Here is a 57,671-nt window from a genome sequence, read left to right as displayed (position 1 = left end):
CCTGTAGTGGCTAAACTTTGCGAGTCTAATATCTCATAATTTACACTTGTTGGTGTTGAATATGTACTAGTTATATCAAAACTAACAGTTCCATCTGCACTTCCTTTACAAGTAATATTATTTTCAACTAAATTATTTACCGTTAAACTTGAGTTTGTAGGTATTGCTGTGTCTGCAGTTTCGTAATAATAACAACCTGTTAATTCATCAAAAACAATAAAAGTATACGTCGCTCCGGGAATTAAATCAATGAATGTTGTTGATTCTGGACTACCAGCACCCAAGTGCCAAGTTGTAGATCCTCCAACTATTCCATCCCAAGTCATACCTGAACCAGTGTATATAGCAAAATAAAATGGTCCGGAACCTACTAAAGGAGAGCCTATTTTAACTTCTGCAGATCCGCCAGTAGAACAATCTGCTGGAGGTGATATTACACTTATTTCTAAGTCATTAGGTGGTGACGCTACTAAGACATCCTGAATTAATACAGAACAACCATTTGAGTCAACAACATTTATTTGATACAAACCAAAATCTACAACATCAAAAGTAGTTGAAGTTGTTCCTGCATTATTCAATTCTTGCGCTGCATAACCGTTTGTTCCAGTAACAAAATAATTGTAAGGTCCTATTCCACCATTTACACTATCAACAATAACAGAACCCTTTGTCACCCCTGCTCCTGGTCCTCCAGTCGTGTCACACGTGATAGGCAATGCATGATGATTAACAATAATTGGATTAGGCTCACCAATTGTAATAGTTTTTGTATCGGTACATCCTTTTGCATCAGTAATTGTAACAACATAATCACCTGCTCCTAAACCTGAAGTTTGCGTCCCATAATCTGTTCCGGTTGTTGTGTTTGTAACATTAATAACAAAGGGTGCAAAACCTACTGTATTATCATAATCAATCTCAATTGCAGCTGTTTCATCACTTGCACATAAAATAGATTGTGTTTCCCTAACGTCGTCAATTACAGGAGGTATTGGGTCTGTAACTGTGATTACTTCAGTTTTTACGACACAGCCTGAATTCGCATCAGTAATTTGAAATTGATAGGTTCCTGCTGAGCTCGTTGAAAAAGTAGGAGAAGGAACAGGTATTAAGTTTGAAAATACTCCTCCGTTTATAGAAATTTCATAGGTATAGCTGTTACTTCCTCCAGTAATTGAAAGATCGATTGTTGCATCCTCATTACCTAATTCGCAAGTAATATCTTTAGTTAAAATAGCGCTTGCTGTTAACTGATCATAAATAACAGTCGCTGCACTGTCAACAGTACATCCATTACCGTCTTTTAGAGTTATCGTGTAAGTTCCTGAAGTATTTATTGTAAATACGTTACTTGTTTGGTATGAAGCTCCTCCATTAATACTATATTCTAAAGTTCCAGAACCAGTTCCTGTTGCTGTTAATGTATAAGGTGGGCCTGCACATAAATCGGAGGTGGTTACACTTACCGTTGGAGTAGCATCAGCAGTAAGCGATACTGTAGTCATTGCGATACAATCGTTTGCATCTTGTACATACACATCCCAAACTAAATCGGCTCCCAAATTGGTGTCTACAGTAACCACATTACTAGCCCCGAACATTGTTGGTGCTGGTGCTGGTGCTCCAGAAATTACTGCAGCATATTTATAATTTGGTGTACCATCTGCTGCAACTATTGTAATTTGAGACTCATCATTTGAACAGTAAGTATTTGTACCGCTAGCAGTTAAACTTAATGCTGCAGGTTCTGTAATAGTCACCGACGCATTACTTGTACAACCAGTAGTTTCATCTTCTACATAAATATTATAAGTACCTGCTTCCAAATTGTCTAGAGACACAGTAGAACTAGATTCCCCGGTTACAACAACAACACTATTACCTGTATACGAATACCTATATGTATTTGAAAAACCAGAAACCTCTAATTGAATAGCTCCAGTGTCCTCACCTTGACATAAAACGTCACTTTGTTTTCTTGTAATAAGGGCAATAGGAGTTACAGCTCCAATTGTATAAGATTCTATATATGAGCAACCATTAACATCAGTTACCTTAAATACATAGGTTCCTGCAGTTAACCCTGTGAAGATTCCATCGTTATTTGAAGTAACTGCTGAAGCTGGATCGGTAATTTCATAAGTTAATGTCCCTACGCCACCTGTTGAAGTTACGGTAACTCCAGTCGCTGGTGCGTTACATGTTACGGCACTTGAAGCAAAATCTAAATCGGTTGGCGAATTTAATGGATCGATAGTTAATGACCCATTTGCAGTACAACCATTAGCATCTTGAACAAAATAATTTACCGTTTGTACCGAACCGTTATCATTAACATTTAATGTGCGCGTGCTACTAAAATTCGTACCATCAAAACTATATTGATATGGTGATGTACCCGTAGTTGGTTCATCTATTGTAACAACTGCAGCTTGTTCAACATTAGAAGTATCACAAGTTAAATTGGTTGCCGAAGCAGAAGCTATTAAAGTTGAAGGTGATGATAGCGTCACTGTTCCAGAAACTTCACATTCTAAAGCATCTTTAACGGTATAGTTATATGTGCCATCTGCTAAATTTGAATAAGTTGTAACATCTGTGGCAAAGGCACTACCATCAAAACTGTATTCAAATGGTGCTTGGCCTCCTGATACCACAATTTCAACAGAACCATCGGTTTCTCCATTACAACTAGGGTTTACATCGATAGTTGATGCCGTTGGACTGGTTGGGGCATTGATATTAATGATGTTAGACAAAGCTTCACAACCTTCTGAATCTGTAACTCTAAATAAATAAGTTCCTTGTTGGTTGGTTGTATGTACAAAAGTACTTCCTGTTGATACAGGAGGTGAGTACGTTGTCCCGTTATCTTCTGAAACTTCATATTCATAAGGAGGATAACCCTCTGTTATATTTACAGTAATACTTGCTTCTGGAGATGGTGAACAATCAATAACCTTATCTAAGGTAATATTAACATCTACTGTTTCAGCAATTGTTTGAGTAGGTAAAACAACCTCACATCCGTTAGAATCACGAACTGTTATCGTGTAATCACCAGCTGTTAAATCAGTAAATTCTTCATTTCCTTGATACGGCTCTGAATTAATTTTATACTGGAATGGGCTTTGTCCTCCGGTTGTAGTTACCAATATAGTTGCACCGCTGGTATCCAAACACGGCTTTGTAATTTCAATATCTGCCGTTGGCGCATCCGTTGACGTGATGCTAACTAAAGCAGAATCTGTTGTACAATTATTGGCATCCATAAGGCGCACAATATAGTCGCCTGCAGCAACATCATTTAGCAAGCCGCTTGTAGGGAAAGTATCTATTAAAGTACTTCCGGTACTGTCATATAATTCATAGCTATATGGCGCTGTTCCTCCTGTGGCTGAAGCCGAAATGGTTGAATTACTTAAACATGTAATATCAGTAGCATCTATGGTTAATACAATTTCTGAAGGCGCTCCAATAACCTCTGGAATACTTACTTCACAACCTGTAGATGTAGCATCGTAGCGAATTTGAACATCATAATTTCCTCCACTTAGACCAGTAATCGTGTATGGTGAAGTTGTTTGAGTTACCCAAGTACTTCCACCATCAATCGAATATTGATAGCCATTTGTGGCATCGAAGTTAGATGCTGCTATTTGAATTTCTCCATCATCAGCACCAAAACAATTCACATTGGATGTACTAACAACTTCTGCTGTAAAAGCTCTTTCTGCCTCAATTTCAATAGGGAAATCTACTTGATCAATACAGCTCTCTGGTAATTGATATACTCTAATGTCATCTATCGCTACATCGTTACCATTAGTTTGCCTTACTGTAGAACGTACTAAAAATTCTAAGGTTGTGTTATTCCCAGGATTTAAGGTTATAGGAGTCTTTGGATAATTTTCCCATTGTTCGGTTTTAGGAACATTACCAGTAGCAAAGGATGAAATTTCATTACCTGAACCATCAACTAAAGCTATGGTTAAATTAGGATCAAACTTGGTAGTATGACTTTGCATTAAATTATATACAAAGAGCTCAAAATTTATAGGTTGATTTGGAATAATATCATTAATGGTTTTTTTATATAATACATCGTTCTCTGGCAATTGATCTCCAATATTAACTACCAAAGCACGTCCTTTTGGATCTGTATTATTTGAAGTATGATCCCCTGGTTGACTCCAATCCCCGTAAGGTGATTCGATATGAGCCGTTACCGTGTAATCTCCATCTTGAATATTTTGTTGCCCTTTACAATATGGATATACTTGATCTTCCCAACAATAATATGCTGTATTAATTCCCGGTGACTCAGTGTCTTCACCAGATCCAAAGGTTTCTAAAAGTAAATTACTATACGTTGGGACATCAACTAATTTGTAGGTTACACTAATCGTATGTGAACCCTGCGGCACATTAAGGAAGGTTGTTGGATCGGCGGTGTTTGTATTTTCAACACCATTTAATAAGTAGGTGTATTCAAAATTAGCCCCTCCGGTATTTGTTACATTAACCGTTGCATTTGCTGTACCATCACAATTATAAACTGGATCTATATTGTCATCAATGGTTGGCGGCGTTGGTTCTGGATCTAAAATGATACCCGGCATGGCAAAAACACAACCTTGACTATCCCTTATATATAATGTATAGGTACCAGGGAGTACTTCTGCTTCATTAGAAGTTACCCAAGTCGACTGATTATCAAAACTATACTCATAAGGAGGCACACCACCTTGAGGGTTTGTAATACGAACTGTTCCTTCTCCATTTGCTCCACAACCTGCTAATTTTGATACTCCTGCAGAAGCAGTTAAGGCATCATCTGGGCCGTCAATGACTACATTTTCAGGCGTACTAAAACATTCTACACCATTTAATGTGTACCTAATCATGGTAGCATAGGTACCTGTATTTAAATTAGAGAAGGTTGGATTAGTGTTATATGTTGTACCATTATCTATACTATATTGAATAGTATAACCATTTGCATTAGTAACATTAAAATCTATTTGAGCAGAAACAGCACCGTAGCAGCTCACATCTGCTCCAGATACAGTGAATTCTGGAGGTGCTATTTGATCTACATATACAGTTACATCCGTAGAACAGCTATTGGCATCTACAACAGTATAGTCGTAGTTTCCAGCCGTATCAATTGCAAATACAATTGTATTTGTAGCGTCAACTTGTTTGAAATCTGTAGCACCATTAACGTAAACGTAATAAGGAGCTGTCCCTCCAGTTACCCCTAAAGTCACTTCGCCATCTGCACATGTTAGTGGTTTCATTGAAGTGACTACTTGTATTTCTTCTGGTTCTATTATTTCAACCTGCCCTGTTAAAGAACAACCATCCTCAGTTGTTACAAGTACATCATAAATTCCAGGGTTTAAGTTATCAAACTTATAAAAAGCATTATCTATATCTGGAGAACTACTAACTAAAGTTCCTCCTTGTGAAATGCTGAATTTATATTGTCCTCTTCCATCATTTACAACAATATTAATAGCTCCTTTATCGCCATTACACTGTGGGTGCTCAATATTATCCAAACCTAAAACAGGTGTGTAATCAATAATTTGCACGTCGTATGTAAAAATACACGGATTCGTATCTACTCCATCTTGTTTAATATAAACCGTGTATAAACCACCAGTTGCAATATCAAATGAATTTGTTGTTTGGTAATCAACTCCGTTTAAACTGTATAAATAACCAGTTGGTAAATTATTAATAGTTATTTTTCCTAAGGTATTGCAAATAATATCCTCTTTATCTATATGGGGATTTAATAAATTACTATAAACATTGAAATAAAACCTATTAAAACAACCTCCTGCATAATTAATAGTAATACGGTACTCTCCAGCCTGTGATAAATCGAAATTGCTACCTGTTTGAATTTCTACCCAGGTACATCCCGGATCTTCATTAGCACAATTATCAACAGTAATAGCATTACAACTAGTTTCGTCTAACTTTTCCCAAACAATTTCTGTCGCTCCTGCCGAACCTGGTACCTGTAAAGCCCTTACATCATTAACCCCACATAAGAAAAATAATGGCAACTCCTTACCATCATTTCCACAAGTTACCACTTCATCTGCAGAAGAAAGTACTGGGTTTACTGTAGTACCACCAAAACTAGTCACATTAAACTCTTTAATGGTAGATTGACATGGTGCAATGGCGTTGTTTTTAACATAGTAAGTACCAATAGCTCTAACTTCAATAGTTTGAGTTGTACCTAAATTATTTGAAGGGTCAAAATTATTAGGATCGGTAGACCAAATGTATGAATCATAACCACCTGGGGCGGTAATATCAACAGTATCACCACAAAGTGTTACGTCTTCTTCATAAGTACAGTGAGTAACATCAGCTAAAAAGTTAATCGCCTGAGGAGCAAGTAAACAAACATTAGAACCATCGTTTGCATAACTTGGTTCATCTGAAATAGTATAACTCGAGTTTGACACTCCATTATAGGTTGCAAATGCCTGATTTTGAATAATATTAGAACAAGCATCACTTAATTCATTACAAGAGCTTACAACATTTACACCAAAACGTATGGTTGAAACCACGCCTTCTCCATGTTTAACTCTTTCTTTATCAACAGCAAAAATTAACTCTCTAGTACTCGCATCATAACTTTGTACTGTAACCCCAGGAGATAATGTAAAATTACTTGGATCATTACTAAAATCAACATTTATAGGAAGAATATCTCTAATAATTAAGTTTTCAGCATCATCATTCCCTATATTCTCAATACTAATCACATAATTTAATCGGTCACCAAGATCAACTAACGCCCCACCTATAGGATTACCTGAGGTGTCTTGAACACCTTTAGTTAAAACAATTTTAGGTTCTATAATATCTACAGCAAAGGTTGTTAAAAAAGGACCAATACCATCACCTGAAGTCGTTAATCTTAATGTTCCTCCAGTTTCATCATTTGGAAGTACTGAATTATTAGGATTGGGCAATATGATATTTTTAATATCAAACCCTAGTGAGTTTTCACTACTAGGATTTCTATTAGTCATATAATTACCATCATATGTTATTCGAGAATTGAAAAAATTATCATCATCATTAAGTGCGTCTTGAAGCCTAGTGAAATTTGAAACAGAATTTGCCCTAAACTGATAGGTATCACCACCTAATCCTAAGTCTCCTTCTAAAGCAGCTACCCCCATCCTTGCATTTACCTTTAGAGGGCTAGGAAGCGTTTGAAAGCCAGAAACAGGAATATCTACCGAAGCCTGTGAACTCTGTACTACAGCATAACCATCAAAAGTTGAAATAAACTTACTTGGTAAATCTGGACTTTCATAAATAACAACCAAAGACCATCCACCAGCACATCCTCCATCTCTTCTACCTTGAGTAGCTCTTAAATCTGCAACGGTATATGTACCATCAGCCTCATTTAATCCTTGCAATAAACTTGTAACATCTTTATAACAAACAATGGGGCCATCCTTTACGGGACCTGAAGAACCATTTTGATAGTTTGCGTTTAAACCATCAAGAATAATTTCACTACCAGTTGCTGTTAAAGGAATGTAACCTCCAGTGGGTAATTTAAATTTAATTTGATTCCAATCATCTTCACGTGGTGTCCCCCCAAAAGCACTTCCTCCATTACTACTAGTACCATCACCAACTCCGTTAGGGTAAGCAGAAGCCCAATACAAACCAGCGTAAACAATTTTTTTACAGTCAATATTAATATTCAAATTAGCTGAGCTTGAACTAAAGGTAGAAGAATCTCCATCGATATCAATATATTCTGCAAATAAATTGTTGTTGTTCTGGCTACCATTGTATGGCAAATCATACTGACTACCTACACCTTTAATAATACTATTTCCAATCAAAACAACATCTCCTTTTACACGAATACTTGTTTCACCCGGAGCTAATTCCCTAGGAGTAAAAGGCACTGCTATTTGTGAATATGCACTATTACCAAATAATGTTAAGAAAAATAGTAAAAGAAAAGTAATTTTTTTTCCCTTTATGCTACGGGTTATAAAACTAGCCTTAGTAAAAATTTCACATAGGAAAGACCTAAATGTCAAGCAAGTAATTTTTTTCATGTTGGTTATAGTTTGGGGTTGTTTATATTTTGATTTCATAAGAAAACAGAACATAAACTGAGCTTAACTACAGTTTATTAGTAATTACAATACTTCAAAACATGCAGTTAAACTATTTTTTTGGTTTTTTAACGTTATAAATATCGGAAAATAATTTGAAAACAAACATAGTGTTCATTAAAATTATGCATTTTATCGATGAAACAACACCTTTTATATGATTTGAAAGACTCACAAGTAGTAAAAGGATTACAATCTAGGTGTTGACTGAAATTTCATCAATTATTATAATAAATTTTGACTGGTAGAATACTACTTATAAACAAAAACATCAGCCTAATTAATAGACCGATGTTTTTCCTTATTACAAAATATTAAATTTTACTTTTCAATTTTAACAAGCGACATTTTGCCGTTGAATGGCTTATCACCCTTTTTCTCAAGAGCTCTTTGAGCACTAGAAAGTCCGTCATAATTTTCGTAGTAAATATAATATTTACTTGTATTTACATCGAAGAAGAAATTAATATCCTTTTGTCCTGCTGCAACAGCTTTTCTAAGGAATTCATCTCGTTTACTAACATCTGAAAGTACTGCTACAACAAGGTAATAGCCCTCTTCTACATTATTAATACCTTTTAAGATTTGGATATTACTTAACTCTTCACCATAATCAAAATCTTCAGCGGTTAAAGGCGTAGAACTCACTGGTGTATTTTGCCTGATAACATTAAGAGCAGCCCTATCTTTTTCATAACGTTCTTGATCATTATCGTAAAGGGCACGTTTAATACGACGTTTACGCTCTTCTTTTATTTCTTCTTTTAATTCTTCTATTTTAAAGATAGACCCTTCTCTAATTTGGAAAACTTCAACTTGTTCAGCCTTTAACTCTTCAATTCGCCTTTTATAGTATTTATTAGTTGCATCATTAACATCTGGAACATTTTCAAGACGCTCTTTATAAATTCTATCTAGTCTTCTAATTTTATTATTTTGAGCGGCAACAACATTATCTATTTCCACTTTCAAGGCTTCTAACTCTCTGTTTTCAGCAGAAATACTTCTAAATGCTTTAGGAGCCATTACAATACCTTGTTCACTTAAGTTATTTTCTTCAATTAAATCGTCAAGATCTTTTTGTTTAAGCGCTACTTTTTCTTGTAATTTTTCAATAAGTTCTTTTTGTTCCTTACTAGACTCCATAGCCGACCTTGCTACGTCGTTCATTAATTTAGTAGCCTCATCGGTAGGCACAATAGCTTTCAGTTCTTCCTCTTTCTCAGCTTTCAATCTCGCAGCTTCTGCTATAGCGGCAGCCTCTTGCTCTGCTTTAAGTCTGGCTTCTTCTGCTAGTCGAGCTTCTTCTGCTTGTCTTAATTGTTCTGCTTCAGTTAAGGCTAAAGCTTCTTGCTCTTTCCTCAAACGTTCTGCCTCGGCTAAAGCTGCAGCCTCTTGTTCCGCTTTAAGTCTCGCTTCCTCAGCTAATCGAGCTTCCTCTGCTTGTCTTAATCGCTCTACCTCTGCTAAAGCGGCAGCTTCTTGCTCTGCTTTAATTCTTGCTTCCTCCGCTAAACGGGCTTCTTCCGCTTTTCTTAATCGCTCTGCTTCGGCTAAGGCTAAAGCAGCTTGTTCTTCTTGTAATCGCTTTTCTTCCGCAATTCTCGCCGCTTCCTCTTTTCTTAAACGTTCTGCCTCAGCTAAAGCGTTGGCTTCTTGCTCTTCTTTAAGTCTCGCTTCCTCAGCTAAACGGGCTTCTTCTGCTTGTCTTAATCGCTCTGTTTCTGCTAAGGCTAGGGCTGCTTGTTCTTCTTGAAGTCGTTTTTCTTCCGCAATTCTCGCCGCTTCCTCTTTTCTTAAACGTTCTGCCTCAGCTAAAGCAGCGGACTCCTGCTCTGCTTTAGATCTAGCTGCTTCAGCTAAGCGCGCTTCTTCTTCTTTTCTTAATCGTTCCTCCTCAGCTAATAAGGCCTCTGCTTTTAAGCGTTTTTCTTCCGCTATACGATCGGCTTCTTCTTTTTCTGCCAAACGATCTGCTTCTACTTTTCCGTTCAATGCCGCTGCTGCCGCTGCTCTTTTTTCTTCAGCAATTGCTGCTGCTGCCGCTGCTTCAGCCGCACGCTGCTTTTCTAAGGCATCAGATTTTCTTGGTAAATTCTTAGGCGTCTGACTCTGAGTTACCTTTTTGCTACTTCTATTTTTACTTTCAGAAATAAATAATCCGTCTTCTTCTTCATCACCAAAATAGTCATAACGATCTTTTGATTTAAATCTATAAGCTACAGTAATATCATGGGAATTTCCTAAAGCAGAAATATCACCCATAGATTTTTCATAATTATATTCTATAGCTATTTGTGATGTAATGTTTAAACCAACACCTGCTGAAAATCCATAAAAAGAATTGTAACCCGCTTGTCCCCAAAAACCTTTAGGAACCATAAGCATGACGATTCCTGAAAACACCGTTTGATCCGTTTTAAATTCTGAACGAACCAAGGCTGAAAATCTACTATCCTCAAAAAATCCACGCGTATTCATATAGCCTGTATACATACCATGAACTTGAATACCTTGCTCTGGATTTTCCTCTATCATAGATGACGATGTTAAATTGTAAGCCACTATATTGTTTAGAGAAACTCCAAAATCAAAAAACTCTGTTCCATAATTTATTCCAGGGTTTATGGTTACAATGGAATTTGAAGGAATATTATCAAGTGAAGGGTCTGGCGTATTTGTAATAATTGCTCCATCATTAATACTACTTCTATAAAACCCGAGATTCATTCCAAAAGTTAAATTCCCAGACCGATTTACAACAACATTATAGGCAAAATTGGCCATTCCTCCAAAAGTGGTTAATGCACCATAATTTTGTTGGAATAAACTTAATCCAGCTCCTATACTTTCTCTAAATCTTCCGGAATATCCAAAAACATATGTTTCTGGTGCATTATCGAATTGAGCCCACTCTCTTTTATTACTTATAGAAATATAACGATGACTTTCTCTTACAAAACTAAAAGTAGGATTAACAAAGGTTCTATTAAATTTTAAAGAATTTCTAACCGGAATATTTAAGCCTACAACGCCATCATCTTGTGCAGAAAATTGCTGAATGAAACAGAAAAATAACAGAATATGGAGCAGATACTTTTTCATGTTATTTTATTACTGTTAAAGTTCCTTTTCTTGTGCTTCCATTTGAAGTCGTAATGATATAATAATACACAGGATTAACACTTTTAAAATCGATATTATTTTCTGGCCAATTATTTAAATAGTCATTGGTTTGAAGTACTGTTTTGCCTTGTGGGCTTATAATAATTACCTCTGTATTAGTACCTGAAACATATGCTTGAGGAATTATCCAAGTATCGTTAATACCATCACCGTTAGGACTCACAATATTTGGTATTTCTTCAACATTAGGAAAATAATTATCACCCCCGGATACCGTAAACAGGTACTCCGTAGAGGCTACACAACTACCTGTAGAAGAAGGTTGTGAGACCGTTACTTTATAACTTCCGAACTGATCAATATCAAAACTATTACTTGTTGCTCCAGAAATTTGAGCATCATTACGATACCAAGTATAAGTAGGATTTAAAGCATCTGTTGTTATCGTAACTGTTATAGTTTCTCCCTCTTCTAAAACATTATCTTCATCAGGAATAACACCATCAATACTACTAGAAAAACCAGAATTATCTAAAAGAATGGAAGCGGAAGCGGTACAGCTTCCTAAATCTACATTTACAGAATAATCACCTGATTCATTGGTAATATAATTTTGCTCGGTAGCACCGTCTATAGGCATACCGTCCTTACTCCATTGATAACTATCTCCAGCTGTAGCGGTTAACGTTGTTGGTCCGTCGCTCATACAGAAAGGGTTACCCAAACTGGAGTTGATAGCAACTGTAACACCTGTGGATATTTCATTAACTGTAACACGGTTTGAATAGGAATTTGAGGTACAAGTGCCATAATTTGTTTCAACAAAGTATTTACCTGAAGTGGTAACCGATAAACTACTACCATTTCCAACAAATTCTTTAGTAGTGGCACTGGTTTCTCTATACCAATTATAAGTTAATGACGGATATTGTAGTGGGGAATCATTGTTTTCATCACCAGGATTGTCAATCGTTAAAAGATAGCTTCCACCAGAACAAAAATTAGCCGTTGGTACTAAATTATTAATTGTAAACGGACTATCTTGAAGTTTATAATACGCAGGAAACGCATTAGAGCCCGAGCTTATTGCTGCTGGCTGGGTACTTTTAACTCGAACCTTATAAGATTCACCCGATACCGTTTTAGGTATAGCAAAGGTTATTGTTGCTGGTGATGAAACAATAGCTCCAGCAGTCGATGTATAAACCACTTCACTATTTGCAAAACTACCATCGGCATCAGAAAGTTCTAATATAAATTGATTAGATGACCCAAGCGCTGTTTCTGGTGAAAAAGAAAAAGAAACATTATATTCATTAAACCCATCACTAGCACAAGCTTGATTAAAACCAAGCAAATTAGGCTTAGTTATAACTACTTGTCCTTGCACTAAATTCGAAAAAATAAAAAGGAAAAAAGCAACAATATGTACTAGCGTGAAATTTTTCATTTGAGGTTTTCACACAAAAAAGACATAAAACTCACGAGTCATTTTTACGAAAAAACGTAATTAAGACTTATACATCATATAGTTTGTAAACACAAACTATATGATGTAAGCTATAAGTTTTAGATAAAATGTGTAGAACGATTTGGGTTAGTTAGTTTGTTTTAATCTACTCTTATTATCTAAGGTAATTCTATTTAATCTAGAAATAATTAGATGTTTTTAGTTTGAATCAGAATCGTTAGAAGCAATAATTTTATTGATACGTAATCTATAATCCGGTCTTCTTAGATTGTTTATTTCAATAAAAGTTTCAGCGTCATGCCCTTTAGAATAAACGTTAAAAAACGCATGATTACCATACCAATTTTCTAAATCTTCATTATTTGCATTATTTTCAACAAAAATGTTTCCATTACAATTATTGAAATACATATTTGTGAATTTTATTTTATCTAAACTTTCTTGGTTAATTTGAATTTTATTTTCAAAAATAACTGCTGGGTTAAAACCTGAAATCACACTTTTATTCATATCAAGTGATGCGTGTTCTCCAACATAAACACCTTCTTGCACTAAGCCCATTCTAATATCCTCTCTTAAATCTTTAGACGTATTTAAAACAGTGATATTTTGAACACTAACAGATGTTGATGGTTTTGAAAAATCTACTTCTTGTCTTTCGCTATAAGCCACAACTTCCAAACTTCTTGCTCCACTACTACTTGAAACATATGGAGATCTTACAGCTAATGAATTAATTAACTCACCTTGAACACCATAATTGAATTTATAATCTGTTTGACTAGCCTTATATGACACAAATTTATTTAAGGCAACATTTCCTCCCCATACTTCTACTGAGTTACCTCCAGAATTACTAACCATAACGTTTTCTAATACAGTTTCCCTTCCTACTCCTGCTAATAATAAACCATTATAATTCAACCCTGTTTTAACACGACTCCCAGCATATTCAATTCTCACATATTTTAACAACCCAGAGTTAGAATTTGGATTTTCACCACCAAAATTTGTAAAGGCATAGTTTGCAGGGTTAAGTCTTGTATAGTACGATGAAACCGAACCATTTCCAAATTTATTAGATGCTGCATCACCAAGAATAATTAAACCTCCCCAATCTCCTGACTTTTTAACACGACGGTTTGAAGTAAAGATAATTGGATCTGTTTCTAATCCGTTTGCAACAATGCTTGCTCCCTTTGCAATTGTTAAAGAAGCTTTACTTGCATAGTCACCAATAATTACAGTTCCTGGTTCAATCGTTAAGACAGCATTATTAGTTACGAAGATACTTCCAACCAACAAGTAAACATGTCTTTTAACCAAACGTTTATCTTCTGTAATATTTCCTGTTAAAATCTGAGTAGGCTCTACATGGTTATCTTGACCATTAGACTGAAAGTCTGTCCAATTGTTAAGCCAGTTGTCTTTTCCTATAATTCCTTTTTCTTGTTGAGCTACAACATTTGCAGCCACAAATAGGAACATGAAAACGGTAAGGGTAATTTTTCTCATAATTAAACGATTTGGGGTTAGAACCAAAATATGATTTTTAGATCAATAATTAATCAAATTTAAAAAAAAATCCACGAAATACCAATTATTTCGATTAAATACATAAAATAAGTTCATTTGCAAGGAATTTCTATCGACGAAATACACTCTTATGTCGTTAAAATCATCCTTATTTTTCTATCAAAGGCAATTTTATAAAAAATATTAGAAAATAACTAATGCCAACTTTCTATTTTATCACTAATAATTAACAAGACAAAACCCATACCTCCATAAAATAAAAAAATGCTATTGTAGTACTTTAAACTTTAGTTTAATACTTCAATAGCATAATTATAAAAATGATGTTGATAAAATTTAACGAAACTCTATTTAACGGTATTCATTAAAGGTATGTAATGATTTCATAATTTCCTCATAAAACAAGATACCTGAAATTAGATTTCTAGTGTCTGCATATGGTAAATATTCATTCAAGAAAAACGTTGTACTATTAACGTAATCATCTGCCGCTTCTAATTGATTATCTAAAGCCTTTACATTATCACTATTTGTAGGAATCCCTAAAGTAACCATAGTAACCCCTGGTTTTGTAGCAAATGCAATATAAGGTAATATTCTAGTTAGAACTGTATTTCTCTCTCTATAAAGCGCTAACACTTCACCCTTAGCCATTCGTTCTAACTCTTCAATATTATGGTATTTTTTTATCTTAACTTTATCACTAATGATACTTTTTGGACCATCAGACTTTTGAGCAAAAGAAATGCTCGATACTAGGAAAAGGCAAAAACCTAGTAAGATTAATTTAATTCTCATGTTAAAGATTTTAGGGTTAGTGGAACAAATTTATGTAATTAACCGAAATTACCAAGCGTTTTATCGGCTTTTTTTCAATTTTTTCACGTATAATACCCGAAAAAATCAAAAAATTCGATTAAATCACAATAATAAGGGTTGAACAGCGTTAAAATCCTTTGGATTTGTTTTTTTGAAATTTTTGTTTCCTTATGAATGCTACAAAAGCGACTAGTAAAACTAAGAATATTAAAACATAAATAAATTTTGGGATAGGTAATGGATCACCTGCTGCATAACTATGTAATCCAGACAAATAATAATTAACCCCGAATGATGTCATAATAATAGATCCGAAAGCAAAAACACTAGCCGTATTAAGCACATACATGCTTTTTATACCAGGAATTAACCTTAAGTGCAACACTATGGCATATACAATTATACTAATTAATGCCCAGGTTTCTTTGGGATCCCATGCCCAGTAACGTCCCCAAGATTCATTAGCCCAAATACCACCGAGAAAAGTTCCAACAGACAGTACAAACAACCCTATGGTCATAGAAATTTCATTTATATAGGTCAATTCTTTTATTCGTATATCAATTTCCTTTTGTGTTTTTTCTGTTTTAAAGACCATTAATAAAAGGGCCATAAAACCTAAAACAGCTGAAAGTGCTAGAGGTGCATAACTGCTTACTATCGTTGCTACATGAATTTTTAACCAATACGATTTTAATACCGGCATTAGATTAGTGATCTCAGGACTTAACCAATCTAAATAACTAACAAACAACAAGGCTCCTGAAAAAAGTGTTGCCAAAGGCAATGCAAAATCGGACTTTCTAAACGTAAGCAAACCACATAATAACAATACCCAAGACACAAACACCAGCATTTCATAGCCATTACTCCATGGTGCATGTTGTGCTACATACCATCTTAATATGATATTTCCTGTAAAAGCAATAAAACTAACAAGGGTTAATACTATAATTAGATTCCAAGCATAATCAATTACTTTACCTTTGGTAAAAACCCTTAGGATAGCTAGAAATAATAGAAGCGCTCCTAACGTAAAGAAAACTTGAAACAGCCAAAAATTTAGGTTAAGCTCATTATACCACAGCTCCGCCTCTATTCTTTTTCGTGAAGGAATAATATCTTTACCTAAAACATCTTGAAACGTTTTGATGTATTCCAACTTTTCACTAGCAGCAATCCAATCCTTTTTATTAACATCATTAAAATAACTTGGAATAATTTTTTGAGCAAATTGCGCGTCTTCTTCTGGGAAATCTAAAAAGTCATGAGTTTGACTATGCCATTTGTTGTTTTCGTCCTTACTATTTGGAAAGACCTTTAAATAATTTCCAGCAAATACATTATATAGTATATTAAATCGCTCATCAACTTTTATAATCTCCTTATCAAACTCACTTCGTTCTGCAGGTTTCTTTTTATTTGCAACCTCCACAACTTCACCCAATCTATATTTTCCTTTATCATCTAAGAGTCCAACAAAAGACACTAAGTCATCCTCACTAACTTCTAATGCTTTAAAGACCTCACCTCCTTTTTCAACATCAACCTTAATTAAAGGAATATATTGCCAAATATTAGAAGCCGCTTGCATCGCAAGAAAAGCTTGATTCGCACTTAATCTAATACTTTGACCGTTTTGAGTAAATTTAAAATATGGTTTTCTAGTTAGCTTTCTTAAGAACTCGGAGGCTAGGGTGTTCATTGGCTTAATCCGTCCATCTAAATCCTGAACCATTAATCGTCCAAACAAGTCAGCATGTTGCTCATCAACTTCTAGCTGTTTTATGTTTTGAATATTTATTTCTGGAGCTTTATTTTGTGCATAACTCCCAAGTGTAAAGCACAACCCCATTAAAAGTAAGGCAGCACTTTTCATTTTAAGTTTTTTCAACTTGTTATTTACCACCCAAAAGCGGGAGTTTTTATTAAACAGTGTAAAAAACATCCCCAACATCATTAAAAAATATCCTAAATAAGTCACATTGGTACCTAGAGCATCATGATTTACAGCTAGAACCGTTCCGAGTTCATCGGTATCATAACTCGCTTGAAAAAAACGATACCCTTCATAGTCTAGCACATGATTCATATATATACGATACGGCATCACTTCGTCACCATCAATGACACTAACCTCACTGGCATAGGCCGACGGACTTGTAGAACCGGGATAACGCTCCAATTGAAAATCGTTTAACTTAATTGAAAATGGTGTTATAATAGGTTCTGCACCATAAGACAAGGTGACTTGTATGTCATCAAAATCTATATCATGTTTAGTTGGTAAAAAACCTTCTCTATATAATAAGGTACCTACTTTTGTTTTATCCCCTATTTTAACATCAACAAGTAAGGCATCATCTTTTTGCTCATCATTGTCTTTTGGTTTTTCAGAAACTGATATTAATCCAATTTTAGCCTTGGGATGATAAGATAGTGGAACAAAAGAGGCATCACCATCTCGATATAAGGTTCTAAGTGATATGGTATGTAGACTATCTTTAACTATGGTTCCAGCCGTTTCGGTGGCCATCACAAAAGTGCTTAAATTCCTAGGCGACCTAATTTTAAACAGACCGTCTTTTTCGGAAATGTTAATCACATCGGTTTGATCCACTTCAAAACCAATTTTGTGTTGATGTTCGCCAATACTCTCAATCTCTCCTTTTTCCAAATACACGGTTTCCCTTCCGTTTCCAGCAGACACTACCATTTGAATTAGCGGTTTGCCATCTTCAGCATCATCTATAATTTCGGGCACCGCATCTGCGATAAATTCATTATAAGATATGGTAATGGGAAGATCTTGAAAATCAGTTTTTATCTCAAAATCATTATTGCTTAATGGTGAAAAGCTGATCTTTTTACGAAGTGTTTTTGTTTTTTCTCCATTAGAAAGGTGAACGTGTAAATAATTATTCGTTGAAATAATCATGTTTGAAGTAGCACCTTCACGAATACGCATTACGCCTCCATAAGAGACGTATCGTGTGATGCCTGCTCCTAATAAAATAATAATAAAAGCTAAATGAAAAGTGAGTATTGACCATTTTTCGAGTCGCCATAATCTGTACTTATATATGTTCATCATAAAACAAAGCCCCAAGCCTAGCATGACAAGTTCAAACCACCATGAATCATAAATCATTTTCCATGCTGTTGCAGTTCCAAAATCGTTTTCAACAAAAGTGGCCGTTGCCATAGAGACTGCAAAAATTAATAAAAGGAAGACAGCAAGTATTGGAGAGGCAAATAGGCGGTAGATTTTATTCATATAAGTAGGATGTGGCCTTATTTTAAATTGAAAGATACCTTATTTAAGTAAACAAGGTATCTTTCGTATAAATAATATTAAGAAATTTAATTTTTAGTTTGTTGCAGAAACCGCATTTATGGGCATTTTATCTTCACGCTCTTTGGCTGCTTCAAGCCATTTAGGCACTACGTTTTTGATGAATTCTTCTTTTTCAGCTCTTAATTTTTCCATATCTAAACCGATATACTCTTGAGCTTTTTCTTTAGTAGAAATATCAGGCATTTCTACAGGTGAATTATGACCTAAATCAGCTAATAAGCGAGCTAATTTCACACGAGCTTCTTGAGCAATCACTAAACCTCCTCCAATAACTCGAGCCGTTTCAACTGGCGAATGGAAAGAAGCGCCGTGTGCCGCTGCAGAATAATCCCAGCGCCATTGTCCGTGACGAATATCGGTTAATATAGGCTTCATTTGTTCTTCGGTAGCACCAAGGTCCCAACATTTTTTAGCTTCAACATGGGCTTTCACTAATAACTCTTCTAGCTTTAATCGATTTTCGGTTGCTTTTCTTTGGCGATCATAAACATTAGCAATTAACTTGCTAGATTCTTCTCTATGACAAACCTGACAGGCATTTGAAGTGTTATTTAAAGGCGATTGAATGTGATGATCTGTAAATTTTTGTCCCCCCTCACTTTTATACGGCATATGACAATCGGCACAAGACACACCACGATCGGCATGCACCCCAGTAGTAAACGTTTCGTAACCTGGGTGTTGCGCTTTTAGCATCGGTGTTTTACTAAGTTGATGCGTCCAATCTGAAAACTCTAAATTATCATAATATTTCTCCATATCTTCCACGGTCATACCTTCTTTCCAAGGAAATACGAGATATGGCACACCTTCTTTTCCAGGTAAGTTTTTATTAAAATAATATTCAACATGACATTGCGCACATACTAAAGAGCGCATTTCATTATGAGTTGCTTGATTGATATCTTTCCCCATAGCATCAAATGCTTCAACCAAAGCAGGTCTGGTAATACGCAACTTCATGGTTTTCGGGTTATGGCAATCGGCACAACCAATAGGATTTACAATTTCTTCTCCTTTATCGGCCCATTTTCCGCTATAAAATTCGGCAACACCGATTTCATTCATTAAACGTGGCACATCAGGGCTTTTACAAGTCCAGCAAGTAGAAGGCATTGGTCCATCACCCTTACCTTCGGGCGCTCCAGTTCTTAAAATATTACGAACATCCTCAACAGCATAGGCATGTCCGCGGCCTTGATTATATTCTTTAGAGAACGCGTATCCAGCAAATAACACCACTAAATTCGGATCTTCTTCAAGTACATCGCGCATCGCAGAACCACCTTGCATAGAAGCAAACGTCGTATCTAAAGTTTGCATATATGATTGATATTCAAGAGGGAAGTTTTCACCCCAAACCTCATTTCTTGGTTCATTTTCGGCGATATTAACCTGAGGAACATATTTATATTTGGCTTCAGATTTTCTATTGACGATGCTTGAAGCCAAAAGCCCCAATAGAAATACGACAATAATGGTTACGATAAATAAGACTTTGTTTTTCATCTGCTGTACTTTTATTATTCTTTAATCTGCTCTTGCATCCATTCAGGGATAACAAGTTCATCCTCGCGATCTGTAGGTATAGGTGCTATATTAAATTTTATGGTTGATAATCCGTGTACATTTCCATGAGGCACTTGTTTGTGACAACTCCAACATTGACGCCCTAACCTATTCTCTTTATGCCCTTCAATCCAGCCATTATATTTCACCTGAGTGACTTGCTGAACATGGCAACGAATACAATTGCTTTGAACCACTTCTTGCGAAGCTTCCTTCATTTCAATAACATCTGGTTCGGCACGCATGGTAAAAACAGAAGCATGGTAAAGACCGTCTTTAGCTTTAAAATAATATTTATTGAAAACGTTATCATGGGGTACATGACAGTCATTACATTTGGCCCATTCGCGATGGGAACTGTGCATCCAACTGTTATAAACAGGAGTCATTACATGGCAATTCACACAAGCTTGGGGATCGTCAGACATATAAGAAATAATCTTAGACTCTCTTGCCATAAACAAGGCTAGACCAATAATCACAGCAATAAAGAATACTGCTGTTGTGCGCCATTTGGAATCCTTTGGTGGTAATATTTTCTTGTTTCGCATCAAATTGATTTGATCTTAGAAATAATTAATAACACATCGCTCTGTCCAATCCTACCAACATTCCTTTAAAGAATGGATCATCTTGACAAACCAGTCCGTTTTGATATGTTAAATTTAGTTAATTTCTAATTCCACTCAAACAATTCTAAACAAAAACATACACTTTTCAATATTATCAAGAATGAATATAAATAACTAACAGATAAGGCATTATAATATTAAAAATATTGATAGAGGATTTCATATCAAAAAGTATGTAGTACAAAACGCTATATAATTTCAATTTTGCCGCTAGCGCCTTCTAGAGCCGTAATTTGACCTTGGATTTTAGTTTGCTGACCTTTTATTTCTGTTGAAACTTGCCCTTCAGCACGAATACTTTGCGCTTGAACTTCCATATTAGCTTCAGACTCAACCTTAATATTCGCAGTACTTTTCAAGGTTAAATCATTGTCAGATTGAAAATTTAATAGACCCTGACTCGCGATTTGGGTATCGCCTTCAGAAACCAGTGACAAATTATTTTTAGCTTCCAATTGTATATTTTCTTCGGCGGTCATTTTAATATTTTTCGCCTGAAATTCTAAATTTTCTGCCGTAGTGATGTATAAGGATTTTGCCTGCGTATCGAAGGTGATAATACTCCCTGCGTTATCATAAATATTAATCTTTTCTTCTCCATCTTCATCGTTAAGCTCTATGGTATGCCCGCTACGGGTTCGTATGGCTTTAATCGCATTCGTATCTGATTGCCAATCTTCAACTTTCTGCTTACCGTTATACAAGTTTCCCAATACATAAGGATGTTCTGCATTCGAATTTTCAAAACCAACCAAAACTTCTTCATCAATTTCTGGAATAAAATGAAATCCTTTTTCATTCCCAGCATGCGGAGTTAACACGCGTATCCATGGCGTACTTTCATTATTCCTAATTTGCCATGGAAATTGCACTTTGACTCGTGACAAACCTTCTGGATCGGCATTTTCGACTACCACAGCGGTTTGTGAATGACTTTTAGGTGTAGCTTCAGGATTATTAAGTGGACACTTATCAATATCGGCACTTATGCCTTCAAAAATATTGTTGTATTGTCCATTTTCAAAATTACTATGCGATACTTTAATGATGCGGTAACGTCCTCGACTTCCTGCATTATCGGTAATTTCAATAATTTTCCCAAGAGACACTCCGGGATTATCGCTGTTTCCCTTCAAAAAAACTTGCCTAGCTTCAACAACTCGTTTTTGCTGTTCCTCTTGGTCATTTAAACGCTGTTGGTGCTCATCTCCAGAAAAACCATTTACCCAAACCTCAGCTTCTTCAGTATATAAATTTCGACTACAATCATTTACAAAACCATGATAGCCGGAAGCTTCTGTAGTATTTTCAGAACTTTGAGAGGCATAAACTTCATTATTTAAATAGTCTTTACTTGCATAATGAAAACTATTAGGTAATGGCATTAAATCAATAGAATACCCCTGTAAATCAAATCCATATTTTAAGACCACGTCGTCCCCCGATTCTGGGGATCCGAAAATTAGTTTTTTACCATCGTAAAATAGCCATTCCCCGTATTGCATGGCCAAGCGTTTCGCATAGCTCCAAGAACTTTCCTTTTGCTGAACAGAATACGTTATTACATCGGTAAAATCAGGATTAAAACTTGTGCTTAATTTAGATGTATCAACATTTTGAAACACGTCCGATAAAATAGTATTCAAACTTTTATCTTGAAAAGAATTAAAATGCCATCCAGCATCACAAATCACTGTTGGGCTCTCTGCCTTTATCAACATGATGTGCTCGCCATTTTTCCCTCTTTTATTCGAGACAGCCGTTACCACACCTTTAAAGTCAAGACGTTTATAATTTTCGAATTGAGCTAGCGAAGTTACTTGAAGCGTTAAAATCTCGCCCAAATACTTTTTGGCGGTGTTTAAGAAATCTTCATTTTGATCTTCTAAAACATCAATTCGGCACTCCAAGTTTAAAACGTGGTGTGCGCTAATATTTTGATTTAAAGTAAACGTTTTAAAAGCGTTTATTGGGTTGCTACCAATATAAATCGTTGTTGCAGACTGTAATGCCATATTATTTTAAATCATTTAATTGAACTGAACCTCAATTAGTTTCTAGAAATTCTTAAAATATCAAGGTCTCTTTTTGTTTGCTCTAATTCAGTTCTAGTCTCATCTAAAACCTCTTTATACTCATCAATACGTTTCCTGGCATTTTCTAAACTAAGGAGATCATTTTTAGTGCTTTGTAAACCTACTAGCGCTTCAACAATATCAGTATACATATTATAAAGATAGGTTGAGTCTTTTTGCGGAATAGAACTTTGTAAATCAGCTAGCTTACCATGAATTAAAGTGTTTGTAAACGCTATGTTTTGTCCAGGAGCACCTAACGAATCAATCATAGCTTGAACATTATGCACTCTTAAAGCAAAACTTTTTTGAAAATCGATTTCTTGCTGTATATTTCTTGTTCGTTCCTTTAGTAGCGTATTTTCCTTTAAGGGCACACTATAATTAAAAAACACAGCCCCTACAATGGTTGTTACCGTTAGCATAAACAGTAATAAAAATTTAATAAAACTGGACCTTCGTGCTTTAATATTCTTTGGTTTCATATCTCTTTTGATTTTAATTATTGAATGACGTTAATTACTCCATAAAAAAACGACGTCGTTTTTTCTCTGGTTCCTTTATAACAACATCTTCTTTTACGAAAATGCTGGAGTCTGATTTCTTTCCGATATATTCTAATTCATTTAATTTTTTAAATAAACTATGGGTAAGTAAAGTGAATTCAGATAGCTTATCGATAGCCTGAGCACTATCGTGATGACAATACTCCAAATTCACCATATTATCAATCACATTTTCGAAAGTCACCTGGCTCACATCACACCAATCTGAAATATAATTTAGTAAGTTTTCCTTTCCAGACCCAATACTCAAATCTATACCGCCTTTAATGATTCTTGCCAAACTCATTACCTTAGTAATCATGTCAATCGGGGGAGCGTTTTTATCCATATTTCTAAAACTAGACATCGTGTTTCTTAAATAATATAGTACCTCCTTGGCTATACTAAGGACGATTTTGGATAACTCGTTAGTTTGATTTTTTTGCTGAATTTTCAATATGATTTGAAGACCATACAATTCCATTTTATTCAGATACACATCAACATCTATATACGTTTGCCTTAACTCGGAATGACTTTGTATGGATGTGCATGGCGGGATATAATCATCGACCAAGGTTACGGAATCGCCGTCTTTTAAAACTTTAGCCACTACGATATTATTTAGTCCTGTGTCGTTAGTATTCAAATCCTTTTCTGAAACCAATGACAACTCATATCCTTGTGACACATATGGTCTTCGATATGGTTCTTCGCTTGGATTAACATCCCCGATAGCTACTCTTTGAAAAGGTTTAGCCGCTAACAGGATATATCCTATTTGGCTTGTGTCATTTTTAATAAATTCACGTATATTGATACGTTCTGAAATTTCCTGAGCATCTTGGATCGTATCATCTATTTCAATGTGAAAACCACCTAAAGTCACTGCAAAGCACTTATGGATAAGAACACTTAAAGTATCCATACCGTCAATAGATAGAGACAGTTTTACAGCATCTTCGTTAGTTCTCGTATGCGGTAGCAATCCATAATTATTTTGATGCACAAACTGGCGGTTCATCTGGATCATTTGCTGCATCATAGCATCTTCAAAACCAATAAAATGATCTTTATTAATTTTCATGCCATCCACCCAATTAATTCTATGTTTATAGGCCATCTAAAGGATTTTTCTATTGTATTCTAGGTTAATATTTTCAATACAGTTGGTTGATTCATTTCTAAAAAGCGTTAACCTCTTAATTTTTATCTTCTTACCTCTTATCTTTTGGCAGAAGACTAAAAACGTCATGTTTTTACCATCTACCACAATGTTTTTATTAATATTTCCGCAGAAATACGGTTCAAATTCTTTCTCTGTAATCTCTTCTTGAGACACTTTAATCAACGCTTTTGCAAAATCTTCTTCACTTATAAAAGGCACTTTTTCATCCTTTTTTTCAACCTCTTTAACCACAGGTTCATAAGGTATGTCCCATCCAATTTCTCGTTTCTTAGGTTTAATAGTTTTTATTGGAGCTTCGTCAAGCACTGTGTTTTCATACACTTGAATACGCTTTTTAGCCATATGTTTAATGTCTCCATTAACAATAAGGGTAATGGTTTTTAAACCAAAACTTTCGTAGCTATAGGATGCTGTTTGTGTGGTGGCATTGGCGTGAGCCGTTTCTCCAAACCGCCATTCCCAGCTATGTGCTTCTGGGGTGCTATCAGTTAAAACCAACGTTTGACCAACCGTGATACTGTCTGGAACCTTCAGATTGGGTATTTTATTCGGATCAATCAATACTTTTTTATCTTTAATAACAAGGGTAGTCTCCTTTATGCAACTACCATTAACTCGCAATCGCACGAGGTATTTACCAGGCTTGGTATATACATGCAGTACTTCTCTTTTATCGCTAACCGCTGTACTATCTCCAAAATACCATTGCCTGTTTTTACTGTGTTCTGTGAGGTCTGTAAATTTGATTAGCTCACCAATACGATAGCTTCTGGCATTGATATCCATAACCAACTGTTCACATGGAAAACTGTTATAAAACCGGTAACCCAAAGCTGATCCTGATATCAAGAAAACACCTATAAAAAAATAAACAACAGACTTATCTAGGTACTTTGCTGCCGTTTCGTGACCATTTGTACGCATCATACTTTTATTTAGGATTTATTAATTATTTGGAAGGGAAAAACATTAGTTGACTGTTTTTCTAAAATGGTTTTTAAACGATGATTTAGATAATCCCATTCGTAGGGTTTCAGATTCGAATTTTCACTTGCTGATAAGGTAATTTCAATACACGGCGTCATACCTTTATTTACAGACAAATCGGTACTTATTCCTTTTTCTATTTCAACCGATGCAATATGATTTGTATATAATTCATAGCAAACCGCCTTGATATCTTCTTCGGTAACAATTTTATTTTGAGTTAAAGCTGCTCGTCTGTAGGCCTGCAAGCGTTGTTCTGAATTCAATTGGTGTCGACCGCCAAAAACAGGAGTTATCAAATAACTGCTTTTCGTATTTAAATGTTTGCCTTTATAAACCTCTAAGGCCTTTCTAGCCTTGATATGATTCGCTTCTGCCCCATTTGTAGTCCAGTAAGTAACCTGAATAGTTTCATTGCTTTCATACGGATTTAAATAAATATAATGGGCATGAGTACCTTCTTTTATAACCTCCTCTAATTTTTTTTCAATGACAGCAACCGTTTGGTTTAAAACATTTAAATCGTTCTGTAAGAACTCATGATTATAAAACTGAAAAGCAGCGCTTTCATCTTTAATAAGCCCTATTAAATGACTTAGATATTCCTTAGCATTGCGAGAGTCGAGTTTACCAACATGGGCATTTTTTAAAATATAACCTCCTTTATCGGCTTCCGAAACCTGAGTTCCTTGATTTTTATATGTTTGACCTGAGGTATTTTCAATGGATTTAATATCAAAAAAAGGCGATTCAGAAATAACAGGGATGATATCAATGATGTTTTTCATTTGATAACTAAACTGATGCATTTTTCTATTCACTACAGGAAATGCATTAATCCCACAAAACAATTGCTCTAATGTTTTTGAATTCACAATGCTTGAAAATTCAACCTCAATCCACAAAGTATTAGGGAAATCAAAGTATTCAGCATCATGGCTGTTTAAACTTTTAAACGCTTCATAACTTGGATTTTCTTCTATTCTATTTGCTCCTTTTAGGGTAACAAAGTGCTTTTTATAATACTGATTAATCTCTTCACAAACTGCTGTAGCTCTATTGGCTTGTCCGTTAATGATAGCGTCCAAATCCATAGCATCTAAACCTTCAGAGTTAACATAACCTGATACTGCATTGATTTTTTGCTTACCTATTCTCCAAGTGGCATGTTTCAAATGATGATAAAACTGATCGGATTCATCTACACCTAAATATTCGAAATAAAAAGATACATTTTCTAAATCCAAGGCAGCATTACTACTTTCTATACCCAAGTACAGGGTTGTTCGATCTGTATCACTTCGGTGGTCTATGATGTGCGTGAGTTCTTTTGATTTATGTCCTGAAATCGTAAACAATTTATTGCCCGTAAACATATATTTCACGCAAGCATCCAATAACGTCGTCTCTTGTGTTGGCGTAAAAAACACATCATTTTGATGATGATTAGAATTAGAATCTGCCTGCTTATCCTTATAAAAAAACTGATCGTTTGGCGTTATAATGGTCTTTGGAAGCGTCGATTCGCAATAAGCAATCGCATGTGCTGGCTTTACCTCACAAGAAGACAAAGGTGCCATAAGCTGAATAAGTCGTTCTGTCGTGTTTATTTGTGTGTCATTAATAGCTACAGAAATCTTTTCCAACTCGGATGCACACGCCGAAAACAATAAAGAGACCAAAGGATCTATGGTTTCATTGATTTCGTTTACAGGAATATTCCATAAACGGGCCGCTTTTTTCATCATGCGATTTGTAATCGCTTCTTTAGCATTCATTCTCATAACTTAATACGATAAGGGCGCGATATAAAAATGAGCCTTGTAAGTAAAATTTTCATTGGTTTTATTGATGACGCCTATCACATGCACTAGCACCATTTTTTTCACGCGGCTCACTGTAGCTCTGCCATCCATTTCATCTTGTTCGATATTAACATTTATTTCGATTTGAGATAGCCTTTTTTCGTAGTGTTTTAATGATTTAGTTAAAGAATCTGCGATCACAGCACGGAGTTTATTATTAGACCCCATGTTGTTAAAATCAACGTCCCATAACGCACATCCAAAAGATGCATCTGACTGACATTCGCCAAAACGGGTTGTCATAATCAAATGCAAATAATTTACAATAGATTCCTCTAAACTCACCATTTTGGAGTTCGTATTGGTCATTAAATCCTTTGCCTGTATAGGAAGTTTATAATATGTAACAGCCATTAAAAAAAGGACGTAGGTTAAGCATCATTTAAAAGATATGAGGTCGTTGTTTATTGCTCGGCGTAATCGGTGTCCCATTCTGTGCCTTCATCACCTTTTTGTCCGTCCATAGAAATCAAGAAGTTCTTGGCTGGGAAATAAGGTTTTAAACGAATATCGACATGAATTTTATCCTTCTGATTTTGATCTTGCTCGAAACGTTTGATATCAAAATTCTCTATCAATTTATCTGGTCCGGTCACGCTATCTAAAAACTTAACGATTTGTTTTAAAATCTCGTTTCTCGTTTTGGTATTGAAATTTTCAAATGCCCGACGGTTTAAAAAATCCATTAAAACTTTCGAGATATAATCAAAAACACGTACCACAGAGTAGGTTTGCAGTCCTATATTATCACCATTAAACAAGGTTTTGGCTGAAAAAGCCATGACTTTACCGTATTCGTTCACCATAGGAACCAAGCCTAGGTTTTCTAAAACAGCGATTTCACTCTTTTTTAAATCGAAACTAACTGCTTCAACTTCACTTAAACCACCGTGTTTTTTACCCGCTGTAACTTGCGACATTAAGGTTTTATAGATGGTTCCTGCTAATGCTGTAGACGGCGGAATGAACAGATGGTCTTCCTCACCCAATTCAGCTACCTTGTTACGTCCCACAAGCCAATTGCAAGTCATAATCACATTTGACAAATAAGCATCGCCACTAGCTAAATTTGCGCTTTCAAAAAGCTCAATAACATCATCAGGCTCATCCAGATGCACAAAATCAGTTATTAAAGTGACTTTATTTTCATGGGCCATTTTAGCCCATTTGTCTACGACAGACTTACTTCCCAAATACCCTGGAAGCACTAATAACGCATAATTATCCCTTAAATCTAAACGGTCGAAGTTAGATACGATTTCCTCTCGGATATAATCAAAAAATCTTGGGTTATCAAGATCCGCTAGTTGCTCTAATTCGGCGTTTACAATACTTAAGTTTTTTATAGCCGCTTCATCGGTGTTTTTATAGAACAATGCCACCGAACGGTATGACGATTCCAATACACGGGTTTCATCAAGGGCCAACTTTAAATTTCTTTGCAACACATTTTTGGTACGTGCTGCATTTTCGGTAGTTTTTTCAATGATATCAATAATATCACCTTCAGAATTTAAAGTTTCCACCCATATATTCAACACTTTAAGCAGATCCTCTCGCTCTTGTTTTTTACTGTTCTCAGATAGAAAAATTTTCTTTCTAGCCTTACGTTCTGGATTCAAGTTTTGAACATTATCGATAGCCGACTCAATTAAATCAAATCCGCCAAACTGTGCCAAGGCATTCGAATTTTCTAATACTTGTTCTGCACAAGATTTTTCTAATACCTGATCTGCACTATTTTCTATTTGCGCCATAATTATCTATTTATTTAGCAGCATTTAACTCTTCAATAAGCAGTTCTAAAGTCGCAATCAGTCCTTTTTTAGAGGATTCATTTTGCAAAGCCTGTTTCAGAACTTTATTGGTTTTTAGCTGTTTTATTATTTTATTGTATTGCTCACTTTCAACCTCCAAACCTTTCAAAAAATGGCTGTTTTTCGTTAATCCTTGAGCTCCAAAGTCACCCAAATTATTGAACTGAACGGTTTCATTTACAGTACCACCATCTTTATCTTCGTAAGCCAAATTTAACTCTGGAGAAAAATGTTGGAAGACAGCCTCTACAGTTTTTAGCCCTTCAACGACTTCTGGTTTTATGGGTGTATTCGGACTCAATTTCCCTGCAATAAGGGTTCGATTTTGAGGAATTTCATTTAATGCTTCTCCTGCATCGGTTTGAACCACCTGCCCTCCTAATCCTACGCTATTTGATGCCATAACTTATATATTTAAAAATTTGATTTTCAACTTGATTACATGCTTATTTTTAATTAAAAGAACAAAAAGAGCATGCTTAAAAATTATAAGCACCCCTTTTTGTTTTGTCCTTCATCAGAGTGTTTAAAACATCTATTTAGAACAATTACACTGGCCATTCATTTTCATGAATGCCACCTCCGCTAGAAAGTACTTTGGCAGAAATTGTAAAGGTTTGAGTTAACGGGTTTGTTCCCGTAGCATCGAAATCTTCTCGGTAATAGGTTAAATAACCTTCTTCGAATTTAATTTCTTTAAGTTTCGCATCAGTGTCTCTTTTGGTAAATTCAATAGAGCCGTCTTTGCGTTCAAAACTGCTACATTGCCATTCGAATAACTCGGTTCCTCCAGTAGATTCGATAACAACTTTTACTTCACCTCCTCTTGTTACAGAAGAAGGTCTTCCAGTTGCATCTGTTTCTTGCTTAAGAGCGTAGCTACAACTTAATACGTTGTACTCGTTTCCACCTACTTTCAACTTTGTTTTAAAAGCCATAATAACTTGGTTTTTTTGGTAAATACTACCTGATTAAATATATGTAACGGCATAAAAGCCAACGACAAAGCTATAAAATCACATTACATTTGCAAGAATTTTATTTCAAAATTTGTAAATATTTTCCTAACTATCACGTTTTCAGAATGAAAGAAAAAATCTACAAATTTACAGATGAAATTATGATAATTCCTACAAAATTATATTACATTTGGCGCATTTTAGGCTTAGATTTTACCATCAATCCGCATATTTCATTTTCTAATCACAACATTTTATATGTCAGATTTAAATAAAATAACCCATATCGCCATACAAATTGCGAAAGACCATCAGCATGAAAGCTATGGTCCAGCACATCTTATCAAAGCTGTTTTAACTAAAGAATTTGGTCTGCTTAGAACCCTTTTTAATAAGGATGTTGATGTCTATTTTATTGATGAATGGGCTACGGTGCATTTAGAAAATTTTCCAAAAAGAAATCGAAGCAACTGGCTTCCTTCTGGAAATGAACAGGTTTCAAAAGTTTTAGAAGAAGCCGAACGCTTAAAGTCTATTGACGATAACAAGATTTCGGAATTACTTTCCATTTTTATCGCATGTCTTACACCAGATATCGGATTTAGTTACGACCAACTTAAAGCCTTACCAGTTACACATTTACAACTTATAAGTTTATTCGAGCAGACCTCTTCTCTACCTCATCAAAAACATACTAATTTAGAGACAGTACTTTCGAATCCCACCATTAAAAAGTATACCACCGACCTAGTTTTAGAGGCTTCCAAAGGGACCTTTGATGATTTTACTGGTCGTGATCGTGAAATAAAACAGATTGCTGAAATTTTAAATAGAAAATCAAAGCCACACGTCACCATTATAGGCGAGTCTGGTGTTGGGAAAACCACATTAATACAAGGTTTTGCGGCTTCCATAAGTGATAAATCTACAATAACTAGCCTACAAAACGCTACCGTTTTAGAAATTAACACGGCTAAATTATTAACCACGTCCTCATACAAGGGAGAGGTTGAAGATCGCTTATTTGATGTATTTAAGGCAGCAAAAAGTTATGAGAAGCCTATCATTTTTATTGATGATTTTCATATGCTTTTGGAGGATAAAACCACGGGAAAAAGCCTTGGACATGTTATTAAATCGGAATTAAATTCTGGAGCAATGACACTGATCACTTCCACAACTCCAGAAAACTATCGAAAATTAATTGCTACTGATGAAGCTCTAGAACGCCGAATGGTCACACTTAATATTGAAGCTCCAGACGATGCTTCAGCATTTGATATGCTAAAAAAACATGCTGAAACTTATGGTAAGCATCATGAACTCACTATTTCTGAGAATGGTATAAAGACAGTCATTCAGTTAGCAAAACGGTATTTGAAGGAAAAAAGTCTTCCGGATACGGCCATCGATTTAATCGACCGTACCATGTCGGCCGTAAAAGTGAGCAACCAATCCCTTGGTAAAGATATCGAAGCGTTAAAATCAAATTTCATCAGCTTACAAAAGAACACTATAAACAAATCTAATCGAGAAGTTTTAGAAGCACTGGATGCGTTTTATCATACCATTTGCTATAAAGTTCATGACATGGTATTGACCCCATATCTTGATCAGAATTATAATAAACCTAAAACTGTCGCAGACAAGCAAACGTACATCAAGGCTTTACTAGTAAAGCTAGAGCAACATACTCAAAAGGATGTAAAAAGTATTACTGAAAAGGACATAGCCACCATGACTTCCATACTAACAGGGATTCCTATAGGTAAAGTGCAAACGCAAGAAAAAGCACGACTTATGAATATGGAGGCTATTTTAAAGCAACGGGTTATTGGGCAGGATAACGCTATAAAAACCATATCGGATGCCATTATAGAGTCACGGTCTGGCTTATCGAAGCCTGGGCAACCCATTGGGTCCTTTTTCTTTTCAGGTCCTACAGGTACTGGGAAAACCGAGCTCGCTAAAACATTAGCCGAATTTTTATTTCAAGATGAAAACGCCATCATTCGTTTTGATATGTCGGAATTTAAAGAAGAACACGCGGCAGCTTTACTCTACGGAGCACCTCCTGGTTATGTAGGTTATGAAGAAGGCGGCGTGTTAGTCAATAAAATTAGAGTAAAGCCCTATGCTATAGTGCTGTTTGATGAAATTGAAAAAGCACACCCATCGGTATTTGATGTTTTTTTACAGATTCTAGACGAAGGTAAACTTCATGATCGCTTAGGCAAAACAGGAGATTTTTCAAATGCCGTGATTTTATTCACCTCGAATATAGGATCTGATTATATTGTTAAATCCATGGAAAAAGGACAACTACCAAGCCCTACGCAACTCACTGAAATCATGAGTCCATATTTCCGACCTGAATTTCTAGGGCGTATTACCGAAATAGTTCCCTTTGCTCCCATTTCTGAGGAAATTGCTGTTTCCATATTCAAATTACACTTAAAAAAGGAACTGCTCAATTTGGCTGAGGACCAAGGTTTTTCACTACATATTTCCGATGACACTTGCAAATACTTAGCTCTAAATGGCTTTTCTTCTGTTTATGGCGTGCGACAACTAAAAGCAGTGATAAGAAATCGGTTAAAACGTCCCTTATCTAGGCTCATTATTTCGGAAACTTTTAAAGCCCCACAAGAAATTGATGTCGTTTTAAACCAAGGCAACATTGAATTCAACCCTAAAGTGCCTAGCGAAATATTAACTGAACCAACCCTTTAATACAAGCCTTTAATTAATAAAAAACTGACGCTGCTTACACAAAGCAGCGTGACAAACCTATTTATGAGAAGAATTAATATGGCCCTTTTATCCCTGTTGCTAAGCTATTTTGGCTGGTCTCAGGAAGCATCAATAAAGGGTAACATTATAGATCACAACACCAAAAAACCTATCAGCGAAGCCTTAGTCATCATAGTAAACGCCAAGGTAAACCAAAAAACTAATGCTCTCGGTGAATTTGAATTTAAAAGTGATATGCCACAGGGAACTATCACACTATCTATCGAAAAACCAGGCTATCGCTCCAGAAAATTCGATATAGAAATTAAAGAAGGCCAGCATGCGCATATTGAAAACATCAATCTTTATACGAAACAAAAAGCCGATAAATTAAAGCCTGTTACTGGCACCGCTATTACCGGTATAGTCACCCATAAAGAAACCCAACGCCCTATTCCAGGAGCCAGAGTCAGTATTGTTGATTCTTATGTAACCACTACAACCGATGATGAAGGTCGGTTTATTTTAAGCCACCATGTCCCAGAGGGTCCCGTAATGCTCAAAATAACCAAAGCCGATTTTACTACTAAAACCTATCCTATATTTGTGAGTCTTGGGAAAATAGCTCATGTTGACGGCATCACTTTAGGCGGTGAGCTTTTCCAGCTTCAAAATCAAATTATAAACACCTTTGCAGAAGACCAACTACACACGGACTATAATACCTTAACCAATAATTCAAGTTTCTATCAAGCATCAAATACAACTTTTTTAAGAACAGCAGCTTACCAGTTTGGATCCGCGTTCTTTAAAGCTCGTGCTCAAGACTACTCAGAAAGTAACGTCATGATAAACGGGGTGCCCTACAATTCGCCGTTGAGCGGTGCAGCCGATTGGAATGCCTTTGGAGGAATTAGCGAAACCCTTGAAAACAACAAACTAGACTACGGTTTATCATTTTCAAAATACCAGGTAAATGGTAATTTAGGAACCTTAAACACCAATACTAGGGCCTCTGCACAACGCGAGGGCGGACAAATAGCTTACCTATCTTCAAGCCAACGTTATCGTCATGGCATCCTAGCCACTTATGCGACAGGAATATCACCAAAAGGGTTTTCCTTAGCCATATCTGCAAGCAAACGAACGGCCTTTGATTCAGGTTATTTCGATGGTACAGATTATGACTCCAACGCCTTTTTAATTAGTGCTGAAACGCGTTTAAACAGTAATAACATCATCAATTTTAGTGGTTTCTTTAACAGTACGAAGCGCGGTGGTAGATCAGCAAACACTAATGAAGTCTTTGATCTAAAAAACCATAAATACAATAGTTATTGGGGAACGCTAAATGGAGACGATGTCAATGCTAGAACGCAAACGGTTTCAAATCCCTTTTTAATGTTGAACTATTATTTGAATTGGGGTGCTTATGTTAAAATTCAGACCAATATTGCTTACAATTTTGGTTCTAGCACCCGAAGTATGATAGATTTTCAAGGGGTTGAATTAGATAATTCTGGACAAATGACCGATCCTATTGGCCAAAATCCAGACCCCAGCTATTACACCAAACTTCCTAGTTATTTCCTGGCAGACGCCCAAAATCCAGATTATGAGCATGCCTATCTGGCACAAGAAGCTTTTAAAAACAACGGACAAATTGATTGGACTAATTTGTTTGACACCAATAAAAACAGTGGTTTAACCAGTGCCGCATATGCGCTTTATAACCATGTTGTCGATCATGGCAAATTGGACATCAATAACATTGCCGAAATAAAACTAAATAGCAAATTCGATTTAAATACAGCTATTGGTTATTCGCATTTTGAGTCCAGTCATTATGCTCAAATGGATGATTTGCTAGGTGCCCAAAATTACCTTGATGTGAATACACTGGATGGTGATGGTGATAGCGCGCAGTCAAACTTAATAACACCAAACAGAATGGTTTCTAATAATGACTTTTTCAGGTATCAATATGACCTAAACCGGAGTGCCATAAACGGATCTGTTCAATTGCGTTATACCAACGAACCGCTGCAAATGTTTTTAGGCATACAACTGAATCATTCGAACCAATACAGAGTTGGAAAATACCAAAATGGACGCTCACCAAATCTATCCTACGGAGCTGGGCGACATTATAGCTTTCTAGATTTTAGTTTTAAAGGGGGATTTGATTATCAAATACATCCGAAGCACCAATTAGGAATACGCGCTTTGTTTGGAAGACAAGCTCCTACCCTTAATAACATCTTTTTAAATCCGTTTGAAAGCGATAACCCAAGAGATTTTCAAAACGTAACCACAGCATCCGAACTGGATCAAGCGCCGGAATTGATCCCCATTGAAGCTGCCCATAACTTTTCAACAGAATTAAATTACAGCTATCAATCCACTTCTTTTGAAGCGACCATCACGGGATATTTCACTTCACAAACGAAGGGTATTTCTAATAAACGATTTGTAGGTGACAGCGTCGACGGTCAATCTTCCTCAACCATACAGGAAGTCATGAGTGATATCGATAAGAGATACATGGGACTCGAAATAGGGGCTTCCTATGAATTTTTTGATGGCTTAAAGCTTAAAACGGCAGTAGCCTTAGGTGATTTTGTTTACACCAACAACCCAGAATTACATTACGTCATTTCAGAAAGCGAGGTCATAAATCTGGGTGAAGTTGCGCTTCAAAACTACCACCTTTCCAACACGCCTTCACAAGTGTATTCCATCGGGTTTGAATATCGAGATAAACACCAGTATTGGTTTGAAGTCACTGGAAATTATTTTGCTAATCACTATATCGACATCAATCCCTATTACAGAACAGAGGATTTTTTCCGAGACACTAACGGTACCGTTTTCCCAAATTACCAACCAGAATATGCTAGCTATCTATTGCAGCAAAACCGTCTTAACAACTACCTCAACATCAATCTATTTGGTGGTAAATACTGGAAAATAAAAGCTGACATCATAGGTTTTAAAGCAGGTGTTAATAATGTTTTAGGACAAAACTATGATGTAGCTGGATTTGAAACACCGGGACAATTAAAATACGATGCGCTTCTCGAAGATGCTACGCGCGAAAAACCTTTATATGGCAACCGTTTCTGGAAAGGCTACGGTGCCACTTACTTTCTAAACCTTTACTATAGATTTTAAATACAGATAAACATGAAAAACAACCTAATTAAACCACTTTTTGTACTAAGTTTTTTAATCGCTCTGGTGTCTTGCGGCGATGACGACCTTATGGTACCTGAATTAAACCTTGATGACCAAGAAAATGAAGAGATTACTGAAAACACTGTAGATGAAAATATAGACATCAGACATTTTACTACAACCTCCCTTTCCGACATTGAAAAACTGTATGACGGTGAGATTTTAGAATTTTCAACGTCATCTTTAGAAGCTCATGAACTTCTTACTAGAGGATACGTGATTTCTAGCGATGCAAGTCAAAACATCACACAACAAATTTTTATTCAAGATCAAGCCGAAAACCCTACGATGGGCGTTGTAATCCATGTGGCTTCCGAGCATATTTACAACCAATTCCAAATTGGTGTTGGTCATGAAATTCAACTTAAACTTCAAGGTTTAGGACTTCAAAAAATCAACAACATTTATCACATAGGAAAATTTACCAACGGAGCCCTTTCAGCCATTTCTGAAGAAGAAATTGAAACCTACATTTTAAAAACCATCCAAACCCAAACCATCGTTCCTAAACCAGTAACCATAGCCGAAGTTTTACAAAGTTTAGATCCTGAAAGCACTAGCGAACCGTTTCCAGCCATTCTGGTAAGCCTTGAAAATGTCCAACTGATTGATGAAGAATTAGGGAGCGCCTACGGTAAAAATGCCCAAAACAGTGAAACACAACTTCAGGCCATAAAAACCTTAATAGACTGTAACGACAATCTGGAACTAAGCCTACAAAATAGTGGGAGTTCAAGCTTTAGCGACCACATATTTCCTGAACTTAACGGTAGTATTACTGGTATTCTTTACGGAAATAGATTAATTATTAGAGATACCAATGATATCGATTTTACCCAAGAACGCTGCCAAACAGCATCTCAAAGTACAGAAGAAGGCATTCTATTCTCCGAAAATTTTGAATCAATTAGCACTCAAGAAGAACTCATAGCTTTAGAAGGCTGGAAAAACATCAATACAGCTCAGGACATTCCTGTTTATTGGTTAGCAAACGCCTATAACGACAACGTATATGCTGAAATTAGAAAAGGTGGTGAAAATGAAGCCTATGAATCATGGTTAATTACAAAACCCATAGAAATTAATAACAGCAGACAATTAAAGCTATCTTTAGATATCAATATTACCAACAGAAATAGTGATAATTTAGACATCTTTATTGTTGATGATGTTACTGATACTGAAATTTTATACAGTCTTGAAAACAACATCAATATGGTACCGCAAACGGAAAACGCAGCGCATGAATTCAGTACCATTGAATCTGTCATTAACATCCCAGAAAATCTAACGACTTTTAGAATAGGCTTTCGCTATAAAAAAATACTTTATCCAACATTGACTGCAACTACAGCATATAAAATAGATAATATTTTAATCACGGAAGAATAGAATAACTAGGATAAAACAGAATCATTTAAAACCTTTTATTGATGAGCTTATAGCTTAGCAGTAAAAGGTTTTTCTTATTAAAAACATACCTCAACAGCTTATTTCATCAAAGTTGTAGGGACTATTTGGTTAATAATAGATTAAATCAAATCAGCCTTTCTGTTCGTAGTTCGCTTCCCATGAAGTAGCCTTACCCGAATCGCCAATTTTACCATTTAAATGAATTAAAAAGTTTATTGCTGGAAAATACGGTTCCATGTAAAGTTCCAAATGCACACGATCTTTATGTTCCATATCTTGTTCTAATCGTTTGATACTAAAACTTTCAATAAGTTTTTGGGCTCCTGTATTTTTATCTAAAAAGCTTACGATATCTCGCATAAACTCCCTTCGGGTGCGCACGCTAAAATTCTCGAAGGTTTTTCGGTTAAAATAATCTATAAGCACTTTACTCACATAGTCAAAAACGCGCACTACAGAATAGGTTTGTAAACCCAAATTATTACCGTTAAAAAGTGTTTTTGCCGAGTAGGCTATAATTTGACCATTTTCAAAATACATGGGAATCAAGCCCAAACCTTCTAAAATGGCTAAATCCTGCTTTTTAAGCTTAAAACAAACACCTCCTACCCCATTTAATGCGCCATATTTTCTTCCCGCACTTGCTTGAGACAAGCCATTACTATAAAGTTTCCCTGCTAAAGCCAACGATGGTGGTAAATACAAATCGTCTTCCTCAGCTATAAAATCATATTTTCCTCGTCCTACCAACCAATTACAAGTCATAACCACATTAGATAAATAGGTTTCATTACGCACATGATTGGTGGTTTCAAAATAGGCTACAACATCATCAGGGCCATCCAAATGTGCGTAATCTGTTATCATAAAAACTTTATGATCGAAAGCCATTTTCGCCCAACGGTCCAAAACCTTATTCCCTCCCAAATACCCAGGAATCACAAGTAGTGAATAGTGTGAACTTAAATCCAAGCGATCGAAGGCCGAATTAATTTCATCTCTAACAGCATCAATAAATTCAGGATTATCTAAATCTTTGAGTTGATTTAAATCGGCATTCATAAGACTCATTTTACCGATCTTTCGCTTTTGCGCATTTTCAAAAAACAAAGCCAACCCTTTGTATGTAGACTCTAAAGTTTTAGCCTTGTTAACAAATTGCATTAAGCTACGCTTATATATATTTTGGGCCTTATTCATTTTTCTAGTCATAGCAGCAACCATTTCCGAAAGGTCCTTAGTCCTTTCCTTTAAATCCTCACACAGTTCAACCGTTTTAAAAAAGGGGTCTTGATCACCTTCATCATGAGGTATTGCCTTAAAAGTTTCTTGAGATTGTAATGTTTTTAGCACATCAAAATAGCTGTTAATTTTATGGCTTATAGCTCTAAGATAAGGACTTCTAAAGGCCATACGTGATACATCAAAATCAGATATATTTCTAAAAACCATGGTTTCATTTACCTGCTCACCAGATAACCCCTCTAAAACCACAGATATTTGCGGTTTAAAATGACTAAAAACATCTTGAAGCGTTTTTAAATCCTCTATAATTTCAGGAAGCAAAGGCGTCTTTTCAGTAAACTGATGTATCAAAAATGTTCTGTTTGTTGGAAGTTCTTGAACACCTTCTTGATATTGATCACGTTCTCCAAATTGATACCCTGTAGCCATATATTATAAATTTTAAAACTTTAAATATATCGTTTTACAATCTAAAACATGAGATATTTTCCTACTTTTTACCATCCGAGTTTTGCGTATTAAATTTACGTTGTCCTCTGTTTTAAATTAATGTTAATTACTAAACACAGTGTTAATATTCAGGTCTTCGAGGTAACAGTATTGTAATCTTTAGTTTTCATGTTCATAAACTTAACAAAGTACATTGCGCCCTTAACCAAATTATGTACACATGAAGAAAATTACGCTATTTAGCGCACTTTTACTGACTTGCTTTATCGGGACATCCCAAGCAATATTAAAAGTAACCGAAATCTGGCCCGGTAACGAACCTGGCAATAATTTAACATCCGATTGGTTTGAAATCACCAACGAAGGGACAACCGCCTGGGTATCGGGTGTGGATGCTGATTTATACTATGATGACGACTCTCAAGACCCTACTAAAGCTGTAATCATTGAAGGGATTACAGAAATTAAACCTGGCGCACATGTTATTGTAATCATTGGAGAAATCACAGACATTGATGAATTTAACCATGTATGGTCTCAAGATTATAATATGACAGGTATTGAAATCGGCTATACCGATGGCCCTGGTCTTGGCGGCGGCGGTGATGGTGTGACTTTATTCTTAGGTGATCCAACACTAACAAGTAACATTATTGACTTTCAAGCTTACCCTGATGCTGATGCTAATGGCGGACAATCATACGACGTAGCCTTAGCTGCATTTAGTACGGCTGCTAACGCTAACCATGCTGCTCCTACGACACAAACAGTTAACGATGAAGGCCAAGCCGCTATCGGATCGCCTGGTAATCAAGGTCCTTTAGCTGCTGGTTTCGATTTAATGGTAACCGAAATTTGGCCTGGAAACGATCCGGGCGATAATTTAACTGCAGACTGGTTTGAAATTAAAAACAACGGTTTAACGGCATGGGTAGCCAGTACTGATGGTGCCCTATACTATGACGACGATTCACAAGATCCTGCAAGTGCCGATATCATTGAAGGTATTAGTGCGATCCAACCTGGCGAACGTGTTATTGTGATTTTAGGAGACGCTACCGAAGCCAACGATTTTAAAACGCTTTGGACTTTAGATTATGATATGACGGGTATCCAAGTAGGCTATTGTGCTGGTTCTGGTCTTGGTAAAGGAGGTGATGGTGTTACCCTTTTCTTAGGTGATCCATTAGTAACGGCAAACATGATTGATTATGCAACCTACCCAGATACTAATGGATTTGGCGGACAATCATACGACGTTGAATTTACTACCTACAGCACAGTTGGTAATGCTTCTCAAGCTGGTGCAACCAACACAAGCATGAATGATGAAGGCCAAGCCGCTATCGCTTCTCCTGGAAACCAAGGGCCTTTAGCTACTTCTACTCCAACATTAACCATTACGGTTGATACCGCTAACCTATCTAACTTTTTAGATTTACCAGAACAAAATATAGGTTCTGCTAGTGGTGTGGTTCACGATCCTACCGATCCAGCAAGCATCTACGGGATTCCATTCCTTGTTTCAGATGTTGAAACTCCTGTTGCCGATTTACAAGTATCGGTTGCTAGTAGCGACGAATCCGTAGTACCTAACGCCAACTTAGTGTTAACTGGTACCGATGCTAACCGATTATTAAAAATCACCCCTACGGCACTAGGTTTTACAACCATCACGGTAACTGTTCAAGACACCGATTTAAACACAGCCACTTACACTATTAATTATGCGGCTTCTGAAGCTTCTGTGTCACCAACAACAAGTCATTTTTATACGGGTGCTTCCGATGGATCAACAGGAATCACTGTTGAAGATGATTACATCTGGATTGGTGATGATGAAGATCAAACCATCCGATTATATAACGGAAACCAATCAGGTTTACCTGTGAAATCTATCGATTTTAACGCCGATTTAGGGTCTACCGAAGAAGTGGATATTGAAGGTTCATTCCGTTTAAACAACACGATTTACTGGACAGGTTCTACTGCGGAAGCCGATAGATCGGTAATCTTTACTACCGAAGTATCTGGTTCAGGAGCTAATTCAACCCTAACTTATGGCGATAAATACAATAGCCTACACGACGATTTAGTGGCTTGGGATACCAATAACGATCACGGTTTAGGCGCTAATTACTTCGGATTAAGTCAAGTTATAGAAGTTGAAGCTTTAGCTTTAGCACCAAACAGCACCACTACAGCTTACTTAGGTTTAAGAAGTTCGACTTCTGAAAACAACGCCATTGTAATCCCGGTAACAAACTTTACAAGTTTACCAGGTATGGCTGCTGGTTCTGCTACTTTTGGAACGCCTATATTTTTAGACCTTAACGGAAGATCTTTAAGAAGTATGGAGTGTAACGATGGTGGTTGTGTTTTAATTGGTGGGCCATTTAATATTCAAAATGACTTTAAATTATACACTTGGACCGGTCTTGCTACCGATACTCCTGAAATGCGTAGTGCCGATTTAACAGCGCTTCATACCAACGGGTCTTTTGAAGGTATTGCAGATTTACCAAACAGCACTTTTTTAGGTACAGATGGTGATACAGATACGATTAAATTATTAGTTGATCTTGGGGCTACTGTAATTTACAACGATGGTAACGAAAATAAAGACCAACGTGTGCAATGGAAAAAATTTAGAACCGATATCGTGACTTTAGGTCCTGTAGCACAACCAATCATACAAACACCAGTAATTAATGAATTTGTGGCAAATCATGCTGGAAATAACACCAATGAATTCATTGAAATATTTGGCGCACCATTTACCGATTATTCAGCATATTCGGTAGTCGTTGTTCAAGCTGATGAAGGTAGTACGGGTAACATCACGTCGTCTCATAACTTAGGAACAACAGACGAAAATGGTTTCTGGAGCACAGGTTTCCTTACCGATGTGATTGGAAATGGAAGCATCTCGCTTTTACTTGTTGAAAACTACACCGGATCTGTTGGAAACGATATTGATACCGCTGATGATGGTGCTATCGATACCGTTTACTGGAGTACGATTGTTGATGGTATTGGTGTTATTGATGGAGGATTAAATGACTTCGCCTATGTGGTGTCTTTAGTTCCTAATTTTGATGGCGGCTCAACGACCTATGGTGGAGCCTCTCGCATGCCTAATGGTACAGATACAGATAGCCCTAACGACTGGATTAGAAATGATTTTAATGGAGAAGGATTTTCAGGGTTTACAGGAACACCTACCGAAGGTGAAGCCTTAAATACACCTGGTAGCAATAATAAACTTGTTGGCCCTATTTTAAATATTACCGAAATCTGGGCTGGTAACGACCAAGGAAGCAATTTAACGGCAGACTGGTTTGAAATCACAAACAACGGCCCAATAGCATGGACACCTGCTTCTGGTGGTTTATATTTTGACGATGATTCACAAGACCCTAATGCAGCAGTTTTAATTAGCGGAATCACTTCTATCCAACCAGGCGAATCGGTAATCGCTATTGATGATGCTAATGCCGATGAATTTATAGCCGTTTGGGGTGCTTACTATAACCTTACCGATGTACAGATAGGAACTTACGCTGGCGCTGGCTTAGGTGGTGGTGGTGATACTGTAACCTTATGGATTGGTGACCCAACTACCGTAGGTAATATTGTTGATGCACAAGCTTTCCCAGATACAGCTACAGCACCAGGACAATCTTATGATGTTGAAAAAGGTGCCTTTAGTGTCATTGGAGATGGGATGTACAAACCTGTAGCTACAGCGGTTAACGACGCTAATGAAGCTGCTGTTGGTTCCCCTGGAAATCAAGGTCCAACCTTAAGCGATCTTGAAACCAATGCTAGTGTAAATACTGTAAAAGTATTCCCAGTACCGTTTAACGACTACCTGAACTTACAATTAAATTTACAGGCACCTGTAAGCTCTAATGTAGAAATTATAGACATTTTAGGAACTTCGGTTTATAATGAAACCATGGTATTGTCAAGTGGAAAAACAACGCTTGGATTTGTATCTAATTTACCTTCAGGAATCTATATTTTACGTATTGCAGCATTAAACACTGCTATTAAAATTGTTAAGCAATAATTAAGCTTTAACACTATTAAAAAGGTCGGTTTACTAGATGTGTAAACCGATCTTTTTTTTTACAATTATTTTAAAATACCTCAAGTCGTTGGCGGCATAAATCACTTTTAAAAACAATATATTTGCAGAAAAATGCTGCCCTATGGAATGTATCTCTGTTTTCGACATGCTTAAAATTGGTGTAGGTCCTTCTAGCTCCCATACTTTGGGACCTTGGCGTGCCGCCGAACAATGGATAGCCGAACTAAAAAAAGCCAATACCTTTGGCCAAGTCGATAACATACAAATCGATTTATATGGGTCGTTATCATTAACAGGTAAAGGGCATGCTACCGATTTAGCCATCATGTTAGGCCTTACAGGAGCCGATCCCGAAACCATGCCTACTGAGGATATAAACCGTATTATTTCAGAAATAAAGGAAAGTAAAACCCTGTGTTTCAATAACGAAAACCGTATCCCATTCGATCCGAGTACCGCTATTGTTTTCAATAAAAAATTTCTGCCTTTTCATTCCAACGGACTTCGATTTTCAACGGTTATAAAGGGCAAAAAACAAAGTTCTACCTTCTACTCTATTGGAGGTGGTTTTGTGGTTAAAGAAACCAAAAACAACGCAAAAAAGAATTTCGAGATAAAATGTAGTTTCCCCTATCCTATCGATAAAGGCACCGAGCTGCTTCAATTTTGTAAAACCTGGGACAAATCGGTTTCAGAAATTGTTTTAGAAAACGAAAAGTCCATCCGTAGTGAGGAAGAAATAGACACCGAATTAAAACGCATCTGGGACACCATGCTAGATAGCATGTACTTGGGCTGCCATACCGAAGGGACACTTCCTGGCGGATTAAAAGTACGTCGTCGCGCCTTCGATATCCATCAAAATATAAAAGGCACAGCGCCTTATACGAATCCTGTCGAGTGGATTTATTCCATCAGGCAAACCGAAGTTAAATTCCGCCAAATCCTAAAATGGGTAAGCTGTTTTGCCCTTGCGGTTAACGAAGTTAATGCCTCTTTAGGCCGTGTGGTTACGGCACCTACCAACGGAAGCGCAGGCGTAATTCCTGCCGTGCTCATGTACTATTTGGTTATTGAAAATCACGATGGAAATTTCGAAGACATCAAGCGTTTTTTACTGGTCGCTGGCGAAATAGGAAGCATCTTTAAAAAAGGCGCAACCATTAGTGCCGCTATGGGCGGTTGTCAGGCCGAAATTGGCGTGTCTTCAGCCATGGCTGCTGGTGCTTTATGCGAACTCCTTGGTGGCACACCAGAACAGGTTTTGGTTGCTTCCGAAATTGCTATGGAGCATCACCTCGGGCTTACCTGCGACCCCATTGGCGGACTCGTGCAAATTCCATGTATCGAGCGCAATGCCATGGGCGCCATCAAAGCCATTAATGCAGCAGAATTAGCGCTAGACACCAACCCCGAAAACGTCAAAGTACCTCTAGATAAAGTCGTTTCAACCATGTGGGAAACCGCCAAAGACATGAGTAGAAAATACAAAGAAACCAGCGAAGGCGGCCTTGCCGTGGGCGTTCACCTCACCGATTGTTAGTTGTTTTTGGGCGCAACCCTAAGGGGTCGGGCTATCCGTTGCAAGTCCGCGGTCGTACCTCCCTGTGGGCTTTTCACTACTATCCCTTGCGCAACCAGCGTTAAATGACAACCCCATCGTAAAACGAGAAGCTAAAGCCATAAAAATTTAGCCATATCTGCTTTATTTAGTATTTTTGCTGCTCATAAATTTTATACAGAAAAAATGTCTACAGCAAAAAAAGAATACAAACGAGTAACCGTAAAAACATTAGTCGATATGAAAGCTCGTGGCGAAAAAATATCGATGCTTACCGCATACGATTATACCATGGCTAAAATCGTAGATGGCGCTGGTGTCGATGTCATTCTTGTTGGCGATTCGGCTAGTAATGTTATGGCAGGTTACGAAACTACGCTGCCTATTACTTTAGACCACATGATATATCATGCCTCATCGGTAGTACGTGCTGCAAATCGCGCTTTAATTGTTGTCGACTTACCTTTTGGAAGCTACCAAAGTGATCCTAAAGAAGCCCTGCGTTCGGCCATTAGAATCATGAAAGAAAGTAGAGCACATTCTGTAAAATTAGAAGGTGGTAAAGAAATTAAAGAATCTATAAAGCGTATCTTAAATGCTGGAATTCCTGTAATGGGCCATTTAGGTTTAACGCCGCAATCCATTTATAAATTCGGTACTTATACCGTTCGTGCTAAAGAGGAAGAAGAAGCAAAACGCCTTATCGCCGATGCTAAAATGCTAGAACGTATTGGTTGTTATGCCATCGTTTTAGAAAAAATCCCTGCTCAATTAGCCAAAGAAGTTGCCGAAAGTGTTAGTATTCCTATTATTGGTATTGGTGCTGGTCCAGATGTAGACGGACAAGTTTTAGTACTACACGATATGTTAGGAATGACCCATGAATTTCATCCTAGATTTTTACGCCGCTATTTAAATCTTTACGAAGACATGACCACAGCCATCGGCCAATATGTAGACGATGTAAAAACAACCGATTTCCCCAATGAGGAGGAGAAGTATTAGGCTTTAGGCTTTAGGCTTTAGGCTTTAGGCTTTAGGCTTTAGGCTTTAGGCTTTAGGCAAAAAAATAAATTACAGTAGGCTATTTGCTTTTAGCAATAATAAATAATCATTAATAAATTTTAAATTGTTATGGGCTGTAAACTATAAACAATAAATACGCATCCCCCTAACTAATAACTAGTAACCATCAACCAATAACCAACAAAAAATTGACCGCCTCGAAGATCCTTTCTAACAAATCCAACCTTCAAGTACTTTACGAAGACAATCATATTATTGTTGTAAATAAACGTGCTGGCGATATTGTGCAAGGAGACAAAACAGGCGATAAACCTTTGAGCGATGTGGTTAAGGAGTATATTAAAGACAAATACAATAAGCCTGGAAATGTGTATTTGGGCACGGTTCATCGTTTAGATCGCCCCACAACAGGCTTAGTAATTTTTGCAAAAACCAGTAAAGTTCTACCGCGATTAAACAAACTGTTTATATCCAAAGACATTCAAAAAACCTATTGGGCAGTGGTAAAAAATCAACCACCAAAAACGGCTGATACCTTAACACATTGGCTGGTTAAAAACCCGAAAAATAATAAATCTAAAGCCCACGATAAGGAGGTTACTGGGAGTAAAAAAGCCGTACTTCATTATAAAGTTATAAAAAAGCTAGACCATTATTTTTTACTAGAAATCAATTTAGAAACAGGCAGACATCATCAAATAAGGTCTCAACTCGCCACTATAGGTTGTTCGATAAAAGGCGATTTAAAATACGGCTTCGACCGCAGTAATAAAGACGCTAGTATTCATTTACACGCCAAACACATTGAATTTATTCATCCGGTTAAAAAAGAAGCAATAACCATTGATGCGCCGCTTCCTGAAGATGTTATTTGGAAGGCCTGTGCTTCCTAGTTATCTGAACTCAAAACTGCAATCCGAATAATATAATAAGAGGCATTTGAAGTAGGATTTAAGTACTTCTTAATGATTAAAAATACAACGTAACTTTAAACATCAACCTCTTCCTGCGTAGCATTGTCCAACGGATAACGAACAATCAACTCCACCCCTTCTCCAGGTGCACTATTCAGAGTTAATTCGGCATTAATCAATTTTGCACGGCCATTCATATTAATTAGTCCGGAGCCTTTTTCTATGGTATTGATGTCAAATCCTTTCCCATCATCTTTAGCGGTAACAACCAAATAATCTGCTTGGTAATCTAAAATAATATGAATGTTTTTGGCTTGTGAGTATTTTACAGAATTCGATAAAAACTCTTGAAGGATTCTAAAAAGCATGACTTCGTCTTTACTACGAGGAAAAAGCTTGTTATCCCCAACAACCTCAAGTATTGCTTTGTCAAAGCGCATGCGCTCTAGTCGAATCAGTTCGTTTGAAATCGATTTTTGAAAACCTAAATCCAAAACCACTTCGCCGTTAAGTGTTTTAGATAAGGCTCTTACTTCGGTCAAGCTCGAATTAAAGGTTTCATTAACTTCAGCAACTTTAAATTCTAAGGATTCCGGACTCAAACGCAGTAATGAGCGAGACTGCATATTTCCAAATATTAATAATTGTCCGACGCTATCATGTAACTCCCAGGCAATATCTTTTAAAATCTGTTCTTGAGTTTCGGCTTTAGCAGTAGCAATTTGGGTTTCAAATTCCTGTTCGCGTTTAATTCTTTCTTGCAGAAGTTTATTTTTACGAATATTAAACATCACGAAAAACGCAATAAACAGCACTACTATAATAGCCAAAACATTAATCATGTATATCAGCATATAACGCTCTGCCGAAGATGTACTGGCCAAGCGTTCACCTGCTTCCATAATGCTTAAAACAATCATAAAATAGTGGGTTAGTTGTTTCTCTCTCTAGAAAACTTGAAACGACTACTTTATAGATTAAAAGTGCCAAGTTTTCTTAATGAGGCTAAAGATATTGAATATATCACGAATAATCGAGCAGGAACAGCAGTGAATGTGTTACAACCGCTTCTTAGGGTAGAGATTCTTCAGTCGTGCCTCCTTCTAAATGACAGCATAACGCCTATAGCATACAGCTTAAAGCGTACCGCCCAGAGCCCAGACCTTGTCATCCTGAGCTTGTGGAAGGCAATTAAGGGTAAAAGTTAAATTTTAGATATTAGAAGTAGAAATTGGTTGTTGGTTGTTGGTTATTGGCATAAAGCGTACAGCGTAAAGCAATAAACCTCTGCGTTACAACAATTTCTTATGATAAAGATTATTAAGTCGAACCTCCTTCTGAATCACAGTATGCTGCATACAGCGTTAAGCATACAGCTTAAAGCATAAAAATACAAAACAAAAAACAGCAGTTAAGCATAGCTCTTAAAAAGAGAACATCGCTAAAAACTGCTGCTAAGATTATTACTTGTTTTGAATTAAACGTAAATGTTTACTTGTAAATGATTCAAAAAATTAAGGATTATACCCTCCTGAACCTCCTGCACTTCTGTTCAACGGTCCTACAGGGATATCTTCATCATTACCAAAAAAACTCAAATTTAAAACACTGGCTTTAACTGTATTTTCATATCCTGTAGGCGCGATAAATAAGGTATTTTGGCCTTCTTTTTCTGGATAAGCGGCTAGGTAAACACGAATACCATTCATGTTATAACCTTTGTCTTTGGCTTCTTGTTGGGCGTAGTCTAAATAATTACGTATATCTTCTAACGACCACCAAAACGATTGGTGTTGCTCACTAAACTTACTAGAGCCCGCTTTATTAAATAAAGCGGCATTTTTATCTTGCCAAGCCTGATGTAAATCTTGTGCTTCGTTTATAGTAATAACACCATCTGGCTTGTAAAAAGAAGTGTTACCAGAGTTTTCGCTGTCATCTTTAGAACAGTTAAATGCTAAAAAACCAAACACCGTTATAAGTACGATGCGCTTTAATTTAAATAGATGTTTCATAATAAAATGTCGATATTTATTACAAACATAATCAAATTTACTTACAATCAACTATTTCGTTTTTTCGTGGTCTACAATATATTAAAGCAACTGTAAAGCACAAATACATAAATAAATTAGCGAAAATATAAATTTGTTGCCTTAAATGAACATAATTCCAGTCACTAAAAGAGTTCACTTCATCATATGTATAATAAACATCATAAAAAGTCAGAGGTGTAATTATAATCCACCACATAAAAATAACCACACTAATGTAAAAATTTAAATCCTTATAAAAATATAGAATCTTTTCGCTTAGTAACATTTCTACAAAATAGAGTGAAGAACAAAGTACAACGGTAAAACCTCCAAACACTATGACACTGCTGTAATATTCAAGAAAAAATTGATTCAAATGAGTCCCTATATATACTAGAGAAAATATTAAAAATAAAATAGAAACTCCTAATACAATATTTTTAGACAACTTGTAATGTAAAATTTTACGGTAGTAAAAAGTATAAAACAAAACAGCACCAATATCCCACGATAAAGTACCCAGCCAGTAATTCTTCTCAAAAACGGTACCTATTAAAAACTCTAATGCTTTGTCTTCGCTCACATATTGTGTATACAAGCCTAAAGTATCTACAACAGTTACATATAGTAAAAATATTATAAAATATTTAGCAACACTATGTTTGTAATACTTATAACACAACAAACCTATAATTGCTGTTAAGAACTCTAGACTTAAAAGGTAATAATAATTTTGAGTTAAAAAATTAAGCACAAAAAATATTTATTGAGGAAAATCACCTGTACCACCAGTTACTTTGTTCAATGGACTTACATCTAAATCAGTTGGCCCTCCTTGAAGGTTAAAATTTAAGCTACTGGCTTTAGATGTGGTTTTGGTTCCTGTAGGAACAATAAACATGGTAGATAAGTTTTTCTTTGCTTGACCTTGGTTTTTACCGTAAACCCCAAGATACACTCGCAAACCTGTTACTTCATACCCTAAGCTATCTGCTTGGCTTTTCGCATAAGCGATATAGTTTTCTACTTCTTCTAAAGGCCAATTAACATTACGAGTGTCCTTATTTCGTCCTCCATATTTTTTTGAAGCCGAATCGACTGCCTTTTGTCTATACTTGCTCCAATTGTCGTTTAAAACCTTAGCTTCATCAAAAGTAATTAAACCTTTTGGTTTTACAATCTTTTGCTCAGCCACCTCTTCTTGAAGCGGTCTTGGACAAAAATAATAAGTAATAACTGCTCCTAAAATAAAGCCTAATACAAGTAGTACTAATTTTTTCATTTGTTAAAATTTGGTTTGATTAATAATGCCTAAATGTACTAAAAAGATTTTGTTATGTAAGAATTTGATTGTTATGGAAGGATGGGGTTTGTTTATATGTTTAATCGTGGATTTGGTGATTTGTTGATTTGGTGATTTGTTTAATCGTTTAGGCGTTTAACTGAAAACTGCGACTGAAACCGAGACTGAAACCGAGACTGAAACCTAAACTTGCGTAACTTCTACGAAAATCGTAACATTACCGTTACAAAATCACCTTCATGCAAGACGACAAAAATATTTCTGAATTTGAAGCCCAAGGGCAGCATATTATAGAAAACAAAGCCCTAAATTTTACTGCAGCCCTAATTCCTGTTCTGGTTTTAATGAGTTTTTTAGCCTACAACATTTTTTTTGCTAACGGCGAAATGTTTGGGGAATATTCTAATCAAATTATTTTATTAATTGGTGCGGCTATAGCTGCTGTAGTAGGTTTTTTAAACAAAGTATCCTACCAACTCATGCTGCAAGAAATATGGGAGAATTTAAAAAGTGTTTTTGTTCCTATTATGATTTTATTTTTAGTAGGAGCCTTAGCCGGAACATGGCTAATTAGCGGCGTTATTCCGGCTATGGTTTACTATGGTTTACAGGTTTTAAGTCCGCAGATATTCCTACCCGCCTCTGTGGTTATCGCAGCGGTTATTTCTATAGCTACGGGCAGTTCTTGGACCACCTCGGCGACTGTAGGTATTGCACTTGTGGGGATTGGTACGGCTTTGGGGCTTCATCCTGGTATGATTGCTGGTGCTGTTATTTCTGGGGCTTACTTTGGTGATAAAATGTCACCTTTAAGTGATACCACCAATCTAGCGCCTGCTATGGCGGGAACCGATTTGTTTACTCACATTAGGTATATGGCCATTACAACGGTACCTACCATTGTGATCACTTTAATTGTTTTTGGGATTTTAAGTGCAACCACCGAAACTTCGGGAAGTGCCGATGTTAGCGATTTACTGCAAACCATAAAAACCACCTTTAACATTACCCCTTGGTTATTCGCGGTTCCTGTGGTGGTAGTTGGTCTCATATTATTAAAAACCAAACCTTTGGCCGCTTTATTGGCCGGGGTATTATTAGCTGCTATTTTTGCTTTTGTGTTTCAACCGGATATTTTAAACGGAATAGGAGATTCAAAATTCTCAGCGGTAATCACTTCCATTTTAACAGACACCCAAATAAGCACCGATAACGAGAAACTCAATGAACTTTTTGCTTCTGGCGGCATGAAAGGCATGTTATGGACCATCTTTTTAATTATTTGTGCCATGATTTTTGGTGGTGTGATGGATGGTATTGGAGCGTTAGCTCGAATTACTCAGGCTTTATTAGCCGTAGCAAGTTCTATATTCGGCTTGTTTGCTAGTACCGTAATTAGTTGTTTGGGATTAAATATTATTGCTTCCGATCAATACTTAGCCATCGTGATTCCTGGAAAAATGTTTAAACAAGCTTACGCCGACAAACAATTAGCTCCAGAAAATTTAAGTAGAACGCTTGAAGATTCGGGTACCGTAACCTCAGTACTCATCCCTTGGAATACCTGTGGGGCTTATCAATCTGGCGTTTTAGGCGTTGGTGTTGGCGAGTACTTTATCTATGCCATTTTTAATTGGTTGAGTCCGTTTACCACCTTATTATTCGCTGCGCTAAACATCAAAATAAAGGAACTCGCCTCTAAATAACTGAAAACTATTCAGTTTAAATTTTACTATAACAAAAATCTATAGTTTGATAAATTTTTAGGATTTAATTATTCTAAAAAATCTATATTCTATACTACATTTGCAGTAGAAAACAATTAATAACTTAAAAACAGAAATATGTCATTAGTAGGAAAAAAATTCCCAGATTTAAACGTAGACGCCATGAACGAAATGGGTGATACTTTTAAACTAAACGTTTTAGAAGCAGCAAGAGATAACAAGAAAAAAGTTGTTTTATTTTGGTATCCAAAAGACTTCACATTTGTTTGCCCTACAGAATTACACGCTTTCCAAGCGGCTTTACCAGAATTTGAAAGACGTAACACCGTAGTTATTGGAGCTTCTTGTGATACGCCAGAAGTTCACTTCGCATGGTTAAGCACGCCAAAAGATAACGGAGGTATTGAAGGTGTTACTTACCCAATCCTAGCTGATAGCAACCGTAACTTATCTAGCATTTTAGGTATTTTAGATATTACTAACGAAACTTTTGACGAAGCTACTGGAACCGTACAAGTTGAAGGCGATAACGTAACATACAGAGCGACTTACATTATTGACGAAGAAGGTACAGTACAACACGAAAGTATAAACAACATGCCTTTAGGAAGAAATGTTGGTGAGTACATCCGTTTAGTTGATGCCTTAACACACGTACAAGAAAAAGGAGAAGTTTGTCCTGCAAACTGGGAAGAAGGAAAAGATGCTATGCAAGCTAACGCTAAAGGTACCGCTGAATATTTAGCTTCACACTAAAAACACAAAACTCATGGTTCAAGAATTAGATAAAGACAATTTAGGCGAATTAGTTTCAAACAACGATATGGTTGTAGTTCAATACTCTGCAACATGGTGCGGTAACTGCCGAATTATGAAACCTAAATTTAAAAAGTTAGCCACCGAAAACGAAAACATTACTTTCGTTATCGCTGATGCTGAAAAATTCCCAGAATCAAGAAAATTAGCTAATGTTGATAATTTACCAACCTTTGCTACTTTTAAAAATGGGAACTTTTTAAACCAAGTGCAAACCAATAAATTTGATCCTTTAAAAGATTTAGTCGATGAAGTTACCAGTAATTAAACATCTTACTCAATTTATTGAGGAGAATGACGAGGATTTCGTAATTGAAACCATCGAAACGCTAGAAGCTTTAACCGAATTATCGTCTTTAAAAGATGAAGAATTGGATGTTATTGGCGAGCTTATTTCTAACATGTATGGAGCCGTTGAAGTTAACAAAATGATCAAAGATGGCACGCCTAAAAAAGAAGCATTAAATGCCTTTATGAAGCGTGTTATGGGATCGATAGATAATTAATTTGAAGTGAAACGGTAGAAGTTAAAATGGATTCGTAGAACGTGATTATTATCTCGTGAAGCGTATCAATCTATAGCCTTCAAACTTTACTTTAAATTAGTTTTCCAAAACAAATCAAACATTTATAAAACAGTCTGGAATTATATTCTAGGCTGTTTTTTTTTTGAGCTAGATATTGGTTTTTGGGTAAGAAAATTGACTATTCATTATTGATTATTAACCTACTACTGAAACGTGGTCCCAACTTGTCACTCTGAGCTTGTCGAAGAGTCTTCAAAAGTTAAATAGTAGATATTAGAAGTGAAAATTTGTTGTGGGTTACTGGTTATTGGCATAAAACATACCACCTAAAGCAAAAAACCTTCATGAATCTCTGTATTTTAACAAGTTATTGAGTTAAAGATTCTTCAGTCGTACCTCCTTCTGAATGTCACCACCTTTGTAACCTTTGTAACCTTTGTAACCTTTGTAACCTTTGTAACCTTTGTAACCTTTGTAACCTTGTAACTTAACTTCTCGACTCCGCTCGAAGACCGTAGATAAAACCTTTAAAAAGCTCTGAAACTATTCACTACGATGTCACACTTAGCTTGTTGAAGTGCAGCTAAATCAATATAGATAGCTTCAATAAAACGAAGTTACAAGCCTTCAGCATAAATCCAAAAAAATTGAATATTTATTATTGACTATTGATTAAGCTACTTCTGAAACTATGCTCTACGGTGTCACACTGAGATTGTCGAAGGGCAGCAAAATCAGTATACACAGCTTCAATGAAACGAAGTTACATGCCTTAAGCATACGGCATACAACATATTGCCTAAAACCTAAACCCTACGCCCCATACATTTGATTACGTAATTCCTTTATTTTAGGATCCTGCATATAATCATCCCAAGTAGTGTAGCGGTCTATCACACCGTTTGGCGTTAACTCAACCACACGGTTAGCAACAGTTTGTGCAAACTCGTGATCATGCGTGGTAAATAATATGGTACCTTTAAAGTTTTTTAAGGAGTTATTAAAAGCCGTGATACTTTCAAGATCTAAGTGGTTTGTAGGCTCATCAAGTTGTAATACGTTCGCACGTACCATCATCATTCTAGATAGCATACATCTAACTTTTTCACCACCCGAAAGTACCGTCGATTTTTTAAAGGCTTCTTCACCACTAAAAATCATTTTTCCTAAGAAACCACGAATATTAACTTCTTCGCGCTCTTCTTCTGTTTTTGCCCACTGACGTAACCAATCAATTAAGGTTAAGTCGTTATCAAAAAACTCACTATTATCTAGAGGTAAATACGATTGTGTTGTCGTGACACCCCACATGAATTTACCGGCATCGGCTTTTTCTTTATCATTTAAAATCTGATAGAACGCTGTAGTAGCTCTCGAATCACGTGAAAACACCACTACTTTATCCCCTTTGGCTAAGTTTAAGTCGATGTCCTTAAATAGTACTTCACCATCAATAGAAGCTGCAAGGCCTTCAACATTTAAAATTTGATCACCTGCTTCTCTTTCGCGTTCAAAAATAATAGCAGGATATCTTCTACTGGTACGTCTAATATCAGCTACATTCAATTTATCAATCATTTTCTTTCTACTAGTAGCTTGTTTACTTTTAGCTACGTTGGCAGAAAAACGACGAATAAACTCTTCTAATTCTTTCTTTTTCTCTTCAGCTTTTTTGTTTTGCTGTGCATGTTGTCTTGCGGCTAGTTGCGAAGACTCATACCAGAAGGTATAGTTTCCTGAGTAGTGATTAATTTTTCCGAAGTCAATATCCGAAATATGTGTACACACGGCATCTAAAAAGTGTCTATCGTGCGAAACTACAATCACACAATTATCATAATTAGCCAAGAAGTTTTCTAACCACGAAATGGTTTCGTAATCCAGGTCGTTGGTAGGCTCATCCATAATAAGCACATCAGGATTTCCAAATAAAGCCTGTGCTAATAACACACGTACTTTTTGTTTACCATCTAAATCGGCCATCATGGTATAATGCAAGTCTTCTTTAATATCTAAGTTAGATAACATGGAAGCTGCATTACTATCGGCGTTCCAGCCATCCATTTCTTCAAACTGCACCTGTAACTCCCCTATTTTCTCGGCGTTTTCATCGGTGTAATCAGCATAAAGGGCATCAATTTCAGATTTAATTTTGAAAAGTGGTTTATTCCCCATCAAAACGGTTTCTAACACCGTATGCTCATCATATAAACTATGGTCTTGTTCAAATACCGACATACGCTTTCCTGCTTCAAGCGACACATGACCAGAGGTTGGATCTAACTTCCCAGAAAGAATCTTTAAAAAGGTAGATTTACCAGCCCCATTGGCGCCAATAATACCGTAGCAATTACCATTGTTAAAAGAGGTATTTACTTCATCGAAAAGCACACGTTTTCCAAATTGGACAGAAAGATTTGATACTGATAGCATAATTTATATTAAAATTTTTGCAAAAGTAGAAAAATGAATTGGTAAGACGAAACTTAAGCGTAGCAATTTTAGGCGATAAAATCAATTAAAAACGGCTCTAAATTTGTAAGAAAAACAACTTTTAACAGCCTCTTAACAGCCGAATCCCGTAACAACCTATACTTTTGCTTCTCCAAAGACACCTTATCATATTTATGAGAATTTACTTTTCAGTTGTAGTTTTACTATTAACCTTTTTTGGCTGTAAACAAGACAGTGATAATGAGAGAGATAGTTATGCATATATTGGTGGTGAAATTATAAATCCCAACACCAACTACGTGGTTCTTTCTATAGATCAAAAAGTTATAGACACCGTAAAGCTAAATGGTGTTAACCGATTTCTTTACAAGTTAGACTCGCTTACTCCAGGAATTTACACCTTTAAACACGGTGTTGAAACACAAATGGTGCTCTTAGAACCTAGAGATAGTGTCTTGTTTCGATTAAATACCTTAGACTTTGATGAATCTTTGGTTTTTACCGGTCATGGCGATAAGAAAAACAACTACTTGATTAATGATTTTCTTGAGCATGAAAAGGAAGAAAAATACATTATTAAACTTTGCCAACTCTCTCCTGATGCCTATGAGCAAAAAATCGATTCTATAAAAACTGAAAAGGACAACCTTTTAGCTAGTTTTATAAACCGATACGATCCTTCTCCTTTATTCATCAAAATAGCTGAAGCCAACAACAAATACAGTTATTACTCCAATAAAGAGGTATACCCTTTTGCGCACCACGGGAAGAACAAAATGAAAAACCTTAAAAGTTTACCTGATGGCTTTTATGACTACCGAAAAACCATCAATTATAACGATACTTTTTTTAGTGATTACCACAATTACCGTACTTTTTTAAAGCACAACATAAGTAATTTAGCGCTTAAAAAACATGCTAAGCACGACGACGAAAAATCACGTAAGCAGCATGCTTTTTGCTACAATTTCGAACGCTTAAAATTGGTTGACAGCTTAGTTTCAGACCCTAATATTAAAGATGATTTACTTTATCATTTCACTTTAAAATATTTATCAAAACATGATGATGAATCCTACAACCGAAAGGTTTTAGATTTTTACCTAGATAAGAGTAGTAATGCGTCTGAAAAAGAGCGTATGACTAAATATGCTAATTCCATTCATAAATTAAAAAATGGATCGCAATTACCGCTTGTTGACCTTGTTGATTACAACCATGAAGCGATTGAGCTTAACACGCTTATTAACGAACTGACCGTTATTACGTTTTGGTCTAACGTTTATTATCAGCATTTCAAGGACAGTCACTATAAGATTAGAGAATTAGAACTTAAGTACCCTGAAGTGCATTTCATTACTATTAATGTGGATGATTATGGTTTAGAAAAAGCCGAGAAGCTTTTAGACAATTTTAATTTTAATCATGAGCATGAATACCAGTTTCAAGACTCTAAATTGGCCTCAGAAAAATTAATCATCTACCCGATTACAAAAACCATTATTGTTGATAAGGACAAAAAAATTATAGAGAGTAATGCGAATATTTTCTCTTATAAATTTGAAGATGATATTCTAGGTCTCATCAACAGATAATTTCTCAATAAAATATAATTCTTATTAGAGTCCTTCTGAAAAGTCAATAAAATTTGACCTGTTAGGTGGATTTGTCGAAACCCTACTTCTTATAAAGCGTTTCTTCAGGTAATTAGTCAGGTTTTATACAGCAACTTAAGCCTTTAAAAGACTTCCCGTTTTTATCAAAATCTGAACTACAACTTAAAGCTTATAATGATTCATTAAAAGTTTTTCATAAACCGTATCTGGTAAAATACGTTTTAAAACAATGGAGAACTTCTGCATAAACGCCCCTACTTTATAGTGTACCTTAGGATTATTGGTTTCAATGATTTTACAAACCGCTTCAGCCATCATGTTAGGATTACTCCCGTGGTCAACATGAGCATTCATCAACTCTAAAGTATCCTTATAAA

The 57,671-nt window shown here is 36.1% G+C and carries 36 protein-coding genes (2 of these 36 running past the window's edge); 12 read left to right on the top strand and 24 right to left on the bottom strand.

Annotated elements, in window-relative coordinates:
* From A6I66_RS05270 to tssD, 17 genes are all read right to left on the bottom strand, one after another.
* A protein-coding gene (locus tag A6I66_RS05270; protein ID WP_169815707.1) for a T9SS type B sorting domain-containing protein crosses the window boundary here: on the bottom strand, positions 1–8,132 show its 5' portion. The gene continues 6,049 nt to the left of window position 1, outside the view; only the first 8,132 of its 14,181 coding nucleotides appear in the window; its start codon is at positions 8,130–8,132; the stop codon falls past the left edge of the window.
* Between the two features lie 381 nt (positions 8,133–8,513).
* Positions 8,514–11,297, bottom strand: a complete 2,784-nt coding sequence (locus A6I66_RS16435) for a PorP/SprF family type IX secretion system membrane protein (RefSeq protein WP_084399476.1) — start codon at positions 11,295–11,297, stop codon at positions 8,514–8,516.
* Between the two features lies 1 nt (position 11,298).
* Entirely contained in the window at positions 11,299–12,768 is a 1,470-nt protein-coding gene (locus A6I66_RS05260; protein ID WP_067146333.1) for a T9SS type B sorting domain-containing protein, read from the bottom strand.
* A gap of 219 nt (positions 12,769–12,987) precedes the next feature.
* A complete protein-coding gene (locus tag A6I66_RS05255; RefSeq protein WP_067146331.1) occupies positions 12,988–14,304 on the bottom strand; it encodes a hypothetical protein in 1,317 nt (438 codons plus the stop codon).
* Positions 14,305–14,676: 372 nt separating this feature from the next.
* Entirely contained in the window at positions 14,677–15,123 is a 447-nt protein-coding gene (locus A6I66_RS05250; protein WP_067146329.1) for a hypothetical protein, read from the bottom strand.
* Between the two features lie 148 nt (positions 15,124–15,271).
* A complete protein-coding gene (gene ccsA, locus A6I66_RS05245; RefSeq protein WP_067146327.1) occupies positions 15,272–18,421 on the bottom strand; it encodes a cytochrome c biogenesis protein in 3,150 nt (1,049 codons plus the stop codon).
* A gap of 93 nt (positions 18,422–18,514) precedes the next feature.
* Positions 18,515–20,011: an ammonia-forming cytochrome c nitrite reductase gene (nrfA, locus tag A6I66_RS05240; protein ID WP_067146326.1), complete on the bottom strand. Its 1,497-nt coding sequence runs from the start codon at positions 20,009–20,011 to the stop codon at positions 18,515–18,517.
* A gap of 14 nt (positions 20,012–20,025) precedes the next feature.
* A complete protein-coding gene (gene nrfH, locus A6I66_RS05235; protein ID WP_067146324.1) occupies positions 20,026–20,622 on the bottom strand; it encodes a cytochrome c nitrite reductase small subunit in 597 nt (198 codons plus the stop codon).
* A 269-nt stretch (positions 20,623–20,891) separates the two neighbouring features.
* Positions 20,892–22,718 carry a type VI secretion system Vgr family protein gene (locus A6I66_RS05230; RefSeq protein WP_067146322.1) on the bottom strand — a complete coding sequence of 609 codons (1,827 nt, stop codon included), beginning with the start codon at positions 22,716–22,718 and terminating at the stop codon, positions 20,892–20,894.
* A gap of 35 nt (positions 22,719–22,753) precedes the next feature.
* Positions 22,754–23,263: a type VI secretion system TssO gene (tssO, locus tag A6I66_RS05225; protein WP_067146320.1), complete on the bottom strand. Its 510-nt coding sequence runs from the start codon at positions 23,261–23,263 to the stop codon at positions 22,754–22,756.
* A 34-nt stretch (positions 23,264–23,297) separates the two neighbouring features.
* Positions 23,298–24,446, bottom strand: coding sequence for a hypothetical protein (locus A6I66_RS05220; protein ID WP_067146318.1), 1,149 nt, complete (start codon positions 24,444–24,446; stop codon positions 23,298–23,300).
* Positions 24,447–25,439 (bottom strand): PKD domain-containing protein, encoded by a 993-nt coding sequence (locus tag A6I66_RS05215; RefSeq protein WP_067146316.1) that lies wholly within the window; start codon positions 25,437–25,439, stop codon positions 24,447–24,449. It abuts the gene before it with no gap.
* Between the two features lie 8 nt (positions 25,440–25,447).
* Positions 25,448–27,277, bottom strand: a complete 1,830-nt coding sequence (locus tag A6I66_RS05210; RefSeq protein ID WP_084399469.1) for a type VI secretion system baseplate subunit TssF — start codon at positions 27,275–27,277, stop codon at positions 25,448–25,450.
* Between the two features lie 9 nt (positions 27,278–27,286).
* Entirely contained in the window at positions 27,287–27,718 is a 432-nt protein-coding gene (locus tag A6I66_RS05205; RefSeq protein ID WP_067146311.1) for a GPW/gp25 family protein, read from the bottom strand.
* A 50-nt stretch (positions 27,719–27,768) separates the two neighbouring features.
* Positions 27,769–29,121 (bottom strand): DUF5458 family protein, encoded by a 1,353-nt coding sequence (locus A6I66_RS05200; RefSeq protein ID WP_067146309.1) that lies wholly within the window; start codon positions 29,119–29,121, stop codon positions 27,769–27,771.
* Between the two features lie 10 nt (positions 29,122–29,131).
* Positions 29,132–29,584: a hypothetical protein gene (locus A6I66_RS05195; RefSeq protein WP_067146307.1), complete on the bottom strand. Its 453-nt coding sequence runs from the start codon at positions 29,582–29,584 to the stop codon at positions 29,132–29,134.
* Between the two features lie 145 nt (positions 29,585–29,729).
* Positions 29,730–30,119 (bottom strand): type VI secretion system tube protein TssD, encoded by a 390-nt coding sequence (gene tssD / locus A6I66_RS05190; protein ID WP_067146305.1) that lies wholly within the window; start codon positions 30,117–30,119, stop codon positions 29,730–29,732.
* A gap of 279 nt (positions 30,120–30,398) precedes the next feature.
* Here tssD and A6I66_RS05185 point away from each other — a divergent pair, with 279 nt between their 5' ends.
* The 3 genes from A6I66_RS05185 to A6I66_RS05175 all read left to right on the top strand — a co-directional run bounded on the left by A6I66_RS05185 (position 30,399) and on the right by A6I66_RS05175 (position 37,502).
* Complete coding sequence (locus A6I66_RS05185) at positions 30,399–32,873, top strand: AAA family ATPase (protein ID WP_067146303.1); 2,475 nt, start codon at positions 30,399–30,401, stop codon at positions 32,871–32,873.
* A 63-nt stretch (positions 32,874–32,936) separates the two neighbouring features.
* Entirely contained in the window at positions 32,937–36,047 is a 3,111-nt protein-coding gene (locus A6I66_RS05180; RefSeq protein ID WP_084399467.1) for a carboxypeptidase regulatory-like domain-containing protein, read from the top strand.
* 12 nt (positions 36,048–36,059) lie between these two features.
* Positions 36,060–37,502, top strand: coding sequence for a DUF5689 domain-containing protein (locus A6I66_RS05175; RefSeq protein WP_067146298.1), 1,443 nt, complete (start codon positions 36,060–36,062; stop codon positions 37,500–37,502).
* A gap of 150 nt (positions 37,503–37,652) precedes the next feature.
* Here A6I66_RS05175 and A6I66_RS05170 read toward each other — a convergent pair whose 3' ends face one another.
* Positions 37,653–39,197: a DUF5458 family protein gene (locus tag A6I66_RS05170; RefSeq protein ID WP_245683426.1), complete on the bottom strand. Its 1,545-nt coding sequence runs from the start codon at positions 39,195–39,197 to the stop codon at positions 37,653–37,655.
* Between the two features lie 241 nt (positions 39,198–39,438).
* Here A6I66_RS05170 and A6I66_RS05165 point away from each other — a divergent pair, with 241 nt between their 5' ends.
* The 4 genes from A6I66_RS05165 to A6I66_RS05150 all read left to right on the top strand — a co-directional run bounded on the left by A6I66_RS05165 (position 39,439) and on the right by A6I66_RS05150 (position 46,794).
* Positions 39,439–43,293 carry a T9SS type A sorting domain-containing protein gene (locus tag A6I66_RS05165; protein WP_067146296.1) on the top strand — a complete coding sequence of 1,285 codons (3,855 nt, stop codon included), beginning with the start codon at positions 39,439–39,441 and terminating at the stop codon, positions 43,291–43,293.
* A 142-nt stretch (positions 43,294–43,435) separates the two neighbouring features.
* The gene (locus A6I66_RS05160) at positions 43,436–44,857 is read left to right on the top strand and encodes an L-serine ammonia-lyase (protein WP_067146294.1); all 1,422 of its coding nucleotides are present in this window, start codon (positions 43,436–43,438) and stop codon (positions 44,855–44,857) included.
* A 204-nt stretch (positions 44,858–45,061) separates the two neighbouring features.
* Entirely contained in the window at positions 45,062–45,880 is an 819-nt protein-coding gene (gene panB, locus A6I66_RS05155) for a 3-methyl-2-oxobutanoate hydroxymethyltransferase (protein WP_067146292.1), read from the top strand.
* Positions 45,881–46,089: 209 nt separating this feature from the next.
* Positions 46,090–46,794 carry an RluA family pseudouridine synthase gene (locus A6I66_RS05150; RefSeq protein ID WP_067146290.1) on the top strand — a complete coding sequence of 235 codons (705 nt, stop codon included), beginning with the start codon at positions 46,090–46,092 and terminating at the stop codon, positions 46,792–46,794.
* A gap of 95 nt (positions 46,795–46,889) precedes the next feature.
* Here the strand turns inward: A6I66_RS05150 and A6I66_RS05145 are convergent, their stop codons facing one another.
* The 4 genes from A6I66_RS05145 to A6I66_RS05130 form a co-directional block, all read right to left on the bottom strand.
* Positions 46,890–47,735 (bottom strand): sensor histidine kinase, encoded by an 846-nt coding sequence (locus tag A6I66_RS05145; RefSeq protein ID WP_245683425.1) that lies wholly within the window; start codon positions 47,733–47,735, stop codon positions 46,890–46,892.
* A 594-nt stretch (positions 47,736–48,329) separates the two neighbouring features.
* Entirely contained in the window at positions 48,330–48,830 is a 501-nt protein-coding gene (locus tag A6I66_RS05140; RefSeq protein ID WP_067146288.1) for a hypothetical protein, read from the bottom strand.
* A 37-nt stretch (positions 48,831–48,867) separates the two neighbouring features.
* A complete protein-coding gene (locus A6I66_RS05135; RefSeq protein WP_067146286.1) occupies positions 48,868–49,605 on the bottom strand; it encodes a hypothetical protein in 738 nt (245 codons plus the stop codon).
* A 9-nt stretch (positions 49,606–49,614) separates the two neighbouring features.
* Positions 49,615–50,133, bottom strand: a complete 519-nt coding sequence (locus tag A6I66_RS05130) for a hypothetical protein (RefSeq protein ID WP_067146285.1) — start codon at positions 50,131–50,133, stop codon at positions 49,615–49,617.
* Positions 50,134–50,393: 260 nt separating this feature from the next.
* Between A6I66_RS05130 and nhaC the strand changes: the two genes are divergently transcribed.
* From nhaC to A6I66_RS05110, 4 genes are all read left to right on the top strand, one after another.
* The gene (gene nhaC / locus A6I66_RS05125) at positions 50,394–51,860 is read left to right on the top strand and encodes a Na+/H+ antiporter NhaC (protein WP_067146282.1); all 1,467 of its coding nucleotides are present in this window, start codon (positions 50,394–50,396) and stop codon (positions 51,858–51,860) included.
* A 138-nt stretch (positions 51,861–51,998) separates the two neighbouring features.
* The gene (locus tag A6I66_RS05120) at positions 51,999–52,637 is read left to right on the top strand and encodes a peroxiredoxin (RefSeq protein WP_067146280.1); all 639 of its coding nucleotides are present in this window, start codon (positions 51,999–52,001) and stop codon (positions 52,635–52,637) included.
* Between the two features lie 13 nt (positions 52,638–52,650).
* The gene (locus A6I66_RS05115) at positions 52,651–52,965 is read left to right on the top strand and encodes a thioredoxin family protein (RefSeq protein WP_067146278.1); all 315 of its coding nucleotides are present in this window, start codon (positions 52,651–52,653) and stop codon (positions 52,963–52,965) included.
* Positions 52,946–53,203, top strand: a complete 258-nt coding sequence (locus A6I66_RS05110) for a DUF6952 family protein (RefSeq protein WP_067146275.1) — start codon at positions 52,946–52,948, stop codon at positions 53,201–53,203. The genes A6I66_RS05115 and A6I66_RS05110 overlap by 20 nt, the downstream gene beginning before the upstream one ends.
* 834 nt (positions 53,204–54,037) lie before the next feature.
* Here A6I66_RS05110 and A6I66_RS05105 read toward each other — a convergent pair.
* Positions 54,038–55,657, bottom strand: coding sequence for an ABC-F family ATP-binding cassette domain-containing protein (locus tag A6I66_RS05105; RefSeq protein WP_067146273.1), 1,620 nt, complete (start codon positions 55,655–55,657; stop codon positions 54,038–54,040).
* A 194-nt stretch (positions 55,658–55,851) separates the two neighbouring features.
* On the opposite strand from A6I66_RS05105, the gene A6I66_RS05100 reads away from it, so the two are divergent.
* Positions 55,852–57,273, top strand: a complete 1,422-nt coding sequence (locus tag A6I66_RS05100; protein WP_067146271.1) for a TlpA family protein disulfide reductase — start codon at positions 55,852–55,854, stop codon at positions 57,271–57,273.
* A gap of 183 nt (positions 57,274–57,456) precedes the next feature.
* Here A6I66_RS05100 and A6I66_RS05095 read toward each other — a convergent pair whose 3' ends face one another.
* On the bottom strand, positions 57,457–57,671 hold the end of the coding sequence (locus A6I66_RS05095) for an SDR family oxidoreductase (protein WP_067146269.1). Its footprint extends 589 nt past the window's final position; only the last 215 of its 804 coding nucleotides appear in the window; its start codon lies beyond the right edge, outside the window; the stop codon is at positions 57,457–57,459.

Source organism: Pseudotamlana agarivorans, from assembly GCF_001642835.1.
GTDB classification, from domain to species: domain Bacteria; phylum Bacteroidota; class Bacteroidia; order Flavobacteriales; family Flavobacteriaceae; genus Pseudotamlana; species Pseudotamlana agarivorans.
Note: the sequence above shows the minus strand (reverse complement) of the source record. Positions and strands in the feature narration are given on the sequence as shown.

Coding starts and splice junctions, on each gene's coding strand:
- A6I66_RS05170 (WP_245683426.1), bottom strand. CDS start 39,197: ATGGCTACAGGGTATCAATTTGGAGAACGTGATCAATATCAAGAAGGT.
- panB (WP_067146292.1), top strand. CDS start 45,062: ATGTCTACAGCAAAAAAAGAATACAAACGAGTAACCGTAAAAACATTA.
- A6I66_RS16435 (WP_084399476.1), bottom strand. CDS start 11,297: ATGAAAAAGTATCTGCTCCATATTCTGTTATTTTTCTGTTTCATTCAG.
- A6I66_RS05185 (WP_067146303.1), top strand. CDS start 30,399: ATGTCAGATTTAAATAAAATAACCCATATCGCCATACAAATTGCGAAA.
- A6I66_RS05165 (WP_067146296.1), top strand. CDS start 39,439: ATGAAGAAAATTACGCTATTTAGCGCACTTTTACTGACTTGCTTTATC.
- nhaC (WP_067146282.1), top strand. CDS start 50,394: ATGCAAGACGACAAAAATATTTCTGAATTTGAAGCCCAAGGGCAGCAT.
- A6I66_RS05115 (WP_067146278.1), top strand. CDS start 52,651: ATGGTTCAAGAATTAGATAAAGACAATTTAGGCGAATTAGTTTCAAAC.
- nrfA (WP_067146326.1), bottom strand. CDS start 20,011: ATGAAAAACAAAGTCTTATTTATCGTAACCATTATTGTCGTATTTCTA.
- A6I66_RS05140 (WP_067146288.1), bottom strand. CDS start 48,830: ATGAAACATCTATTTAAATTAAAGCGCATCGTACTTATAACGGTGTTT.
- tssO (WP_067146320.1), bottom strand. CDS start 23,263: ATGAAACCAAAGAATATTAAAGCACGAAGGTCCAGTTTTATTAAATTT.
- A6I66_RS05105 (WP_067146273.1), bottom strand. CDS start 55,657: ATGCTATCAGTATCAAATCTTTCTGTCCAATTTGGAAAACGTGTGCTT.
- A6I66_RS05180 (WP_084399467.1), top strand. CDS start 32,937: ATGAGAAGAATTAATATGGCCCTTTTATCCCTGTTGCTAAGCTATTTT.
- A6I66_RS05205 (WP_067146311.1), bottom strand. CDS start 27,718: ATGGCTGTTACATATTATAAACTTCCTATACAGGCAAAGGATTTAATG.
- A6I66_RS05110 (WP_067146275.1), top strand. CDS start 52,946: ATGAAGTTACCAGTAATTAAACATCTTACTCAATTTATTGAGGAGAAT.
- A6I66_RS05120 (WP_067146280.1), top strand. CDS start 51,999: ATGTCATTAGTAGGAAAAAAATTCCCAGATTTAAACGTAGACGCCATG.
- nrfH (WP_067146324.1), bottom strand. CDS start 20,622: ATGCGAAACAAGAAAATATTACCACCAAAGGATTCCAAATGGCGCACA.
- A6I66_RS05175 (WP_067146298.1), top strand. CDS start 36,060: ATGAAAAACAACCTAATTAAACCACTTTTTGTACTAAGTTTTTTAATC.
- A6I66_RS05160 (WP_067146294.1), top strand. CDS start 43,436: ATGGAATGTATCTCTGTTTTCGACATGCTTAAAATTGGTGTAGGTCCT.
- A6I66_RS05145 (WP_245683425.1), bottom strand. CDS start 47,735: ATGATTGTTTTAAGCATTATGGAAGCAGGTGAACGCTTGGCCAGTACA.
- tssD (WP_067146305.1), bottom strand. CDS start 30,119: ATGGCTTTTAAAACAAAGTTGAAAGTAGGTGGAAACGAGTACAACGTA.
- ccsA (WP_067146327.1), bottom strand. CDS start 18,421: ATGAATAAAATCTACCGCCTATTTGCCTCTCCAATACTTGCTGTCTTC.
- A6I66_RS05195 (WP_067146307.1), bottom strand. CDS start 29,584: ATGGCATCAAATAGCGTAGGATTAGGAGGGCAGGTGGTTCAAACCGAT.
- A6I66_RS05230 (WP_067146322.1), bottom strand. CDS start 22,718: ATGGCATTACAGTCTGCAACAACGATTTATATTGGTAGCAACCCAATA.
- A6I66_RS05250 (WP_067146329.1), bottom strand. CDS start 15,123: ATGAGAATTAAATTAATCTTACTAGGTTTTTGCCTTTTCCTAGTATCG.
- A6I66_RS05260 (WP_067146333.1), bottom strand. CDS start 12,768: ATGAAAAATTTCACGCTAGTACATATTGTTGCTTTTTTCCTTTTTATT.
- A6I66_RS05130 (WP_067146285.1), bottom strand. CDS start 50,133: ATGAAAAAATTAGTACTACTTGTATTAGGCTTTATTTTAGGAGCAGTT.
- A6I66_RS05200 (WP_067146309.1), bottom strand. CDS start 29,121: ATGGCGCAAATAGAAAATAGTGCAGATCAGGTATTAGAAAAATCTTGT.
- A6I66_RS05210 (WP_084399469.1), bottom strand. CDS start 27,277: ATGAATGCTAAAGAAGCGATTACAAATCGCATGATGAAAAAAGCGGCC.
- A6I66_RS05220 (WP_067146318.1), bottom strand. CDS start 24,446: ATGGCCTATAAACATAGAATTAATTGGGTGGATGGCATGAAAATTAAT.
- A6I66_RS05100 (WP_067146271.1), top strand. CDS start 55,852: ATGAGAATTTACTTTTCAGTTGTAGTTTTACTATTAACCTTTTTTGGC.
- A6I66_RS05255 (WP_067146331.1), bottom strand. CDS start 14,304: ATGAGAAAAATTACCCTTACCGTTTTCATGTTCCTATTTGTGGCTGCA.
- A6I66_RS05215 (WP_067146316.1), bottom strand. CDS start 25,439: ATGATGCGTACAAATGGTCACGAAACGGCAGCAAAGTACCTAGATAAG.